Origin of the sequence: Apibacter sp. B3546, assembly GCF_009827885.1 — a bacterium.
Lineage (GTDB): Bacteria > Bacteroidota > Bacteroidia > Flavobacteriales > Weeksellaceae > Apibacter.
Genome location: NZ_WINW01000037.1, coordinates 115,344 through 173,014, shown reverse-complemented (window position 1 = coordinate 173,014; position 57,671 = coordinate 115,344). Strand labels below are relative to the sequence as shown.

Here is a 57,671-nt window from a genome sequence, read left to right as displayed (position 1 = left end):
CTCCAAACCAATAATGAATCTTGGAATTGACGTGTATCAAAAATTCTTTGGATGGTTGGTTGTGATAATAAGTAAACCCCTGTTGCCGGATTTAAATCTCCCCATGATTCTAACCAGTGAGGAACAGGTGCAATGGCTTTACATATAGAAGCTGTTTCATTTTCATATTCTGAAAGAGATACAGAACAATTCACTTTTTTAAATAAATCTTTCAGTTTTTCACCCTCTGAATATGAATAAATCGGATTGGTATTAAAGTTAAGTAATACTCCAATTTGTCCGGTTGACAACCAAGATAGTAGTTCCGAAAAACGAGCATCATTGGATTCTTTAGTCAATAATACTTTATCTTTTCTAACTGCTAATGAATTTAATTTTTGATTTATCAGATTGGCTATCACATAGGCTGATTTATCGCCTTCCGCAAATACAACCGCTTTTGAACCTTTTTTTGTGAGTTCTTTAGCTATTTTTTGAGCAGTAGGATTGGAAGAAGTTCCATCCAATGCTTTGTACACTTCGCCCAATAATTTTTGAACTTCCGAAGGTTTTAACGGCATTCTTTCATCGGAACTAGCCCCTGATAAACTTAAATTGGATTCAATTTGAATATGCTTAAGCATAGTTTTCCCCGGGGTTTTGGCTTTCGCATAATCTGCCTCAAAATGCCCTCCATTCCAATCATTCAAAAAATCAGCACCAAAAGAAAACAATAATTCGACTTTAGTTAGATCATATAATGGTAAAGCTCTTACTCCATAAACTTCTTCAGCAGCATCTAAAGCCGGTGAATACGAAATCGCATCATAAACGACATGTTCTGTGCTTGGGAATAGGGTTGTAAAATCCTCAATGATTTTTTTAGTGGAAGGAGAAGGAAAAGATGGTGTTAAAATTACAATCTTTTTACCCGAAACCTTAGCTGCCTGTAATTCTTTATTTACATAATTATCTAATGATTTCCAATCGGTTTCAGATCCATTCAGTTTAGGCGCTTTAGCTCTGTTATTGTCATATAATGAAAGAACAGAAGCTTGACTTCTGGCTGTGCTTTCACCAAAAAAGGCAGCATTTTTATTACTTTCAATTTTAATGGGTCTTCCTTCCCTTGTTTTAACTAAAACACTGGCAATGTCAAATCCATTGTAAAGAGTTGAGGCGTAATAACTGGGTACTCCCGGAATGATACCTTCGGGTTTAACCACATATGGTACCGATTTAATAATTGGAGCTTCGCAGGCTGCTAAAGTTACAGCTGCTGTTCCAAAACCTAAGAATTTTAAGAAATCTCTTCGAGAGGTTTTTGTAGAATACATTGCTTGATCATCTCCTAAAAATTCATCGATAGGAAGCTCTTCTACAAATTCATTTGCTGCTAATTTCTCTGGTAGTGAAGGATCTTGTAATTCTTCTAAACTCCTAAATTTTATTTTATCTTTTGAAGCCATAATGATCTTCTGATGATTTTAATTAATTAATAATGACATTTACCACATTCTAAACCTCCTATGGCATCTACCGTTATTTTAGATTTATCTTCTCCATATTCTTTCTTCAATTTTTCATGAAGCTTGTTGAAGTAAGCTGCATTATATCCATTGGTCATATCGACTTCTGTGGTACGGTGGCAATCTACACACCATCCCATTGTGAAATCATTCGCCATTCTTACTACATTCATGGTATCTATGGAACCATGACAGGCTTTACATACCACGTCAATTTGATGATTCGGGTTCTTTTTATTGAAATCGGCTATTATTGTTTTTTCTCCTGCCACTACGTGTTGTGAGTGATTAAAATATACGAAATCCGGCATATTATGAATTCTTTCCCATTTCACCGGTTTTTGTATACCTGTGTATTTTTGGTTTTCTTCATCCCAACCAATATGTTCATAAATTTTCTTTATTTCAGCAGTATAGAATTCTTTAGATTTCCCCGGTTCGATATATTTTCCGGTATATTCGCTGATATTTCTATGACAATTCATACATACACTTAGAGAAGGAATTTCGGAAACTTTTCCATATTTTGCTCCGGAATGACACAATTGACAATTGATTTTATTTTCTCCTGCATGAATTTTATGTGAAAAATAAATAGGTTGATCCGGTTCATAACCTTTATCTACTCCTATTCCCATCAACCAAGCCCATAATCCATAAAAGGATAAGGCTAATAGTAAAGTTACCAATCCATACAAAACCCCTTTGTATTGCACATAAAATTGTGAAAAAGTTCTAATTCTTGTAGATTCAAGTTCTGATAATTCAGCGCTGGAGGTTTTTAGTTTTACTAGTTTATTGATTTTAAGTAAGGTAAAAATCAGTATTACTCCAATTGAGGCAAAGGAAAGTAAAATATAGTTAAGATCATTAGATGGTTTCTGTTCTACTACGGCAGGAGCAGCTTCTTCCGGCGGAGCCGGTGGATTTTCAAGATAGGCTAAAATATCATCGATATTTTGTACTGATAATCTGCCTTCGAAAACATCCATAGCAATTTGATTGTTCTCTTCGAAGATTTTATTCGCACGCTTATCTCCACTTTTCCTTAAGGCTTCATTATTCATGATCCATTTTTGGATCCATTCTACATCAGCGCCTTCTTCAGTTAATTTTGTTACAATTCCTTTTAGTGCAGGTCCTGTAAGTTTTCGGTCTAACGCGTGACAAGCGGTACAATTGTCTTTGAATAATTTCTCTCCATTCTTTACATCTCCATTTACTTTCTGCGCTAAAACAGAAACACTTGTAAAGAGAGTCAGCATACAGACTGCTATAATTTTATTCATAATAATTGATTTCAATTGAATGAAACTTATTTATAATATAATTGTCCCATTAAAAGCGACTTATGCAAAAATAAAAATATGCTCTATATTGCCAAATGTTTTTTTTAACATATCTTTTAGTTTTTGTTAATTTGTAATTATTCTAAATAACGATCGCTTTTATCTAGCTGTTAAACAGCTTATTAAATTGAAATACACGCAAATAACCTTTCTAAAAACCAGATGAAAAAACAACTTTTTTTATCTTATATGGCAAAAATTACTCATTTTTCCTAGCCAAAAATCGTGTTAATTTTATACCCATATCTAAAAAAATGATTTTAGCACTTCCATTTCTTTCAATATGAAAAAATGCATTATTAATTTCTTCTAAAATATCTTCTATATTTTTCCCATGAACAAAATGACTAAAATTATCCCATTTAAAGTTTTCATATGTTAATGGATTATTTACTAAGCTTGAGGATTCGTAATTTTGAAGTAAGGCTTGTCTAAAAGTTTCGGCACAAAATTGTAAGAAATTCTTTTGTTTTTCTCTACCCCAAGCAGATATTTCTAAAGACCAATCTACTATTTCTCTTAAAAATTGTGGTTTTTTAGGAGCCATGACCGCTGCACGGTTCCATCGAATAAAATATTTCTCGAATTCTTCTTGTAAGGTATTGTTTTTTATTAGCTTACAAGCTACATCCCAATCGCCATCAGCTCTTTTTGCTAAAGTATCGGCCGTTTCTTTGTCTAAGGAAAACCTATTTTGTAAATGATCAGATATTTCATTGTTTTCCAAAGAATTAACAGTTATTTTTTGGCAACGAGACAATATGGTTGGAAGAATTTTTTTATCATCTTCAGCAATGAGTATAAACAAAGTTTTAGCAGGCGGTTCTTCCAATATTTTAAGTAATTTATTGGCAGCCTCTACTCTCATAGTTTCTACCATCCAAATTATTTGAACTTTATATCCTCCTTCAAAACTTTTTAAGTTTAGGTTATCAATTATATTTTCTATTTCTTTAACAGAGATGATCCCTTGTTTTTTATCTTCATTAATATATGCATACCATTGATTTATATCCCTATAAGGATCTTCGATAATAAACTCTCTAAACTGTTTAATGTAGTCGGAACTTATGGCTTCTTTTTTTTCTGTTGAATTATTAATGGTAGGAAAAGATAAATGCAAATCGGGATGTTGCAATTGATTAATCTGTAATAAACATTTTTCAGATTGTTTGCAAATAACTTCTGAAGCATAGGCAAGTGCAAGCGGTAAAACTCCGTAACCCGGTTTTCCTATATACAGTTGCGCATGGCTAATTCTATCTTCCTTTATTGAATTTTGCAATTGCTTTTTTAAATATTGCTGGCCTATTATTTCATCCCATTTCATGTAAACAAAGATAGATCAACTTTTCTAATTCCCTTACTTTTATATAATAATTGAATTATTTGACAAGTTTACTTTTTTTTATCTCAGGCTTAATTAATTTAGTTTTATATAGACAGGAAATCGATAGCGGGAAATCGTTTACATTATTTACTAAAACGAATAGAAGGCAGTATATCTCAAAATTGTTCATAAGTTGTTTAGATGAATTTACATATATGAATAATTATTGCAATAGTTTATTGAACGTTACATCTGACTTCTAAAAAAATTGTTTAGAAAAAAGATAGGTCTACCTTATAATTTTGCATATTTTTGAAACTGATATGGAACAACTAGAATCTAAATACAATAAAATTCCTAAATCCAACAAAATCATTAACTTAGAAAAAGGAAAGCTTCCCCCTCAAGCTATTGATTTAGAAGAAGCTGTACTAGGTGCCATGATGATCGATAAAAAAGGGTTAGATGAAATTATAGATATTTTATCTCCCGAAGTATTTTATAAAAGAGAGCACCAACTAATTTATGAAGCCATAGAAGATCTTTTTAAGCAAACAGACCCTATTGATATTCTTACTATATCCAATAAATTACGATCTCAAGGTAATTTAGACGCTGCAGGAGGAGATTTTTATTTGATTCAACTTTCCAACAAAATATCTTCTTCGGCTCACATTGAATACCACTCAAGAATTATTCTTGAAAAATATATACTTAGGAAACTCATTGAAATATCATCTAATATGATTGAAAAATCGTATGATGAAACTTCAGATGTTTTCGATTTGTTGGATTATTCTGAAAGTCAGTTATATGAAATTACCAACGGTACTTTGAAACGAACATTCAATGAAGCGAAAAATTTAGTTTCCAATGCTTTAAAAAAGATTAAATCTTTAGAATCTAAACAAGGGATGAGCGGTATTCCTTCCGGATTTAAGCATGTGGATAAAATTACTGCCGGTTGGCAACCTTCGGATCTTATAATTATTGCAGCAAGACCCGGTATGGGTAAAACGGCTTTTATTCTTTCCATGGCCAGAAATATTGCCATAGGGGCTGAAACTCCTATCGGTGTATTTTCATTAGAAATGTCCGCGGAACAATTGATGATGCGTATGATATCCAGTGAAACAGGAATTGAATCTGAAAAGTTGAGAAAAGCGAATTTATCCGAATTAGAGTGGCAACAACTCTATTCCCGTGTTAATAAATTGGAAAATGCGCCGATATTTATAGATGATTCTCCCGGGATTTCTGTTTTCGATTTAAGAGCTAAAGCTCGTAGACTTGTTTCTCAGCATGGAGTAAAAATGATTATGATCGATTACCTCCAATTAATGTCAGCAGGAGGAAAAGGTATAGGAAATAGGGAGCAAGAGATCGCTACGATTTCTCGTTCATTAAAAGCTATTGCTAAAGAGCTTGAAATACCTGTTATAGCACTTTCGCAGTTATCCCGTTCTGTGGAAACTCGAGGAGGAAGTAAAAAACCTTTACTTTCGGACTTGAGGGAATCGGGGGCTATTGAACAGGATGCCGATATTGTAACCTTTATATATCGACCGGAATATTACAAATTAGATACTTGGGAAGACGGAACACCTTGTACAGGTCAAGCAGAATTTATTATTGCAAAGCATAGAAACGGTGCTCTAGAAGATGTTCGATTGCGTTTTACGAGTTCTCAGGCTAAATTTTCGGATATAGATGAAGATTATTTTTCCGTACAGGAAAGTATAAGTTCTACCACTTTTGAAAGTAAAATCAATGATGAAACTTCATTTGACAGTTCCATAAATATTCCATCTATTAATCCTAGCGATTCGTTTGGAATTGATGATACTATTGATGATCAGGATTCTGATATGCCTTTTTAAAACTTTGGCAGCATCTTGTGAGTCTTCTACGTATTTTTAGCATTTAAATCAAGCATACTAAAAATAAAAAACACTCACTATATAGTGAGTGTTTTTATTATGATAACGAAAATATTATTAAATTTATTTTTTTACAGTATCCACAACCGCTTTGAAAGCTTCTGGATGGTTCATAGCTAAATCTGCAAGAACCTTTCTATTTAAATCTATATTTTTTTCTTTTAGTAAACCTATAAATTTAGAATAAGAAAGACCGTATTGTCTGACACCTGCGTTAATTCTCTGTATCCATAAAGCTCTGAAATTTCTTTTCTTTTGCTTTCTACCTACATAGGCATATTGCAAACCTTTTTCAACAGCATTTTTCGCTACTGTCCAAACATTTTTTCTTCTCCCATAATAGCCTTTAGCTAATTTTAGGACTCTTTTTCTGCGCGCTCTTGACGCTACTGAATTGACTGATCTTGGCATACTTTTTTGTTTTTTTGAAGTGGGTGGAAGTATTTTTTATCTTCTCTTCTTTTACCCAATCCAGGGTTAAACTTTTAAATGATTTTTAAAAAACCGGAATATCTTTAAAAAGATATTCTCTCTTACTTAATTAATAATTGTCTTTTAACGCTTTTTTCGTCTGCAATATCTACTAAAGTAGAATACGTCAGATTACGTTTACGTTTTGTGCTTTTTTTAGTTAAAATGTGGCTTTTAAATGCATGTTTTCTTTTAATTTTTCCTGATCCGGTAATTGAAAAACGCTTTTTAGCACCTGATTTTGTTTTTAATTTTGGCATTTTCTTATTTATTTACCTCGTTATCAATGCTACAAAATTAGATATTTTTCAAAAAATAAACAAATCATTTAGACTTTAGCAAAATTTTTTGTTTAGACTTTCCTTTTCTATTCTGATATTTTATTTTTAAAATTCCCAAATGATAAATTTATATCATTAAAAAAATACAATATAATATATTAATAAAACCAATGAATTTCTTTATCAATGGTTTAATTACATTTATTTATGAGTAAAATAACCATATCTAAAAAAATTATGAAAATAAATTACGTATTCTTTGAACATGGAAAAAATAACATCCAAGTTAACTAACTAATAATTGTAAAAAATTATATAAGTCTATAGGTATCAATTTTAAATTTAAAATTGATGTTTTATCTTACTCAATTGATAAGTAATACAAATTTAGTTACTATCAAGATAAGATCAGAATAAAAAATAAAGAGCTCTTTTTATGTATACTTACTATAAAAGAATAAATAGCTATTTTTGTAGCTATTTATTTTTATCTTATTTTTTGGGAGACATCATCATAATCATTCTTTTCCCTTCGAGCTTTGGCATTTGCTCTACTTTACCCCATTCTTCTAATTCTTGCGCTAATCTTAATAATAAAATTTGTCCTTGGTCTTTAAAAACAATGGAACGCCCTTTAAAGAAAACGTAAGCTTTTAGTTTAGAACCTTCTTCCAAAAATTTTTGAGCATGTTTCTTTTTAAATTCGAAATCATGTTCGTCGGTTTGTGGTCCAAAACGAATTTCTTTAACCACTACTTTGGTTTGCTTAGATTTAAGTTCTTTTTGCTTCTTTTTCTGTTCGTACAGGAATTTTTTATAATCAACAACTCTACAAACAGGTGGATTTGCACTTTCTGTGATCATTACCAAATCCAACTCTAAATCTTCGGCAATAGCTAATGCTTCTTTTATAGGATAGATTCCTTGAGTAACATTATCTCCTACTAAACGAACTTCCGGAACATCAATTTTTCCGTTAATTTTGTGTTCTGGCTCTTGCTTCTTTGGGATATACTTCCCTCTTGAATTATTTCTGTTAAGTGCTATGGTATTTAAATTTTATTGATTATTTGTTGCTTTTTTCATCATCGTTACTACTTCTTCTAAAGAAAAAGTACCTAAATCTCCTTCTCCACGTTTACGAATCGACACAGTATCGGAGGAAGCTTCCTTCTCTCCTACTACAAACATGTAAGGAATTTTATTGATCTCTGCATCTCGTATCTTTTTACCTGTCTTTTCGTTACGATCGTCTATTCGTCCGCAAATATCCGAATTTTCCATTAAATCCAAAACTTTTTTTGCATAATCTACATACTTTTCACTAATAGGAAGTATAATAAATGGTTCAGGACTTAACCATAAAGGTAAATCTCCGGCAGTGTGCTCTAACAGAATGGCTACAAAGCGTTCCAAAGAACCGAAAGGCGCTCTATGTATCATTACAGGACGATGTTTCTCATTATCTGCTCCTATGTAATAAAGATCAAACCTTTCAGGCAAATTATAGTCTACTTGAATAGTACCTAATTGCCAATTTCTACCTAAGGCATCTTTAACCATAAAATCGAGCTTTGGTCCGTAAAAAGCTGCTTCGCCATATTCAACAACTGTCGGCAATCCTTTCTTTTCAGCTGCTTGTTTAATCGCATTTTCAGCTTTCTCCCAATTTTCATCACTTCCAATGTATTTTTCTTTATTTTCTTTATCTCGCAATGAAACTTGGGCTGTAAATTCGTTAAATCCTAAGGATTTAAATGTATATAATACGAGATCTATTACATTTTCAAATTCCCCGATCAATTGATCCGGAGTACAAAAGATATGGGCGTCATCCTGAGTGAATCCTCTTACTCGGGTAAGTCCATGCAACTCTCCACTTTGCTCATACCTATAAACGGTTCCAAATTCTGCGAATCGTTTCGGTAAATCTTTATACGACCAAGGGGAAGATCGATAAATTTCACAGTGATGTGGGCAATTCATCGGTTTTAATAAAAATTCTTCACCCGCATTAGGTGTTTTTATAGGTTGGAAGCTATCTGCTCCGTATTTTTCATAATGTCCGCTGGTAACATATAAATCTTTATGCCCGATATGAGGGGTTGCTACAATTTCATATCCTGCTTTTCGCTGTGCCGCTCCTAAAAAGTCAATAAGTTTTTGTCTTAGTTTTGCACCTTTTGGTAACCATAAAGGTAATCCTGCTCCTACTTTTTCGGAAAAAGTAAATAATTGAAGCTCTTTTCCTAATTTTCTATGATCACGCTTTTTTGCTTCTTCTATTCTTTCTAAGTATTCAGTTAATTCTTTTTGTTTTGGAAAAGAAATTCCATAGACACGAACCAACTGTTTATTTTTTTCGTCGCCTCTCCAATAAGCTCCTGCTGCATTTAATACTTTTACGGCTTTAATTATTCCGGTAGAAGGGATATGTCCACCTCTACACAAATCGGTAAAATTATCGTGTGTTACAAATGTGATCAATCCATCTTCTAAATTTTCAATTAATTCAGTTTTAAACGGATTATCTTTATAGGCTTCTAATGCATCATTTTTAGAAACTGAACGGATAGAGAACGTTGAGTCTTTTTTGGCATTTTCCAACATTTTTTTTTCAATTTTTTCAAAATCTTTTTCTGAAAAAACTTCATCTCCAAAATCAACATCGTAATAAAATCCGTTTTCAATGGCCGGACCAATAGTTAATTTGGCATTTGGATAATACTCCATTATCGCCTGTGCCAATAAGTGGGCAGAAGAATGCCAAAACGCTTTCTTTCCTAAATCATCATTCCATGTTAATAATTGTACCGTTGCATCCTCCGTAATAGGATCGGTAATTTCAACTTGTTTACCATTTACTATTGCAGAAATTGTATTTCTAGCCAAACCTTCAGATATGGATTTGGCAATGTCCAACGGTGTTACGGAATTTTCAAATTCTTTCACACTTCCATCAGGAAGAGTAATTTTTATCATTCTTCTAAAATTTTTAGGATACAAATTTACGAAAGTTTTATAAATGAAATTATTGCGTTTTTTAAATATATCGAAAATAATTTTTTATTTATTCTTAGATTGCAATTATCTCTTTGCGAAATTGTTATCTTAATATTAAAACCTTATTTGTTTTTATGAACACAGAAAATATTTATTGATTTTATTCAACTGTTTTTAAAAATTTTTGCTTGAAGGAGCTTAATTAAATCTTGTGGATTTAATTGAATTTGTAATCCTCTTTGTCCTGCACTAATGTAAATGAAATCGAAATTCAAGCAGGATTCTTCTATATAGGTTGGAAATAATTTTTTCATGCCTATGGGTGAGCATGCTCCTCTGATATAGCCCGTTAATCCTATTAGATTTTTCATCGGAATTAAGTCGCATTTTTTATTACCAGATAATAATGCCATAAGCTTTAAATTAATTTCTTCATTTCCGGGAATTACACAAACAAAATAACCGTTTTTATCCCCTTCTAACACCAAGGTTTTAAAAACCTGATTTATATTTTCCCCTAAAGTCTCTGCTACATGTATGGCGCTTAAATCATTTTCATCTACTTCATAGGGAATAAGATCATATGTAATTTTGTGTAAATCCAGTAATCTCGCCGCATTCGTTTTATGTATTTTCTGCTTACTCATGCAAATATTTCCCAGACTTTAATTCTTGACTTAATTTTTTATACAATTTATCTTTCAAATTCTAATGCCATTCCTCTTACTTCTTTTACTTCTCCTTCACTGTAAGCCAATTTTCCGTTCAAAAAAGTTTTTTCAACGGATGAACTAAAAGTTATATTTTCTAACGGTGACCATCGACATTTGTAAAGAATGTTCTCTTGTGATACTGTATATGGCTTTTCAGGATTAATCAAAACTAAATCTGCATAATATCCTTTACGTATATAGCCTCTTTTTTTAATCTGATACAGTTGAGCCGGGGCATGACACATTTTAGTAATAACTTTTTCTTTGGTAATTTTCCCTTGTTTAACCAATTCTAACATCATCACTAAAGAATGTTGTACTAAAGGACCTCCTGAGGCAGCTTGCAAGCATCCGCCTTCTTTTTCACTCAATAAGTGCGGAGCGTGATCAGTTGCAACAACGTCTAACCGATCTTCTACAACTGCTTTAAGTATAGAATCTCGGTCTTTTTTTGTTTTTACTGCTGGATTCCATTTTATTTTGGATCCTAATTTTTCATAATCTTCATCAGTAAACCACAAATGGTGTACACAAGCTTCTCCGGTAACTTTCTTTTCTTCTAATGGTTTATTTTCAAATAAACTCAATTCTTTTTCTGTGGATATATGTAAAACATGAAGACGTGTTCCATATTTATGGGCTAATTCAATTGCCTCAAATGAGGATTGATAGCAAGCTTCTACGCTTCTAATTAAAGGATGACAAGGAATCGGTATATATTCGCCATAAATAGCTTTATATTTTTCGATATTTTTCCTTATAATTTCTTCTTTTTCGCAATGAACCGCAATCAGCATATCAACCTCAGAAAAAATAGTCTCCAGGGCTTTTTTATTGTCAACCAGCATATTCCCTGTGGATGAACCCATAAATATTTTTATTCCGCAAACCTTCTTGGGATTAACTTTCATTAGTTCTTCTCTATTATCATTGGTCGCTCCCAGGTAAAAAGAATAGTTCGCATATGATTTTTGTGAAGCAAGGACAAACTTATTTTCCAAGGCTTCAATTGTTGTGGTCTGTGGATTGGTATTAGGCATTTCCATATAAGAAGTTATCCCACCGGCAAGAGCAGCACGGCTTTCACTATGAATATCTCCTTTATGGGTTAATCCCGGTTCTCTGAAATGTACTTGGTCATCAATAATTCCGGGAATCAGCCATAAACCTTCTGCATTTATTTTGGTTGATTGAGCGCTAATTTCCGCAGGAACCTCGCCTCTGTATATTTCGGAAATGATATCTTTTTCCAGTAAAACCGATCCTATAAACGATTGTCCTTCATTTATAATTGTAGCGTTTTCAATAAGTATCATTTGTTTATTTATTTGAAGTTAATGTCCTGCTGTTTTGGAAAATAGGTTTATAATAAGTACGCCTATGATGATAAATACGATTCCAATAATAGCCGGAATATCTAATTTTTGTTTGTATAAAAAATAGCCTGAAAGACTTATTAATACAATTCCTATTCCTGACCAAATAGCATAGGCTATCCCGATTGGTATGACTCTAATGGCTTTAGTCAGGCTATATAAAGCTGCAAAAAAAAGAGCAAAAAAAAGGACTGTTGGTTTCCATTTGGTAAATTCTTTAGTCATCGGAAGTAAAGAAGTCCCCGCCGTCTCTAAGCATATAGCTATAAATAAATAGATATAGGATTTCATATTAAAATAGTTCTGATTGATTGCCCAGCATTTTTATTTTGCCTAAATGTTTATAGGCTTTTTCAGTTGCCTCTCTACCTCTGGGTGTACGCATAAGATAGCCTTCTTGAATTAAAAAAGGTTCATATACTTCTTCTAAAGTTCCCGGATTTTCTCCTACTGCTGTTGCTATAGTTGTTAATCCTACCGGTCCTCCTTTAAATTTATCAATAATGGTACTTAAAATCTTGTTATCCATTTCATCTAGACCGTGTTTGTCTACTTTTAACGCTTCTAAACCAATTTCAGAAATGGTAAGATCTATCTTTCCATTACCTTTAATTTGCGCAAAATCTCTGATTCTTCGTAGCAATGCATTGGCAATACGCGGAGTTCCTCTGCTCCGGGAAGCTATTTCTATAGCAGCCTGCGTATCTATCGGCATATTCATTATGCGCGAACTTCTTTCCACAATACTGCTTAATAATTCTGTGTGATAGTATTCAAATCTAAAGTTAATTCCAAAACGTGCCCTAAGCGGAGCTGTTAACAATCCCGAGCGGGTCGTTGCTCCAATTAAGGTAAAAGGATTTAAATTGATTTGAACTGATCGAGCATTGGGCCCGCTTTCAATCATTATGTCTATTTTATAATCTTCCATGGCTGAATACAAGTATTCTTCAACTATGGGAGAAAGCCTATGGATTTCATCAATAAACAGTACATCATTTTCTTCCAATCCGGTCAATAAACCTGCCAGATCACCGGGCTTATCTAATACAGGCCCTGAAGTGATTTTTATTCCAACATTTAATTCATTTGCAATGATATTAGCTAAAGTAGTTTTACCTAGCCCCGGAGGACCGTGTAGTAATACATGATCCAAAGATTCGCGTCTTAATTTGGCAGCCTTTACAAAAATCTCCAGATTATCCATAATATGAGATTGACCTACAAATTCGTAAAAACTTTTAGGACGCACCTGCTCTTCTTGAGCAATATCTTCTTTTGAATATTTATTCTTATCCGGATCTAACAAATCTGACATTTTGTAAATTTAAAACTTCTGGAGAAATATAAAAAGTAAACAACTTTAAAATTATTATTTACAATTTTTGAATTGTTTTCTTACTTTTCTTAAAGATGGTAGTTTCTTAATCTCTAATTTTAAATTAGAAATTGGAAATAAAAAAAACATTTTAAGCTTTAATCAGCTAAATAATTTTGTAAATTATAAAAGGAAAATTAATTTGAATAACAATTGATAGGCATAATAAATGATTTATTTTTTGGAATAAACTTTTTCCAAATTTTTCACATTTATCACTCATTTACCTAGTAAAATTGTCAATCGAAATGAGCTAATACCATTAGTACTGCCTAATTTCAAAATATTTAATTTTTTAAACTAACCCGAAAATTACAACTATTAGCAAAATTGTTACTTATTGATCAAGTAACTTATTTAACTAAAAGAGATACTATGTGTTGAGCCGTTTCTGAAGATAATGATAATAGGGGTTGAGGATAAATTCCACAAACTATAATTAAAGCCGCTATTACGATCAATCCTAATTTAGTTTGTAAATTAACATCTTTCTGACCTTCTAAAAATTCTTGATTTCCTTTACCAAACATTGACATTCCGTACATTTTGGTAATATAGACGGCACATAAGATTAAGGTTAATCCGGCTATAATTGCTCCCCAAATGCTTAATGTAAAAATACTTTTCAGTAAAAGGAATTCACCTATAAATGCATTGGTCAATGGAACAGCCATAGTTCCAACAGAGATTATCATAAATAAAACAGCTAAAAATGGAGCTTTAGATGCTAATCCCCCCATTTTACTTAAATCTCTTGTACCGAATTTTTTAATTAATACATCCGCTACATAAAATAAACCAACTACATTAACTCCGTGTGCCAACATTTGAATTGAGGCTCCTTCAATACCGGTACTATCAATACCGCAATGCATGGATACGATTGCACTTGCAAATATACCGGCAGCAATAAGTCCCACGTGTGCCATTGAAGAAAAAGCAATAAGTCGCTTAATATCTTTTTGAACGATAGCGATTAAAGATGCATATACAATTCCAATAATTGATAAAATTAAGGCTATGGAACCGGAAGTTCCTCCTACCGCTTCAGGTGAAAGAGGTAATAAATATCTGATGATTCCAAATACTCCCATTTTAAGCATGATACCGGATAATAACATGGAGCCTTGGGTAGGAGCCATTGTGTAGGTATCTGCTTGCCAAGTGTGGAAAGGAAATATGGGTAATTTGATTGCAAATGCTAAGAAAAACATCCAAAAAATGAATGTTTGAGCTTGTGCAGGAATTTTAACTGCATATAAGGCATTTAAGTCAAATGATCCCGCTTGCAAGTAAACATATATTAGTGCAACAAGCATAAATAAAGATCCAAAAAAAGTATAAATAAAAAATTTATAGTTTATTTTCAATCTGTTTTCACCTGTTCCAAAAATTCCGCATATAAACCAAATAGGAATTAAAGTTACTTCCCAAAATATATAAAACATTAAACCATCTAAGGAGGAGAAAATACCCACTAATCCAAATTGCATTAATAAAATTAATGCATAAAAGCCGGAAGGGCGTTCATCGTTCCATGATGAATAGAGTATAATTGGCGTTAATACATTGGTTAATAGAAGCATTAGAACAGTTAATCCGTCAACTCCGAAATGTAACGTAGATTCAATCGGTGAAAAATACAACTCTTTTCCAAATTCAAACTGAATTCCTGAATCTGCTTTGAAATTACACCATATAATAGCGGTTAATACCAATTCGGATATTGCAATTATAAATGCTATATATTTTGAAATATTCCCTTTTAAGGCAAATAATAAGCCTGATCCAATGATTGGTAAAAGTAGTACTGCTAAAGTTAACATTATATCTTTTTACTTTTTGTATTTTAATTAATGACTTAAAAATTCTGCAACTAATAATAATATGAATATTCCCAAGGACATTGCAAATACATAAAATTCTACATTTCCGTTTTGTATTAGTCTAAGGACACTTCCGCATCCCTTAACTGTTTTTGCTGTTCCTTCTACTATTCCGTTTACTATATATTTATCAACTATATTTTTCAGAAATTTTCCTAAGTTTAAAACCGGATTTACAATGACTTCATTATAAAATTCATTGATATAAGCAGCATGTGCTGAAAATTTTTCCCATCCGGTCATGTTTTCTACAATAGTTGCCTGTACTTTTCGTGTAACATATTTGTTGTAGGTAACAAGGGCTACCATAGCTATCACAGCTAAAGTTATTCCTAGTAACATCATTTCAGTACCTAAAGAAGGTTCTTGATGTATAGGTAAACCTACATAAATAGGATGCAACCAATGCGACAATTTTTGAGAAATTCCTTCTCCTAAATAATGAGGTAAGTTTATTCCTCCGCCAACAACGGTTAATAAAGCTAAAACCAATAAAGGAATGGTCATTATAGCCGGACTTTCATGCAAATGTTTCTTTTGCTCCTCAGTACCTTTGAAATCTCCAAAGAATGTAAGGAATAGTAAGCGAAACATATATATACAGGTTAAAGCAGCTGAGAACAAGGTAAGTCCCCAAATAATTTTGTTTTTAGTCCAAAGTGCTACTAAAATTTCGTCTTTAGAGAACATCCCTGCTAAAGGTGGTATTCCGCAAATAGCTAACGTTCCAATTAGGAAAGTCCAATAGGTTACCGGGATTTTTTTTCTTAATCCCCCCATGTATCTCATATCTTGTTCTCCACTCATCGCATGAATAACACTACCCGCTCCTAAAAATAATAATGCTTTAAAGAATGCGTGAGTGATTACATGGAATAAAGCAGTAGTGTAAGCTTCTGCTCCTAAAGCGGTAAACATTAGTCCAAGTTGTGAAACTGTTGAATAAGCCAACACTTTCTTTATATCGTTCTGTCTTAATCCGATGAATGCTGCGAGTATTGAAGTTGCTAAACCAATATACATTATAAAGTCAAGAGTAATCGGCACTAAACTATAAATGGCATTGGATCTGATAATCATATAAATACCTGCTGTTACCATGGTAGCGGCGTGAATTAATGCAGAAACCGGTGTAGGCCCTGCCATCGCATCAGGTAACCATGTATAAAGTGGTATTTGAGCAGATTTACCCATAGCTCCTATAAATAGAAATACAGTAGCTGTAATTAATATAGGGTCATTTAATTTAAATAAATGGGCTTTGGCTGCTATGTCGGAGTATTCTACACTTCCAAAGTAATAAAATAACATGAATATTCCTATTAAGAGCCCTAAGTCTCCTATTCTATTCATTACAAATGCTTTTCTGGCAGCATATCCATATTCTTTATTGGTATACCAAAAGCCAATAAGTAAATAGGAACAAAATCCTACTCCTTCCCATCCTATAAATAGTATTAAGAAATTACTTCCCATTACTAACAACAGCATGGAAAATATAAAGAGATTTAAATAAGAAAAGAATTTATAAAAGCCTTTATCTTCATGCATATATCCAATGGAATACAGATGAATTAAAGATCCGATTCCTGTAACAATCATCATCATCACTAAGGATAACTGATCTATTTGAAAGGAAAAGTTAACTTTTAAAGTGTCAACTTCAAACCAATTAAACAGGGATGCTTTAACGGGTTCTGTAAACGTGCAAAATAAATATACAGATAGAAAAAAAGGTATCCAAACAGCAAGATTTGCAATTGTTCCTACTGCCGTTTTAGACATTTTACTTCCAAAAATTCCACAAATAATAAATCCAATAAGTGGTAAAATTGGTATTAAATATATTATATTCTCCATTTCTTATCCTTTTAATCTATTAAATAAGCTAACATCTACAGATCGTGTATTTCTATACATCATGGTTATGATGGCTAATCCTACTGCAACTTCGGCTGCTGCCACAACCATAATAAAAAATACTAATATTTGACCGTCTGCATCTCCTTTGTAGGCAGAAAATGCTGCCAACAATAGATTCACTGAATTCAACATCAGCTCCACACATCCTAAAATTATGATTGCATTTCTTCTTACTAATACTCCTGTTACTCCTATACAAAATAGTAATGCGGATAAGTATATAAAATAATCTACCGGTATACTTTGTAATAAACTGTTAACCATTTCTTTTTTGTTTCAAGAAAATAAATATTTTTTTATAAATCTCTTTTTCCTATCATAACTGCACCCACTAATGCACCTAAAAATAGAATCCCAGCTAATTCGAAGGGTAATACGTATTGACTAAATAATAAGTGTCCTAAATTTTTAGTTAATCCAATTTGACTGTCGGGATTAGTAGGAAAATCTATTTGTTGATATCCTCTTAATGCTCCAATAAATCCAATGAATACTAATCCTCCGCATATGGTTGCTAAAATTCGAAAAGCACTTCCTTTTAATGGCTCATCTTTTTCTTTCAAATTCAACATCATGAGCACATAGAGGAATAATACCATAATGGCTCCGGAGTAAACTATAATTTGAACTACACTTAAAAATTGAGCATTTAACATTATATATAAACCTGATATGGAAAAAAAGGTTATGATCAATGAAATGATGCTGTACATAGGGTTTTTACTGAATACAACAAATAATGCGCTCACAATTGCACTAGCAGATATTAAATAAAACAAAATTGCTTCCATATTCTTTATTTTTCTACCGTATATTTTTTTATTTGCCTTTGTGAAACGTCTATCCTATTGTCCATGCTTTCTACAAGCTTATCTTTCTTGTATATAAATTCTTTGCGTAAATGTTCGGGCATTACTAAACGGTCGGTAAGAAATATGGCTTCTTTAGGACATGCTTCTTCACACATTCCGCAAAATATGCATCGTAACATGTTTATTTCATAGTTTTCTGCATATTTTTCCTCTCTATATAAGTGCTCTTCTCCTCGCTTTCTTTCAGCGGCAACCATTGTAATGGCTTCAGCCGGACAGGCTAATGCACATAATCCACAAGCTGTACAACGCTCTCTTCCTTCATCGTCTCTTTTGAGTACATGTCTGCCTCTGTATACAGGACTAAACTCTCTTTTCTTTTCTGGATATGAAGTGGTAACCGGTTTTTTGAAAAAATGACTAAAAGTGATTTTCATACCTCCTAATACTGCAGGAAGATATATCTTTTCTTTTAAGGTCATTTCTTTATTTGAAATTATCTTAGATTTATTGGTAAGCCTCTGCATAAATTTAATTTCTTTCTTTACTTTTTTCTTTATTTTAGCCAAATACTACAATAGTAGCAGTTATTAATAAATTGAGAATGGACAAAGGTATCATGACTCTCCAACCTAAACGCATTAATTGGTCGTATCTGAATCTAGGTAATGTCCACCTTACCCACATAAAACAGAATATACAAAAGACTATTTTTATTAAAAATGCTACTATACTAATAATTCCTATTGCATTTTCTCCGAGTGTTCCATTTTTGGCCAATTCATTCATAAACGGAAAGCTGTAACCTCCAAAAAATAGAGTGCTTATTAAAGCTGAACTAATAAACATGTTTATATATTCAGCAAAAAGGAATGTACCGAATTTCATGGATCCGTATTCTGTATGATAACCTCCGATTAGCTCGGATTCACATTCTGCCAAATCAAAAGGGGCTCTGTTTAGTTCTGCAAACGAACAGGTAACGAACAATACGAATGCTAAGGGTTGATAAAATACATTCCAAGCCATACCATTTAAAAATGATAATCCATATAAATTGGAAGCTTGTTGCTCTACCATGGCTCTTAAATCCAATGTTCCTGTCATCATAATGATGGAAAGAAGGGATAATCCCATAGCCAACTCGTAAGAGATCATTTGTGAAGAAGCTCTTATAGCCCCTAATAATGAATACTTATTATTAGATGCCCAACCTCCCAGCATAATTCCGTATACTCCGATGGATACGATACCCATTATATACAGAACTCCTACATCAATGTTTGCTACTTGAACTAAATGAGATTCTCCTGCTATAAATAAAGATTTTCCCCAAGGAATCACTGCTCCTGTACTTAATGCTATTAGCATTAAAATTCCCGGTGATATGATAAACAACCATTTTTCTGCATTTTTTGGAACAAAATCTTCTTTGAAAAAAAGTTTTCCTCCGTCGCATAAAGGTTGCATTAAACCAAATATTCCTGCTCTATTGGGTCCTATTCTATCTTGTAAAAAGGCTGCTACTTTTCGCTCCATTAGGGTTTCATAAGCTGCAGCTCCTAAACACAACGCAAATAAAATAACTACCAATACTACTGTAAACCACATATTATATATATTATTCTAATGTTTTAGCTTTAAATTTTTCGATTTTATAATGCGGATCATTTTTAGGTAATGGTAATTCGTAATGATTTACCGAAATTACAGAATGATCGCTGATATGGGCAGGACCTTCTATATTCCAATAATTCAGGTCTTTTCTTTCAAATCGACAATCATTGCATATAAATTCTTCTACTTCATTGTATGCATCTTTTCGCGCTGTTACGCGTATAATGGTATCTCCTTTCATCCATAAAACTGCTTTGCCGCTGCATTTTTCACAAGTACAAGTTGCATTTACAGGTTCTGTAAACCAAACTCTACTTTTAAATCGAGCAGTTCTATCTGTTAAAGCTCCTACCGGACAAACATCGATCATGTTTCCTGAAAAATCATTTTCAATAGCTTTGCTTATGTATGTACTTATTTCCGCATGATCCCCTCTGAATAGTATCCCTTGATTTCTTTGATCTGTAAGTTGATTGGCAACTAATACACATCTTGCACAAAGAATACATCGGTTCATATTTAATTTTATGTACGGTCCTAAATCATCGGATTGAAAAGTTCTTCTTGGGAATTCAGAACGGGTTTTGTCCAACCCATGCTCATAAGCCAAATCCTGAAGTTTACATTCTCCTGCCTGGTCGCATATAGGACAATCTAAAGGATGGTTAATTAATAAAAATTCCGTAACTCCTTGTACGGCTTGTATTACTCTTTCAGAAGTAATAACTTTTACTTCCATACCATCCATTACATTGGTACGACAAGCCGGTACTAACTTAGGCATAGGACGTGGATCTTTTTCTGATCCTTTAGTCACTTCCACCAAACAAGTGCGGCAACGTCCCCCACTTCCTTCCAATTTACTATAATAGCACATAGTAGGCGGAACAGAGGCTCCTCCTATTTGTCGTGCTGCTTCTACAATTGGAATCCCTGGATTTACTTCTACAGTAATTCCATCTATTGTTACTTTTATTTTATTTGGTTCTTCGTTCATTAGATTTTAATATATCTTGGTGCATTAAAAATGCCAACTGAATCCGAATGTGTAATTCCATTGGAGATACAAAATATTTTGAGAAGCTTTATCTGAACTGCTGGATGTTGTTCTAATATCCGGCATGGATATAACTCCTTCTTTTAATTCCGTTCTAAGGAAAAAAAGATCCCAGAACAGCAATTCTGCTCCCACTTTTGCATCTAACCCCCATCCTGCTAAATGAAATTTATCATGTCTTTCATTATTCATTATAGTTGCATTGGTTTTTGGGATTAGCAATCCTAAACCTCCTCCTGCTATACTATTAAATTTAAAAAAGCCGGAACTTATGAAATTATGATAATATTCTATTTCTGCATTCAAGTAATTTAGACCGTCAGTATGTTCTAAATGTAAAAAATCATCAGTTAAATAAATGTATTCTCCGTCAACGATTGCATCCTCATATCCGGGAGTGTTAATTGTTCCTGTTGATTTAACCCATTGCCCCGGTCTAACTACATATTTCATATGATCCATACCTAAAGAAACCGCCCAGTTATCCTTGAAGAAATAACCGATTCTATAATTTACTTGAGGTATTGTTACTCTAGTTGGGTCTAAAAAATCGTGAAAATTCCAGCCAATCGGCTTATCATCGCCTTTTACTCCATGTAGGGTAAAATTATAATCATTACCTGTGAAATGGACGGATGACCTTCCATAATAGGCTCGGTTCCAACCCCAGTAGGCGTATACTTCACCTTTTCTGTGGGCTTTTCTTTTGTTCTTTTCTTGTTCTTGGGCATCTACTGCACCAATTGTAAATATTGCTAATAAAAACAATAAATTACTTTTGTTAAATAGTTGCATATTCAGCTATACCATAATTTTTTGTTAAACATTCTGGATTATTTATATGCCATTGGAACTCATCTCTAAAATGTCTAATAGCTGCTGCAACCGGCCAGGACGCTGCATCTCCTAAAGGACATATCGTATTACCGTCTATCTTACTTTGTATATTCCATAGCAAATCGATATCGTCGTATGTTCCCCGTCCTTCTTCTATTTTTTTTAGTATTCTGTACATCCACCCGGTCCCTTCGCGACAAGGTGTACATTGTCCACAACTTTCATGATTATAAAAACGCGCCAGAGTCATCGTATGTCTTACTATACACTGGTCTTCATCTAAAACTATAAATCCACCTGAACCTAAGGCTGTTCCAGTAATAAACCCTCCATCTGCCATACTTTCGTAATTCATCAAGCGAGTTTCGCCGTTAGCTGTTTTTAGTAATAATTTAGCGGGTAAAATAGGAACTGATGATCCACCCGGTATACAAGCTTTCAATTTTTTACCTTTAGGTATTCCTCCGCAATATTCTTCACTGAAAATAAATTCTTCTATGCTTAAATTGAAATCAACTTCGTATACTCCCGGTTTATTCAGGTTTCCACAAGCGGAAATTAATTTAGTTCCCGTAGATCTTCCTACTCCCATTTTAGCATATTCTGCTCCGGTTATGGAAATAATAGCCGGTACAGTTGCAATGGTTTCTACGTTATTAACTACGGTAGGGCACTGATATAACCCCTTAACGGCCGGAAAAGGCGGTTTCAATCTAGGGTTACCTCGTTTTCCTTCTAAAGATTCCAACAATGCGGTTTCTTCTCCGCATACATAAGCTCCTGCACCGCGTTGAACATAAATTTCCAGATCATATCCTGTATTCTTTATATTCTTACCTAAAAAGCCATTGGCTTTTGCTTCTTGTATTGCGTGTTCTAAGATCTCTGGAATCCAAGAATATTCTCCTCGTATATATATATAAGAAACGTTGGCTCCTAAACAAAAAGATGAAATAAGTATACCTTCTATTAATTGATGAGGTATATATTCCATTAAATATCGGTCTTTAAAAGTTCCCGGCTCTGATTCATCAGCATTTACCACTAAATAGCGCGGCACTCCTTCCGGCTTAGCCAAAAAGCTCCATTTCAACCCCGTAGGAAATCCGGCACCTCCACGCCCTCTAAGTCCACTGGTCTTAACTTCTTCCAAAATTTCATCAGGAGTCATTTTAAGGGCTTTTTCCGCTGCAGTGTAGCCTCCATGCTTTCTAAAAACTTCAAAAGTTTTTATTCCTTCTACATCAATATTTTTAAGCAATAATTTTTTACTCATTATATTATAATATATGCTTCTAACTTATTGTTTAATCAATTGCAATATTTCCCGCCCTGCAAAGGTCAATGATTTCATCTACTTTTTCTTTTGTCAGATGTTCATGATAAAATTTACCAATTTGCATCATAGGAGCATACCCGCAAGCGCCTAAGCATTCTGCCGGTTTTAGAGTAAACATACCATCTTCGGTTGTTTCTCCTTCTTTTATCTGCAATTTTTCTTTAATATGTTCTATGATTTGATCGCTTCCATTTAACATGCATGGACCGGTTCTACATACTTCCAACACATATTTTCCGACAGGCTGCATATTAAACATTGTATAAAAAGTAGCTACTTCATATACTTCTATTGGTGAAATATTTAATAAAGAAGCCACATAATCCATAACAGGGACATCTAGCCATCCTCCAAATTCTTTTTGAGCCAAATGCAATACAGGAATTAAAGCAGATTTTTGCTTACCTTCCGGATATCTTGCAATTATTTCATGTACTTTATTTAAGGATTCGCTGCTAAAAACTATCTCTTTATCAGGGCTTACACCGTTTTTAGTCATTTTTATTTTAATGTTAGGTTGCAAATATACAATAATGAATTTTACTTGAAAAGTTTAAGTAACTGTTTTTAATCTATATTCAACAATCTGGAATCATTATAAATAACACAAAATAACTGTTTTATAGAGATTAAACTGTTTATAAGAACCTTTGCTCATCTTATTTCGGGTTAAATTTACTTTTTATACACTCCTTTTTTCCTATAAGATTTGTTTTACAACGCATTATCTTAATCTCTTGAAATTTATTCACATACATTATTAGTTATGTTTAAATGAATAGTCCTTAATAAAATAGTTTGATTTTTAAATTATATTGGATCAATGTATTAATCAAAATCTCAAAAAATAATTAAAATATTATTTTCCGTTTTATAAAATAAATGTATATTTGCAGTCCAAAACCAGTAAGCGGATGTGGTGGAACTGGTAGACACGCTAGACTTAGGATCTAGTGCCGTGAGGCGTGGGGGTTCGATTCCCTTCATCCGTACAAAAATAAAAAGCAATTAACTGAATAAAGGTTAGTTGCTTTTTTAATTTATAGAATTTGCAAGATTATTGCACGATTATATAACACTAAGAATGATTTCTAATACCATCTTTGTAAACATATTCAATATATTTTAACGTCTCTTTATAAGAATATTCGCTTATGGATGTAAAAAGACCATATTTGAAAAATTACCTGTTTAGAGGCTGTTTATTTATTTCCTAAATAATTGTAAATTGTTCGTTCATGTTCAATTAAACATGATTTTTAAATAGCTTCAACCTATTTAGTATGATTTGATTCTTATCATTTGAAAATATACCTAAACTAACTCCGACAGATATTTCAAAAGGAGTACAACTTGTAATCATTCTTGACAGGTATTTTAATAAAGTATAAATACTGTTTTGAGAAAATTTATTTATAAACTGTTGCTCAACAATGATCTTATAAAGCTCTAGGGATGCTAAAAAGATAGCTTCCATAATTTTTTTTATTCAACAATTTACTGGATTTTCATTTATTTTTTTTAAAAAATTTAAAAGAGATATTCTTATTATAAATTTATGAAATAAAATTTAATGGTTCATTTGTTTTTTTACTTAAATTATAATCAATTAAAAATACTGTTAATACTGAGAAAAACATTAATAATCCAATAGGTCCAAATAAATCATTATAATCAATCTGTATAAAAGCTAACGTTTGTTCAATAGCATTAATCCCTCCGTGTAAAGCGCCAATGACAAATAGGCTTTGTGTTCTTTTTAAGGCAAAAGAAAAGTAGAATGACATAGCAATACATAATAAAACCATCATAAGAATCCCCCAATAAGGGTGGTTAGGATAATTATGTCCAGATATTATTATGGGTGTGTGCCATGCTCCCCAAATGATCCCGATTATTATATTTTTTTTAAAAAAAGAAAAATTTAAATTTTTCTCTAAAAAGCCTCTCCAACCAATTTCCTCCCCCAAAGCAATGAAACCATTTATAGATATTGAGGACATTAAACTTGCGATGAACATTAGTGGAACCAATAGGAATAATAAATAGTCGATTTTTAATATAGATGGTATTTTTTGTAAAATTTCTGGACTTAATTGTCGATAACTTGTAATTAGTTTTCCAAAGGGTTCAATTTCTAATACATTCCCAAATAAATACCCATAAAACATCACTAAAACCGGAAGTAACAAATTGGTTATCAGCAGATATTTAAAAGTTTGTTTCCAGTTAATATTTTTAAAATTTAATTGAAATTTTTCTGATGTTACCAAAAATTTCCTTTTTTCTACTTTAAATGCTACTAAAGCAGGAGTAATCATTAATAATAATGTGAATAGTAACTGAATGGGATTGACAGTACTTTGTGACTTCGGAATATTCCAGATAATTACCCCTATTATACCTGATATAAGATAACATATACTTATAAATGCAAGAACTTTCTTCATTTATAACAGGTTTTAATTTTCATATAAATATACTAATTTTCCTAATTTATAATACTTCTCTGATATATCATATTGGCTAATTTCATTTTAATTCTCCGGTTTTCTCTTAAAGAAAATATCTATTTTTTACTTTATCCAATCTTTACTTATTTCAATACCATCATTATTATCTAGATTGAATATTTCAATAATATGGTTTTCTAATTTACCTAAATTCTCTTTCTCTTTTTTTGCTTCTGCAAGTTTATCATAAGGCAAATCATGTTGTTTACCATCACTTTTAAACCAAAATTTCCTATGTGAAATATAACCTGTATTAATAAAATAGGTCAATTTCATTTTCGTTCTTATGAATTAAATGAAGTGTAATTACTCCTGTTTCTTTTTTAGATTTGCTTCGATAGAGAAATTAACTATTAGCCAAGGTTTTATGATTTAAAATTGCGCTTATACAAAAGCAAGAATATACACAATATTTGCGCGATTATATTGTATTTAGTTAGATTATTTTACACCTATTTAGATTTATACATTTTATTAATAATAATCAAATATATAATTAATTATAGGGTTCAACTCCCTTCATATGCATCAAAATAAATAGCAATTAACTAATTGAAAGTTAATTGCTTTTTTTGTTTTATAAAATTTAGTAGATTAAATCGTTTTTAATTATGTATAAAAATTTTAAATAAATTCTTTTGTAAATTATAATAAACAATTAATCAATTGCTTTTAGTGATTAGATACAAATTTAAGGCCTACTATGGAGCTAACCAGAGTAATTATAAAAAATATTCTCCAAAAGGTTGCCGGTTCTTTAAAAACAAATATTCCTAACAATACTGTGCCCACTGCTCCTACACCGGTCCATACTGCATAAGCTGTACCTAACGGAAGGGTTTGAGAAGCCTTAATCAACAATAACATGCTCGAAATCATACAAATTAAAAAACTGATATACCAATAGTATACGGCATTTCCTTGAGAATTTTTTGCTTGCCCTAAACTAAAGGTAAATCCGACTTCAAACAAACCGCCGATAATTAACAAGATCCAATTCATATTTTTCTCTAATAAGCTTTTATTTTCCACACAAAAATAAATAAAAACTTATTTTTTATTTAATATGGTTTATATCTTTATATATAATGTATTTATATATAATTAACAATCTTGAGCTGTAATACTTCTGTTAAATCATAATTAATTTTTTATCAAACATTACATAAAAATAACTGATCTTAAATTATGCATATATTTAATTCAAAGTTTTAACAACTTATCTGAATATACTTTTATTCTATAAAAAATATTTAAATGCATTTTCAAGTAATATTTTTTAATCCTATAAAATTTCACTAAAATTGTAACCAATTGATAGTAATCGTATGAAAATAGTAAAATTTGGAGGATCATCTGTCGGTTCCGGTCAAAGTATACAAAATGTACTTAATATTCTGCAGAACAAATATGCTTCAGGCGAAAAATTTATAGTAGTATCATCTGCCATGAGCGGAGTTACCAATATTTTAACGGAACTAGCACAAATTGCCTCTGAAGGAAAAGATTTTAAAAAAGGTCTTATTGAAATTGAACAAAGACATTTTACGGTTATTAAAGAAATGATTACGGTTAAAAATCAAAATCCTGCATTTACTCAGATTAAGATTTTTATAAACGAGATCGAAGATCTTTTGCAAGGAGTCTATAGCTTGAGGGAACTCAGCCTTCAAAGCAAAGATCTTATTTTAAGTTATGGAGAAAAATGCTCCACTTTTTTATTGAGTCAAATAGCCAAACAATATTTTTCAGAAAGTATTTATGTAGATACTTCAAACCTTATAAAAACAGACAGCAATTTTGGAAATGCCCGAGTACATACTCCCGTTACAGAACAGTTATTGCAAGAATTTTACAAAGAGCATTCACATCAAATCCTGTTTTTTACAGGTTTTATAGCCTCCAATGAAAACAATCGAATTACTACATTAGGAAGAGGAGGCAGTGATTATACGGCGGCCATAATAGCTGCCGCCTTAGATGCAAAAGAAATTGAGCTTTGGTCTGATGTAGACGGTATGCTAACCGCAGATCCTCGTGTCGTAAAGAAGGCTTTTTCATTATCTGAACTTTCCTATACGGAAGCAATGGAATTATCTTATTTTGGAGCGAAAGTTATCTATCCTCCAGCCATGATTCCTGCTTTTCGAAAAAAAATACCTATTGTATTGAAAAATACCTTTAATCCTTCTTTTAAAGGAACAAGGATTGAAGAACATACTCATAAAAATGCATACCCGATTCGGGGTATTTCTTCCATAGATGAAATCAGCCTGATCAATATTACGGGAAGCGGAATGATTGGCAAGATTGGTTTCAGCGGCAAACTTTTTTCTTTATTAGCACGCGAACATATTAATGTAATCCTTATTACCCAATCGTCTTCCGAACACAGCATTACATTTGCCATTGAGCCTAAGGATGTTCATAAAGCAAAACAGCTTTTCAACAGTGAATTTGAATTGGAACTGGAAACCAATAAATTAAATCCGCCAATCATTGAAGAAAATTTATGTGTATTAGCCATAGTTGGTGAAAATATGAAACAAACCCCGGGGATATCGGGCAAGCTTTTCCAGGCTTTAGGACGTAATGGAATCAACATACATGCCATTGCACAAGGATCATCCGAATACAATATTTCGGTAATAATAAAACGTAAGAATATATCGAAAGCTCTGAATGCTGTTCATGATGCGTTTTTCACTCAACTAACCAAAACACTTCATGTATTCAGTGTAGGAACAGGAAATATCGGGGCAACCTTGCTGCGACAAATCGATGGTCAAAGTGATTTTTTACGAGAAAACAATGGTATTGAAGTAAAGATAAACGGAATAGCAAATTCCAGAAAAATGATTATTGACGAAGACGGCATTGATCTTACACAATGGCAAGAAAGAATAAATAAGGGAGAAACCTCTAATTTGGATGAATTCATCCAAAAAATTAAGTTGTTAAATCTTTCCAACTGTATTTTTGTGGATAATACTGCAAGTCCAATAACCGGAACGTATTATAAAGAACTTTTCGAATCTAATGTTTCGGTAGTTACCTGTAATAAAATAGCTAATTCCTCTTCATATAAAGATTATAAAGATTTAAAAGATACTGCCAGAAGAAGAGGCGTCGATTTCTTTTATGAAACGAATGTAGGAGCCGGATTGCCTATCATACGAACTTTAAAAGATCTAATGACCAGCGGGGACAGAATCATCAAAATTGAAGCTATTTTAAGCGGTACTATTTCTTATATATTCAACAATTTTAGAGGCAATACGTCCTTTTATGAGGTTGTTAAAAAAGCCCATGAATTAGGCTATACGGAGCCGGATCCTCGAGAGGATTTGAGCGGAAAAGATTTTATGCGTAAAATGATGATTCTCGCGCGTGATGCCGGATATCAAATTGAAGAAAAAGATGTTGAGTTAGGAGCTATCCTTCCTGAAAGCTGTTTCAAAGCTCCCTCAATTGATGACTTTTATGAAGAATTAAAAAAATCTGATTCTTATTTTAACGAGCTGAAAGAAAAGGCTGAAAATGAAAATAAAGTATTACGATATATAGGAAAGTTGGAAGATGGAAAGGCTTCCGTAAATTTGGAATTCGTGGATGCTTCTCATCCTTTTTACAACTTAACGGGAAGTGATAATATTATCTCATTTACAACAGAGCGATATAAATTTAATCCATTGGTAATAAAAGGTCCGGGAGCAGGTGCTGAAGTTACCGCAGCGGGGGTTTTTGCTGATCTTATTAATGTTGGAGCTAATTAATGTTTTATAAAATCTAGATATCTATTAGATTTTAGGTTGAAAACTATTTTTTTAATTTAGGTATAGGATTATTGTAAAATAAGACATATAAAATTTTTTAAAAAAAAAGTACAATTTAATCGCATCGTAATATTTAAGAAAAGTATTAAATCTTATAGAATTATAAACCTGATACACCTATTGTTTAAAAAAGTTAGTCTTTTGAAATCAAATATAATTAGCTTACATTTGTCTCACTAAAAATTGAACGTTTTCAAATTTCGATGAAAGAAAAAGATAGTGTGCATGTATTTGCTCCGGCGACTTCAGCTAATTTTATTTGTGGATATGATATTTTAGGATTAGCGTTGAATGAGCCGGGAGATGAAGTTTTTTTAAAACGCGTGGATGAACCCGGAATAAAAATTACTAAGATAACCGGAGATCAAGGACTTTTACCCACCCATCCGGATAAGAATACGGTGAGTGCATGTGTAAAAATGATTCTCGATTTTTTAGGTAAAAAAAATTACGGAATTGAAATAGAACTTCATAAAAAAATGCCTATCGGTAGCGGTCTGGGCTCTAGTGCTGCAAGTACAATAGCGGGTCTGTTTGCTATTAACCAACTTTTAGGAGAACCATTATCTAAAAAAGAACTGTTGCCTTTTGCCTTAAAGGGTGAAGAACTGGCTTGCGGGCATGGCCATGCCGATAATGTTGCCCCTTCTTTAATGGGTGGGATAACTTTAATTAGAAGCTATCAACCGTTAGAAGTAATTAACCTTCCCGTGCCTACGGAACTTTGTTGTTCCATTATTTTTCCTCATGTAGAGGTTCAGACTCGCGCAGCCAGACAAATTTTAAAGAATAAAGTTGAACTAAAAGACGCCGTTTCCCAATGGGGAAATATTGCCGGATTGATAACAGGCTTATTTACAGGGGATTACGGCTTGTTGTCCAGAAGTTTACAAGACCAATTAATTGAACCTACCCGTTCCATTCTTATACCCGAATTTGAAGCCATGAGAAGAATTGCTATGGAATGCGGGGCCTTAGGTTTCGGTATTTCAGGTTCCGGACCTTCAGTAGTTGCTTTTACCAAAGGAATTGAAACAGCAAAAACAATTACTTCAAAACTTAAAGAACATCTTAAAAATCACGAAATAGAAAGCAATGGTTATTCCTCTCCTATAAATTGTAAAGGAGCAACTGTACTTTCATAATTCAGCCATATAATCTACTCTATCATGAAACTATATAGCACAAATAATAAAAATCTTTCCGTTTCTTTTAAAGAAGCCGTATTTACCAGCTTTCCTTCTGATAAAGGATTGTATATGCCTTGGCATATCCCAAAATTATCGGAAACTTTTATTCAGAATATTACGGATTATTCTTTTCCTGAAATGGCTTTAGAAATTGCCCATTCTTTTATTGGAGAAGATATCCTTAAAAAAGACTTGGAAAAAATTATAAAGGAAACGATTAGTTTTGATGCCCCATTGGTATCACTAGAAGAAAATTTGGCTGTATTGGAATTATTTCACGGACCTTCGTTAGCATTTAAAGATTTCGGAGCTCGTTTTATGAGTCGACTTATGGCTTATTTATCCGACAAAAACGATAAAACGTTGGATATTCTGGTGGCTACTTCAGGAGATACAGGAGGTGCTGTCGCTTTAGGTTTTTTAGGGGTTGAAGGTACTCGGGTAACTATTTTATACCCGAAAGGTAAAATCAGTGAAATACAAAGAAAACAATTGACTACAAACGGTCAAAACATTAGAGCTTTGGAGGTAAATGGAACTTTTGATGACTGTCAGGCTTTAGTTAAAATGGCTTTTAATGATGCTGAACTTAATTCAAAATTACGATTAACTTCTGCTAATTCCATCAATATTTCAAGGTTATTGCCGCAAACTTTCTATTACCTTTATGCTTATGCTCAAGCAGTCAAAAAGAATAAGAAAGATATAGTTTTTGTAGTTCCCAGTGGAAATTTTGGTAATATTGGTGCCGGGTTACTAGCCTATAAATCAGGTCTCCCTGTAAAACATTTTGTTGCAGCTACTAATGTAAATGATACTGTTCCCGTATATTTACAAAAGGGTTCTTATGAACCTAAACCATCCATACAAACTTTATCTAACGCCATGGATGTAGGAAATCCTAGTAATTGGGTACGAATAACCGATTTATTTAATGAAAGCTTAGATTCTTTGCGTAATCTTATATCTGCTTATTCATTTACAGATTCAGAAACGATGAACGGTATTAATGAATTATATGAAAAATACAACTATATCGCTTGTCCTCATACTGCAGTTGCTTATTTAGCTGCAAAGAAGTATAATCATCCACAAGATTTCACCATATTTTTATCTACTGCTCATCCTTGTAAATTTATGGATGTATATCCTGAAAACTTAAAAAATAAAATTATTATACCTGAACAAGTAAAAGAGTTGGATCATAAAATAAGTTCGGCTACGCCTCTTGAAAATAATTTTTCCGATTTGAAAACATTTTTAATGAATTCATAAATCGTAAAATATGTTTAATTCTTAAATGGAAGTGAGAACAGCACATTAAGGGAAAAATAAAAAGCAGTTACATTTTTTAAAAAATTCCTTATTATATTTGCATACAGAAATTTAACATAAATGATTTTATTACTATTTATAGTACTTTCTGTAACTATTTACTTTCTTTTAACTCTTCTATTTAAGTATATAGCATTACTATCCTTTTCGAATTCATTGTCAAAAAATAATAAATATACGCTAGTTAATCATGAAATATAAAAGAATACTTTTAAAGTTAAGTGGAGAAGCTTTAATGGGAAATCAACAATATGGAATAAGCTCTGAAATTCTTCAAAGTTACTCTAAACAGATAAAAGAAATTTCTGAAATGGGAGTAGAAATAGCAATTGTTATAGGAGGCGGAAACATATTCAGAGGAGTTGCGGGAGTTGCTACCGGTATTGACAGGGTTCAAGGCGACTATATGGGAATGCTTGCCACGGTTATTAACGGAATGGCTTTACAAAGTTCTTTGGAGGCAATGGGAGTACATACCCGATTGCAAACTTCCATAAAAATGGATCAAATTGCAGAACCTTTTATTAAGCGAAGAGCTGACAGACATTTGGAAAAAGGAAGAGTTGTAATTTTTGGTGCAGGAACCGGAAACCCTTACTTTACTACTGATACAGCCGCTACATTAAAAGCTATCGAAATTAACGCTGAAGTTATCTTAAAAGGGACTCGAGTAGACGGTATTTATGATACAGACCCGGAAAAAAATAAAAATGCAGTAAAATTCAACAGTATTTCATTTGATGAAGTTTATAAAAAAGGACTTAAAATTATGGATATGACTGCTTTTACGTTAAGTCAAGAAAATGCGCTTCCTATCATTGTATTTGATATGAACAAAGAAGGGAATTTAAGAAAAATTATTGAAGGTAAAGAAGTAGGAACTTTAGTTTCTATTTAATTAATTAATAGTTTATATTTGCAAGGCAACTTATCTGAAAATTATGGAAGAAATAAATTTAATTATAGATACGACTAAGGAAAGCATGGAATCCTCTCTAAAACATTTAGAGTCAGCTTTTAATAAAATACGAGCAGGGCGGGCTAACCCACTCATGCTACAAAACATTTTAGTGGAATATTATGGGACTCCTACTCCTTTATCTCAAGTTGCCAATATTTCCGTTCCCGATGGAATGACTCTTAGTATACAGCCTTGGGAAAAATCTACTTTGGGCGCTATTGAAAAAGCTATTTTTCAATCCAATTTAGGCTTTACTCCAAATAATAACGGGGAAAATATTATTATTAACATTCCTCCTTTAACAGAAGAAAGAAGAAAAGACTTAGTAAAACAAGCAAAAGCAGAATGCGAAAATTCTAAGGTTGGTATTCGAAAAGCCAGACAAGAAGCAAATGCCGATATAAAAAAGATAGAGAGTGCTTCAGAAGATGAAAAGAAAAATGGAGAAGAGCAAATACAATCGTTGACTGATAAATATGTTAAATTGGCAGAAGAACATCTTTCCGTTAAGGAAAAAGAGATCATGACAGTATAAGCCGTTCTTAACATACTTTTAAAATACCCAATCGGTTTCTTTTTTTAAGAACCGATTTTTTTTATCTTTGAATCTTTATATGTCAAAAACTATAAGTGTCATCGGATTAGGTTTAATTGGAGGTTCTATAGCTCTGGATCTTAAAAAAAGCGGATTTGCTTCAAAAGTTATAGGAACCGATAAGTCTAAACTTCATGAAAAAGAAGCGTTGGAATTATCCATTGTCGATGAAATTATGCCGATGGACAAGGCAATACGTTCTTCCGAATTAACCATTCTATCCACTCCGGTCGATGTAAGCATTAAACTTCTACCTCATCTATTGGATATTCTCCCTGACGGTTCGGTACTTATGGATGTTGGAAGTACTAAATCCTCTTTGATTGAAAAGGTTAAAAATCATCCAAACAGAAAATCATTCGTCCCTTCTCATCCCATGGCAGGAACGGAATATAGCGGTCCATCTGCTGCCTTTCATGGATTATTTAAAGATCGGGCTGCTATCCTATGTAATTCCAATGAATCACATCAAAAAGCAGTTCATCTGGTTTCTCAAGTTTATTATCATTTGGGATCGCGACTTATTCTTATGGATGCGGAATCTCATGATGAACATGTGGGGTATGTTTCACATCTTTCTCATGCTATTTCCTATGCTTTGGCCGTTTCCGTTCTTGAAAAAGAAAAAGATGATGCTGCCATATTCAATTTAGCATCCGGTGGGTTTGCTTCTACTGTTCGACTGGCTAAAAGTTCCGTTGATATGTGGCTTCCTATTTTTGAACAAAATTCCAAATATATTCTACCTATACTTACTACTTATTTGGAAAAGTTGACTGAATTTAAATCTTATTTGGAAAATGGAGAATCTGAACATTTATATGAATTCATTAAAGAAGCTAACCGAATAAAAAATAAGTTAGAGAAAAAATAATCGTTGAATTATTAGCTTCAGTTTTCTAAATTTTACTTTTTCAAAAACTTTTATTAAGTTAATAATTTCACAGTCAAATACTAGTGAATGAAACAGTTAAATAACTAAAAATTATTAACAATTTTTTATTCCTGTCAGTAATTTTTTGAAATTTTAAATTATAATTTTTTCTTTTTGAAAATAGGAACAGTACTACAAGCCTCTCCAAACATTAAGGAAGAAGCTATAGGCTTAAGTTTTTGTATAAGTTGTAAATAAGCATTTTGTGGAACGGGTTTGCGTGAGCAGCCTTTAATAATAATTTTTTTATCTTTATAACTATCCACGTCCATTTTATCTATAATTTCTGTAAATATGTCTCTTTCCAAATCCTCTATAGTGCCGAATGATATTAACTTTGCCACACCTGTTAAATAATTAGCAATTAATAGATATGACCAGGAAGGCACAATTGCATCAGATGTGCAAGTTACTGCTACATAAGCATTTTCATACATTTTCCAATCCAATTTTGAAAGATTTTCACGAAACTCTTTTTCTCTTAAAACTAAACCCTCATATAAATAGTCTTTTAAATCAAATAGCATCCTGGGTTCTTTAGGATAAAAATCTTCTAAATCCAGAGTAATGAGTCCGCTTTTTTCGACTTTATTAATTATTTCATCCATAATTTTTAATTAATAGTGGTATTAATTTTCATTTAGTAAATCGGGTCTTCTCTCTTGTGTATGTTTGTAAGACATTTCCTGTCTCCATTCATCTATCTTTGCAAAATTACCACTCAAAAGTATATCCGGAACTTTCAAATTTTTATATTCTTCCGGACGGGTATAAACCGGAGGTGCAAGTAAATTATCTTGAAATGAATCGTATAAGGCAGATGTTTCATCATTTAAAACCCCTGGTATCAACCTAACTATGGCATCAACCAGTACACAAGCTCCTAATTCTCCTCCGCTTAGCACATAATCACCAATAGATATTTCACGGGTAATATATAAATCACGTACTCTTTGATCTACACCTTTATAATGCCCACAAAGTATAATTATATTTTCTTTTAGTGAAAGTGTATTGCATGTTTTCTGATTTAAAGTATCGCCATCAGGAGTCATATAGATAATTTCGTCGTATGATCTTTGGGAAAGTAGTTGGGAAATACATTTATCAATCGGTTCAATCATTAAAACCATTCCTGCACCTCCTCCATATTGAGTATCATCAATCTGCCTATAATTTCCCTGTCCATAATCCCGTAAATCATGGAAATATAGTTGTACCAATCCTTTGTCTTGCGCCCTTTTCATAATTGATTCTTCTAAAGGACTTTTTAGTAGTTTTGGCACCGCACTTATAATATCTATTCTCATACATTTTTAATTTGGCAATGATTGAAATACAAAAGTAACGTTTAATGATTAATTATATCAACCGACAATGTTAACTAAGTCTTTATTATTTTAATTTAGCTATTAAAAAAATTCTCAGTATTTTATGGCCTTTTTATTAATTCGAATATCTACATATTTTAAATTCAGCCGATTCTGACCTTTGGATCATTTAAGATTTTCGTATATATACAGAAAAAAATTATATCTTACAATTATAACTAACTTAAAGGATTACTGAGTATTAGAACTATATAGCTATAAATCAATTGAATTTGTTATATGGGCTAAATGATAATATCCATGCCATGTAAATAACCGATTACTTGCTCATTAGCTGTCTTATAGTCCATCCACCCGATCTGTAAGGCGTATCTAACTGCGTGTCTTATAGTGGAAGTACTGCTTGTTTTAATCTTTCCGGAAAAGATTTTAATTGAGTAATCCATAAAGTTATATCTTCTTTAGATATGTTTTCAGGAATTTTAAAAGTGCCTATAGGATATTTTAATTTTTCAATATTTTGTATGATCGTATCATTTAGTTAAAAAATTTCCATCGAGGTATTATGGGAACTAAAGCAAAACCTATAAATAAATATAAGCCGTTAATTGCATCAAGCTCTTCAAATCCTAACGATAAATGAAATAAAATATCTACAAATAAGGTCAAACCGAAAAGAAAAACTCCCCATTTTTTAAAATAATAGGTACTGATCGATCCGATAATCATTACTATTCCTAAAATGATATTTAGAATAAAAAACCAAGCGGGAGCACCGGGAAAATAAATTTTCATAAAGCCAAGAATACCCAGAAAGATAGGTATAAAGCCCATAAAGCCCATGTAAATACATGAAAGAATAAAAGGTATTGATTTTTTTTCTTTTACTTCAAAATATTCTTTTGGGCGCTTTCCGAAAATTTCTTCATCACTACTCATATATTATTATTTAGTAACTTAAGTAAATATACAACATTTATAATGGTATATAAAAAATACAGGAGGAATAATATTCCTCCTGTTCATCTAATTTATGAAGTATTTTTTGATAATTTTAAAATAAAAAATCGTATCCTTTTAAGCTAAGTTTCTGATATTTTTCTTCATCAAATTTATACAATTTTGCTGATTTTCTTGACGAGGAATTATCTGTTAAACCTGTTTCTAAAATCAATTGAGAATTAACAATTTTTTTTCTAAAATTCCTTTTATCCATTTCTCGATTTAATGCGGTTTCATACAACTTTTGTAATTGCGAAATGGTAAAATGTTCCGGTAATAGATAAAAACCTATGGGTCTTCTTTTAACTCTCCGTTTCAACCGTTCTTTTGCATAATCAATGATTTCATTATGATCAAATGCTAAGTCCGGGATTTTTGAGTATTCAACCCATTCTTCACCTCTTTCTTTAGTGTATTGCAATAGTTCTTCATCTAATTTTACCGTTGCGTAGTAAGCAATGTTTACTACCCTTCCTAGTGGATTTCTAAAAACTTTTGCAAAAGCTTTTAGTTGTTCAACAAATATGTGGTCTTTTTGTGTATGTAAGAATAATAATTTTTCTACATTTGAATCAATGCCCTCATGGGCTTTCACATAAACTGAGGGAAGTCTTGGAGCTCCTTTAAAAGGTCCATTTTTTGTATCATTACTTAATAAAATACGCAGCATTTCCCCATCAAACCCAAATAAAACCAAAGATACAGAAATTGCTACTTTAAAATAAATTTCTTTTTCTTCAGGAAGCATTATTTTTATTTAAACAAAGCATCCATTAATCGGTTTTGATCATTGATGCTTTCTTCTAAAGAAATCATACTTTCTGTTCTTAATACGTCATCAATATCATCTATTTTATAAATAACATTTTTTGCATCTTCAGCATCTTTTGCGCTGATTTTACAATAAATATTGTATTTACCTGAAATTACATTAGCGGTTGTTACGTTTGGTATTGCTGCTAATTTTTCTAATACACTTTGAGTTTTGCTTGATTTGGTTAATAAAATCCCAACATAAGCTATAAAACTATAACCTAAAATATTATAATCAATATTTAAACATGTTCCTTTAATAACTCCTACATCTTCCATCTTTTTAACTCTTACGTGTATTGTTCCTGCGGATACATCCATTTTTTTTGCAATCTCGGTAAAAGGCATTCTGGTATTAATAGATAAAAATTGTAAAATTTTCTTATCAGTTTCATCTATATAAAATTTCTCTTTCATGGTAAAAAACTTTATTGTTTGTTAATTTAATTTATCTTTATTTTACAAATATATAAAATTAATCTTCAACCTATACATGTTTTTATATAAATTCTTTAAAATATAAACAAATTCGCTACTAAATGAACAATTCAGGGTATTCATTTTAAGTATAATTAATTTTATTTTTATCTTTGTTATCATATTAATTAATAATAAGATAATTTTTTTACTATTAATAATTTAGTTGTGAAAAAAATTGTAAAAGAAATAAAATTATTTTTTATAGGTAAGACACCGGAATGTAAAAAAGGTACTGCCATTTGGAAGGCTGAACTTCACGACATTATTTTTGAGTCTGATACGGTGAAAGGTAAAATATTTGACATCATTCTTCTCTTTTTCATCACTTTAAGCACTCTAATTATTATGTTGGAAAGTGTTCCTGGTATTAGTTCAAAAATCGGATTTTGGCTTTATATACTGGATTGGTGGGTTACTATTTCTTTTACCGTAGAGTATATTTTAAGAATATCCAGTGCCAAAAAAGCAAAAAAATATTCGACCAGCTTTTATGGAATTATTGATTTATTATCGATCATTCCAACCTATTTAAGTATTTTTTTCGTACAATCGCATTATTTAGCCATCATACGTATACTAAGGCTTTTGCGAATCTTCAGGATTTTTAAAATGGGTACTTATATCGATGAAAGTAATTCTCTTTTAATTTCCTTACGACGAAGTAAACGTAAAATTTTTGTATTCTTATATTTCATCATAATTACTACGTTAATCTTAGGATCTTTAATGTATGTAATTGAAGGAGGAAGAAATCGAGAAAGTTTTTCCAGTATTCCTCAATCGATGTATTGGGCCGTAGTTACTTTGACAACTGTTGGTTATGGAGACGTAGCTCCTGTAACGGTCTTAGGGAAAATTATTGCATCGGGAATTATGATTTTAGGATATTCTATTATTTCCGTTCCGGCAGGTTTGTTATCTGCTGAATATACCAGACATAAAAAAAATCAATTAAACAGTAAAAAGTGTAATTTTTGTAATACCATAAATAATGAAGCGGATGCTATATACTGTAAACATTGCGGTCATATTTTAAATACTCCTACTAAAAATAATGATTTAAACAGTTGATTTAAAATTTTATAACTAATCATGTTTACCGATGAATACTATATGAAAATAGCCTTACAACAAGCTAAAGAAGCTATGTATAAGGATGAAGTCCCGGTGGGTGCCATTATAGTCAGTAATAACAAAATTTTAGCTAAAGCATATAATTTAACTGAATTATTAGTTGATGTTACGGCTCATGCCGAAATGCAAGCTATTACCGCTGCCAGTAATTTACTGGGTGCAAAATATCTTACTAATTGTACTTTGTATGTTACCTTAGAGCCTTGTACAATGTGCGCCGGAGCTTTATATTGGTCTCAAATAAGCAGAGTTGTTGTAGGGGCATCAGATGAAAAAAGAGGCTTTCAGTCTAAAGGCTTATCTCTTCATCCTCAAACGGAATACGTATCGGGAGTTTTAAAAGATGAATGTTCTTTATTGTTAAAAAATTTTTTTTCGTCTAAAAGATAGGCTTATTAGTATTACATAAAGAGTTTAACTATAGAATAAACGATCATTGCTAATACTGCACTTACCGGAATAGTTAGAACCCATGCCCACAATAATTTAATGGTAATTCCCCAGCGTACGGCAGATACCCTTTTAACCAATCCTACTCCAATTATTGAACCTGTTATAGTATGGGTTGTACTTACCGGAATCCCCCAATGTTCACTAAGGAATAAGGTAATTGCACCGGATATTTCTGCTGTTACCCCTTCTAAAGGAGTTACTTTCGTAATACGAGTTCCCATTGTTTTAATAATTTTCCATCCTCCTGACATAGTTCCTAAAGCAATTGCTATAAAACTGCTTATGGGCACCCACCAATAATCGGTTGTAAAATGCTGAAATCTTTCGGCTGTCGTTAGATTAACATATTCTGCAGAATGGGCAATATTCACTTCATAGAAGATAAAGGCTGCACCAATAATTCCCATTACTTTTTGAGCATCATTACCTCCATGACCTATACTAAAAGCTGCAGAAGACACTAATTGTAATTTTTTAAACCATTTATCTGCTTTGTAAGGATTGGCATTTCTACAAATATTCATTATTATGAGTGTAATGATGGATGAGACGATCATTCCAATTATCGGTGCTATGAAAATAAATAAAATAATTGGGATAACTACGGGATAATTGACTACTGTTTCTCCTGCTTTACTGAAACCGCCAACATGAGCAACAGCCGCTCCTATAAATCCTCCTATTAATGTATGGGATGAAGAAGAAGGAATACCCGCCCACCAGGTAAATAAATTCCATATGATTGCAGCTACCAGTCCTGAAAAGATAACTTCGAGAGTAATAAAATTCTCATGAACAGATTTTGCTATCGTATTTCCTATTTTAAATTCTCCTACGATATATAAAGAAACAAAATAGGCAACAAAATTAAAAAATGCTGCCCACAATACTGCCTGGAATGGCGTTAATACTTTTGTCGATACAATCGTGGCTATTGAATTTGCCGAATCGTGAAAACCATTAATATAATCAAATATTAATGCTAATATGACGATGGTTATAAGTAGAGTCATGAAAAAAGGTTATGAATATTTAACTAAAATAGATTCTATAATATTTGCTGAATCTTCACATTTGTCTGTGACATCTTCTAAATATTCTAATACATTTTTCAGTTTTATAATATCTAATACATCTCTTTTGCTTTCAAATAAATCTCCAATTTCTTTGCTAAAAAAGTCATCGGCAACATTTTCAATTCTATTGATTTCTACACATGAAGCCAATACCTCTTTGGGTTTCTTAAAGTTTCTTAGATTATAGATTGCTTTTTGCAGCTCTAATACACAGTCATGTATCAGATTTGCAAATGTAAAATATGCCGGAATATACGGAGATTTGTACAGTAATATGTATTTACAGGATGCGAACAAGATATCAGCAATATCATCAAGTGCAGAAGTTAACTGATGTATATCTTCTCGATCAAAAGGGGTAATGAAATTTTTACCTAATTCTATAAAAATATGGTGAGACAACTTATCATTAGCATGTTCATAATCTTCCATTTTTTTATAAAATGCTTCTGTTATAGTTTCTTGTGATTTCATTCCTTCTACCATATCCTTGGACATGGCAGCCAGATTATCAACAACTTGTTCGAATAAAGTATAGAAAACCTTATCTTTTGGTTGAAATAATCTAAAAAATGCACTAATACCCATAGTTTGCTTTTTAGTTTACTTTATGTAAGCAAATATATCGAATTTTAAATTAACCTAAATATCTTTTTTTAAATTACCCGATTTTCCAGCTTATGTATTTGTTTTAGAAGCTTATCTAAAGTTATAATCTGATTAAAAATTTCTAATCTTCTTTCTTCTGATATATTCCCCGAACTTAATTCTTTAGCTAAATTTTTATTCATTTCCGCTATTCTTATCGCTTTGTATTTAAGTATTACATCTTTTGTGTTTTTTGCAAGATTTTGCTCTAGTGTTGGAACATATATTTCTTTGAGTTCCCAATTATTGCTTATTGAGTATTTTTTTAATAATTTTCCTACGGCAAATTCGGTGATGTCGACTTCTTTAGATTTAACAAAATATTCTCCGGTTCTCAATTGATTGTTTTCAATACCTTCCATGATTTCCAAATAAATTCTATTGTAAAAATCTACGGTAAATTGTAAATCATCTTCTTTTAAGCGGTGAACAATTTCTTCTATTACAGTAGTTTTATAGGGTTCTTCTTCTTCCACATAGTTTATTAAAATTTCATGGTCTCCATAGGATAGCATTAATTCTAAAATATCTTCTTCAATTTTATAGGTAAAATCAATTTCTTCTTGTTGAGATGTAGTTACAGGTTGTAAAGCAACTTGTTTTCTTGTATTCCGATCTCTAGAATGTATATTTTGTTGTGTTAGTTGAGCCAATTCACTAAACAGAACTTGCTCCGAGATATCCAATATTCTCGAACATTCTTTTACATAAATCTCTTTTTGAATAAGATTTTTTATTAAGGCTATACTCCCAACTATATCTCTAATTAATCCGGCCTTTTTTATGGGATCGCCGTTCGTTTCTTTTAATAAAACATCTGTTTTGAATTGAATAAAATCTTTACTGTTTTCTTTAAAAAATGCTTCTATTTCATCGGCAGTATGTTTTCTTGCAAAACTATCCGGATCTTCTCCATCCGGAAACAGCAATACTTTAACATTCATTTCTTGCTCAAGGATCATATCTATGCTTCTGAATGAAGCTTTAATTCCTGCTTGATCCCCATCATATAAAACAGTAATGTTGTTGGTTAACCTTTTTATTAATCTAATTTGCTCAACAGTTAATGAAGTTCCTGAAGAGGCTACTACATTTTTAATACCATTTTGATAAAGGGATATTACATCCATATATCCTTCCACCAAATAACAATTATCTTCTTTAATGATAAAAGATTTTGCATGAAATAAACCATATAAAACTTGACTTTTATGATAGATTTCACTTTCAGGGGAATTAACATATTTAGCCGTTTTTGCATTATTTTGTAATATCCGACCTCCAAATCCCAATACTCTTCCCGAAAAACTATGAATGGGAAATAGTACTCGCTCTCTAAATCGATCGAATCCTTTATCTGATCCTTCTTTAAAAATGCTTAAACCGGATTGCTCTAATATTTCTTTTTTATACCCTTTCTCATATGCAAAATGTGTAAATGAATCCCACTCTTTCGGTGAATACCCTAATTGGAATTGTTTAATAATGTCATCCCGTATACTTCTTTCTCTAAAATAAGATATTCCTATGGTATTACCTTCTTCAGTTTTCCAAAGTTGGTTTTGAAAATATTCATTGGCAACCTCTGATAATTGATATAGGCTTTCTTTATTTAATTGTAATTCTTTTTGACTGTCAGACAGTTCTTTACTGTCTTCTTCAATTTCAATATTATACTTTTTTGCCAGATAGCGTAAGGCCTCCGGATAGGTATAATGTTCTTGTTCCATTATAAAGGTAACCACATTACCGCCTTTACCGGATGAAAAATCTTTCCAAATCTGTTTGGATGGGGAAACCATAAATGACGGCGTTTTTTCATCTACAAAAGGACTTAAGCCTTTGTAATTACTCCCTGATTTTTTCAGATTTATAAAATCCGATATTACTTCTTCCACTCTTGCCGTTGAGAAAATCTTATCTATGGTCTCTTTTGAAATCATAAGTACAAAAATACGTTAATTTAAATTTCCATTTTTGAAAAAATCTTCACATAGATCTTTTTAAATACAATTATATATGTATCAGTACTCAAGAGTAAAATAGAATTTTTAATGGCATAATAAAAACATTACCCTGCGCAATATCTTTAGAAATCTTATGTTTTGATGATTCTATACTATCATATAAAGATCGATTTAGATTTTATAAAATAAAAAAACACCTGATTTACATCAGGTGCTTGTTTAAACTATTTTTTCAAAACTACTTTTTTCTTGATGATTTATCTTCGTCTGAAGAATTCCATATTTTAATTTGATCTTTCAGTGAAATACCTTTAACTTCAACAAATATTCCGTCTGATAATCCTAGTTTTACATAAACTTTTTTGAATTTTCCATCAGGCTGTTGTACTTCAACGAAAGGTCTCTCTCCATCATATTGCATTAAAGCTTCTCTCATTGCTAAAATATTTTTTCTCTCACTTAATATTACTTCTGCATTGGCACTATATCCGGCGCGAATCGAAACCCCTTCCGGAATAATTATATCTGCTTTAATTTTATATTTAACAGCCCCGTTTTCTTCTTTACCTTGAGGAGAAATAAAGGTTAAAATACCATTTATATCTTTGTCTTGAAGTGCTCCGATTATTATTTTTAATTTCATTCCCTCATGCATTTTCCCTGCATCTGACTCGTCCACTTTTCCCTCAAATATCATTTTGCTGACATCGGCAATGCTTGCAATAGTTGTTCCTGCATTAAATGTATTGGCTTCAATCACCTGATCCCCTACTTCTACGGGTACTTCCAGTGCCTGTCCATTTGCAGTAGAACGAACTTGAATACTCGCTAAATCTTCTAATCCTGAAGTAATACCTGTTTTAGCAATATCATAATCTTTCTGTGCTTGAATTAAATTTTGTTTTGCTATTTTATATTCCGTTTCAGCACTTTCATAATCCTGCTTAGAAATTACTCCTTGCTCATATAATAATTTTTGACGATCAAAAATTCTTTTTTGATTATTTAACTTAATTTCTGCTGAATTTATATTCTGCATAGCAGTATTTACTGTAGAAACGACCGGAACCACTTTAATTGTAGCCAATAATTGTCCTACTTTTACTTCATCTCCTTCTTTAATATAAATCTCCTTGATAATCCCGGAAATATTAGGTTTGATTTCTATCTTTTCTTTTGGATTAATTTTACCGGTTGCCACAGCTTTTTGCTGAATAGTCATAGTAACCGGAGACTCTGTCTCAAACTTATCATTAGATCGTGTATTGGTTATAATTACGTACCATATACAATACAATAAAAGTGCAATAAAAGCAACAGATAAAACTATTTTAAGAACCTTATTATTCATGACAACTTATTTCACTATAATTTGTATTATCTTAACAAATTTTGTTACGTTAAAATCACTTTTTTTAAGTATTTTTTTTATTACTTGTTTATCTTGCCTGTAAATATATAATTCTTTTTTAATTTATCTTGCATAAAATCAACACCAAACAATTGTGTCAATTCAAATTAGGATAAATTTTTCTTTTATATATTTGTTACTTGCCAATAAAAATTCTAGTCTAAATGGACTTTTCATTACCAAATAAAATTCTTGAATCTTACTGGGGATATAAAGAATTCAGACCTCTTCAAAAAGAGATCATACTTTCTATATTGGAAAGTAAAGATACTATTGCTCTTTTACCTACAGGAGCAGGAAAATCTATTTGCTATCAAGTCCCCGCTCTTTTGGTTCAAGGCACTTGTATTATTATTTCTCCATTATTGGCTCTTATAAAGGATCAAGTGTATTCATTAAAAAGGAAATTAATTCCGGCCGAGTATATTTCTTCGGATCAAACAGCGGATCAACAACTTTCCGTATTTAATAAATTGAGAAATAATGAATTGAAATTATTATATGTATCTCCGGAACGATTGTTAAATAAAACTTTTCTAGAGATCATTAAAGATATTGAAATTTCATTTATCGCAGTTGATGAAGCTCATTGTATTTCTGAATGGGGTAATGATTTTCGTCCATCGTATCAACAAATTATAAAGTTTAGAGAATATATCGGGATTCAAATTCCCTGCATGGCACTTACTGCAACTGCAACTGAAAAGGTCTTAATTGAAATAATAAAAAAACTCGATTTACATAATGTTCAGGTATTTAAAAGATCATTTAATAGAGAAAATCTTTCTTTACAAGTTTTAAATGCCGGAGACAAATTTGGGGAAATTGAAAGAATTTTACATAGGTATAAGGGTTCGGGAATTATTTATTGTAGAACTCGAAATGAAACTAAAACTTTGTCTGAAACTTTAAAAAGAAAGGGATTTGAGGTTGAATTTTTTCATGCAGGGTTATCTCCTAGTGAAAAAATGCAAAGACAGAAAAATTGGACGGAAAGTACCAACCAAATTCTAATTTCAACTAATGCTTTTGGAATGGGTATAGATAAGAAAGACGTTCGTGTGATCATTCATCTTTCTCCTCCTTATTCATTAGAAAATTATTATCAGGAAGTTGGTCGTGCAGGAAGGGACGGACTTTTATCACATACATTTTTATTGTGGAATGAAGCGGAACTTTCTGATATATACTCATCACTCATACAAACTATATCTTCAAAATCGGAATATGAAAAAGTTATCCGTTATTTATATTCAATGTTTTGTATTGTTCCTAATGAGCTACCTGATACAATTTTTGATTTCGACTTGAAATTATTTCAACAACGTACAAAAATTAATAAAAGTAAGATTATACCTATTTTAGAATTTCTTCATAATAGCTCAATTCTTCAATGGAAATATGAGCCTTCAGATAGTCTGCTTAAAATTAACTTTCCTATAGAAAGACTTGACACTAATTTTTACGGCAATGATTCTTTTTTATTTGAAAAAATTGCCAGAAAAATAACAGGTGTTTTTTCTTATCAGATAAAATTTGATGAAAAAAAATTAGCCGATAGCCTTTTAATTTCTTTTTCCGTATTACATTCCAAATTCATTAAATATAACCAATCAGGTGATATTTCTTACGTTGATGGTAATAAGCAAAAAATTTACTTTTTAGAACCACGAAACGATCAAAAACTTTTAGGAAGCTTTTGGAATGAATTTCAACTTATACAACAAAATAAATTAGTTAAATATAAAGAGTTGGAATTTTTTATCAGAAATTCAAAATATTGCCGAATGAAATTAATCCTTGGATATTTTGGTGAGAAAACTAATCAAATATGCGATAAATGTGATGTATGTTGTAAATCCAAATTAGATGAACAATCTTATCTGAAAGATATATTATCTTACATAAAAGAACAGCCTAGAAGCAGAGAAGATATTTATGCCGAATTTAGGAATGTTTCTTTTGAAAAAATTCATGAATGCTTACAAGATCTCATTTCAGAAAATAAAATTAAAGCATTAAATTTCAACACATATTCTGCTTAATATTTGTCTTATTTCCAACTATTTTTATATTTATTTTTACCTTTACTGAATGAATATAAATATTGAAGAATCATGGAAAAATTTATTAAAGCCTGAATTTGAAAAGCCTTATTTTTCATCTTTAATAAATTTTGTTAAGCAAGAATATAAAGAACATACTTGCTATCCAAAAGGTAAAAATATTTTTAAGGCCTTTGAATTGACTCCCTTTGATCAAGTAAAAGTCGTTTTACTGGGACAAGATCCATATCATGGAGAAGGACAAGCTATGGGATTATGTTTTTCTGTTCCCAATGGAATAGTATATCCGCCTTCTTTAAGGAATATTATTATTGAATTAAAAAATGATACCGGTATTGAATTAAAGTCGGGGGATTTAACTCCGTGGGCAAAACAGGGTGTTTTTTTGCTCAATGCTACTTTAACGGTACGAGCGCATCAAGCGGGTTCTCACCAAAAAAAAGGATGGGAAACGTTTACGGATTCTGTAATTCATAAAATATCTGAAGAAAAAGAACATGTTGTATTTATTTTATGGGGAAGCTATGCACAACAGAAAATTAATTTAATAGATACTCGAAAACATTTCATAATTAAATCGGTACACCCCTCTCCTTTATCCGCACATAGAGGCTTTTTCGGTTCAAGACCTTTTAGTCTTACTAATGAATATTTAACCTCAAAAAAAATTGAACCTATTCAGTGGTAGACCGAATAGGTTCATTTTTTATATTAAATTTTATATCTATTAATTTTTAAGTTCTTTTTCTAATTGCTTCATTAATTTTTTTTCATTCTTTTTATATAATTTCTTTTCCTTTCTAGACATGTCTTCATAATTTTTTTCAAACATATTAGACACATCTCCTACTTCTCCATCTATCACTTGAATTTCTTCAATTCCATCATCTCCTATAGTAGAAATTATAGTTTTATCTTCTTCCGGGGCATCTTCTTCTAAAATAATTTTTTCTTCTGATGGTACTGAAACTTCTGAATTAGCTTCTTGACTAGGAATAGATTCGATTTCTACTGTTTCTGCTTCTTCAATTTGCGGAGTTGGGGTTGAAATTTCTTCTATATTTTTTGATTCATTTTCATCTATAACTATGCTAGAAGAACTAGGTACTGTTTCCACCTCTTCTGTAGCAGACGGAGTAGGAATAGCGATAGACTCTGCTTGTTCAGTCTCAGATACATCATCTGAATCTTGTTCATTTATAAATTGAGCTTCCGGTATTAGTGTTTCCTCTTCAGGTTTTTCTTCAGCTATGTCTGCCTCTTCAATTTCTATTTCTATTTCTTTTTCCGGTAAAGCATTTACTGTTTCCGGTGTTTCAATTATTTTTTCTTCAACAACTTCTATAGGAACTTCTTTAATTACTGTTTCAACCGGAACTTCATTTACTACTGCATTATTTTCTTCTTTTCTGATTACAGAAACTTCTTTAGCAGCCGCAGATTTTGATACTTCTCCCGCTAATTCTGTTTTTACAATAGTTCCATCAATCAATTTCCAATATCGATTTCCTGCAGCATCATGAACTATTACCACATCATTGGGTGATTTAAATGTAGGAGCAGATGCTTTTCCTTTTACTTCTAATGTTCCATCTTTTCCATAAGTGAAAGTATAGCTACTATTAGCTTTACCTTCCTTTGATCCCCTATAAACTAAAATCATTTCCCCATTCTGTTCAAAATAAACTCCTTTTTCAGAAGTTTCTTTTACTTTTCCTTCTTGAGCATAAACAGAAAGCGTAAGTATTAAAAGAAAAACAGTATACTTTTTTTTCATTGTTCGCTATTTTTATTAAAAATATAAATTTTGAAGCTACTAATATACATCTTTATTTAATAATTTCATATTTTATTTGTAAATAACGTTTATATTATTTTTATTCAAAATAAAATTTATTTGCTATCTGTTTTTAAATCATTTGCATAGGGCAAAGTACCTGTGTTTTTTTTCAGTTTAAAATTCTTAAAGTCTTCTGAAGATTCAATTCCATGAACAGAAATATTCGTAGTTACCCCGTCTGCCCTGTAGATTTTAACGGTATCGTTTGAAAAAATTTTTCTTTCTTTCTTATTCCAAAAAATTTGATTGGTTTTTAATGTGTCTTTATCCGAATTAATAATAACTACATTTTTCCTTGCTTCATACCATCCTGCAGTTTCAATTATCTTGGCATAATCTGCTTTTAAATGCCCGGGATCTTTACCTTTTTGGTAGAAATCCATATCTAAGCCTTTAGGAAAAACTGTATACGGTGTCTCTACAAATTCATATTCTTCCATAAGTGGAGTCCTTAATCTAATAATTGCATACACTGAATCTGTTAAAGTTATATTAGCATTATAGATTCTCCTGGAAGCAAAGTTGGTTTTTTTTTCTCCTAAATTATCCCCTTTTTCATCGGAACATGATATGGAAATAATCACAAAAAAAATATGATATAAATAGATTTTTATTTTTTTTAAAGTCACCATCTTTCCATGGATAAAAAATGATAGTTATAGATTTTAATCGTATTGTCTCTTTCTAAACCAAAGATCATCAAAATTAAATCCAACTTTAAAGTTTACAAAATTCTCTTTGATTAAACCGTTTGATTTTGAGCCTCTTTGTCCTAACTCAATACCTAAATTAAGCATGGAAGGATCATGTTTACCGGATTTACCCAAAGGTAGGCCTAGCCCGGCGGTTACCCCGTATTGGTCAATGGTTTTATTGTTTACATTAAGCCCTGTATTTTCATAATACAGTCCATACCGATAAATAATTTTTTCAAAATAAGATCTAAAACCGTTTATATTAGGCAAATACCAACCTCCTACGGCTACGCGGTACTTATTTTTGTAATCAAAATTATCTTCCGGTATTTTTAGTTTAAATTGATCTGTAAATTTAAAATCTGCTCCTAAGGACCATTTATGCTCTTTTCCATAGGCTACACCTATTGAGTATGATGAAGGTAATTTTGCATCATGAGTTCCCTTAACATAGTTTAAGGTATCCATTGAAACTTTTTCATTATTATTATTATAATAATAGGTTGAATACAAATAATTTACATCAGCATCTATGGTATGCCCTATATTATAAGTTGCTCCGATTTTAAGTAAATGATTATTAGTTAATTTTTTTCGATAGGCTACTCCTAAAGTATAATCGAAAAAACCATATTCTTGCTTATTAAATATACCGGAAATCAAATTAGCATTCTGTAAAGATGTTTCTTGATCTTTTTTCAAATCGCCCCAAACATACCCGATTTTTGCTCCTAAGGAAAACTCATTGGATATATTATATGAATACATACCGCTGAAAGCATTAAGTCCTCCCCTTCCCTTAAATAAAGATTTTTGATTTACAACATCTGAATTATCTGTATTTATATCATATCCTATATTGGTGTAGGGTTGTAAATTTACTCCTACTCTGGACTTAGTTCCGATTGGAAAGGCTAATGATAAATTAGCTAAATAAGTAGTAGATCGATCACTGCTTACATTTGAAGCTTTAGCATTGGTATAATCGGTATTGATCACTATATTATAACTGGTATATCGCAAGTTTCTATTAGCTGCCGGATTTACAAAATTGGCTTCATTCGTAAAATCTGAAATATATGAGGTTCCCAATCCTCCCATAGAAGAAATTACTATATCGGAATTGGTTTTACTTTCTCCTAAGCCAAATGAAGAATAAGGAGAGGTAGAAGTTTGCTGGGCATAAGCTGCATTCAGAAATATGATAAATGATGATAATATGGAGAAAAATCTAATTTTCATTCAGTGTGTTTTATATACAAAGTACAAATATGTTAATAATGTACCGATTATAAAAATAATTATAAGTAAAAATTCTTAGTGAAATTTTATAGCCGAAAAAAAAATTGAATTTTTTTTTAAAAATATTTTGTGATTTAAAAATATGCCCTATATTTGCAATCCCAAACGAGGGTACCTTAGCTCAGTTGGTAGAGCAAAGGACTGAAAATCCTTGTGTCCTTGGTTCGATTCCAAGAGGTACCACTTCAAAAATCCATAATCAATTCAAAAAGATTGTGGATTTTTTGTTTTTTTAAGTGATATATTCCTTTAGAATTTCTATAAAAAAGCATTTGATTTTATAAAATGAAATATTTTTTACTGTTGAAGTTTCTAATACATTAGCATTTTTTCCTTATATAATATTATATAATCCCATGTAAAAAATCAGAAAATTTTCTTTTTTCCTGCCGCAAAACATATACTTTCAGAAACTATCGTTGAATAAAGTCAATGCAGTGGTTCGTGAATAATCCTTTCTTTTTTTATTGTTTTTTAGGCATTTTTTATCCAATAAACAACAGGCAAATTTATTTAATGTGGTATGGGGGCTGTTTTATTCCAAACAAAACTCTGTATATACCAAGTTAGCATTTTTTAAAAATCAATAAATTTTTGTTGTTAAAAATCTTAATATAAAAAGCCTCTTTTGTCTCTTATTTATCTAGTAATAAGCTTACATTAAATTGCACAATCACATATTACCTCTATTTCTTAAACATTGAATATTTAATATTTTTTGTTTGATTGTTTAAATCTTGGAATAAAATTAGATTATTAAAAATGTAACACTATTAATTTCTTTTACCTAAGTATATCATTTAGAAATTAAAGAAAACATCTTATATATAATAAGCATTTTTTAAATTTAATTTTAATAAATTATGAATAACGTCAGTATTTTCGTGTTTTTAGCAGGAATAGTTATTTTAAATCTAATAGCTTTCTTGCTTGGCAATTTATATTGTTTTGTACCTTCCTGGCTAAACTATACTATGGTCGGTGTTGAATTATTCTGTCTCCTGCTTAGTATCTATGCCCGTATTAAAGATTTTAAAAATATTGATGCTTCTGTAGGAGTTATACTCAATGTTTTTCTGACTATTTTGCTGGTTTGTCATATGATATTATATAAATCATCAAACTAATGCCCAAATTGACTTTTTATAAAATAATTTAGAAAGCGTATTTTTGCTTTTCTATATATACCCTATGAATTATCTTTCAGTTGAAAACATTAGTAAGTCTTTTGGCATAAGAACTTTATTTTCCAATGTTTCTTTTCATATAAATGAAGGAGATCAAATTGCTTTAGTCGCTAAAAACGGTAGTGGAAAAAGTACTTTATTAAAAATCCTGTCCGGATTAGAATCTGCTGATTCCGGATCGGTTACGCTCAATAAAGACATAAAAGTAGTTATGTTTGAACAATCTGAACTATTTAATGATGATTTGACTGCTGAAGATTATATATTTACCCATTCTAACCCTGTATTGGATATTGTTCATCAATACGATACCATGGTCCAAAATGATCCTTCCAATCCTGAATTATTAGGATTAATAGAAAAAATGGATCAATGGGACGGATGGAAAGTCGAACCTGAAATTCAAGAAATTATCAATAAATTAAAAATTGATTTCCTTGATCAAAAGATAAAAAATTTATCGGGTGGACAACAAAAAAGAATTTCTCTTGCCAAATTCTTGATCGATATAAGCTTTGAAAAAGGCACTGTATTATTAATTCTGGATGAACCAACTAATCATTTAGATATTGAAATGGTAGAATGGTTGGAATTTTTTCTTAACAAAGAAAACAAAACCCTTATTTTAGTTACTCATGATCGATATTTTTTAGATGCTATTTGCACTCGGATCTTAGAAATGGAAGACGGAACCTTATATTCGCATAATGGCGATTATGAGACCTATGTAACCAACAAATCTCTAAGAATTGAAAATCAAATAGCTCAAACCGATAAAGCTAAAAATTTATATCGAAAAGAGCTGGAATGGATGCGCAGGCAACCTCAGGCTAGAACATCCAAGTCAAAAAGCAGAATTGAAAGTTTTTATAAAACGGAAGAACTTGCTAAAAAAAGTATTTCTGATGCTCAAGTTCAATTGGACATGCAAATGACTCGTTTGGGAAAAAAAATCATTGAATTTGAACATGTTTCCAAACATTTTGGAAATAAAATAATCTTGGACGACTTTTCACATACTTTTGCCAGAGGATCAAAAATCGGGATAATCGGTAAAAATGGAGTAGGTAAAACAACTTTTTTAAAGATACTTGAAAGAAAGGAAGAATTTGATTCCGGAACTATTGAATGGGGCGAAACTTTACAAATAGGGCATTTTAAACAGGAAGGCCTCGCATACAAAGAAGATCAACGAGTTATTGATTTTGTAAAAGAAATAGCAGATTATTTTCCTCTATCCAATGGAAAACAAATTTCTGCCGGTCAATTCTTAGAAATGTTTCTTTTTACACCGGAATCCCAATATACTTATATATCTAAATTAAGCGGCGGAGAGAAAAAGAGATTACAATTGCTATCTATTTTATTTAGCAATCCCAATTTTTTAATACTTGATGAGCCTACAAATGACTTAGATTTACCAACTTTAACTGTTCTTGAAAATTTTTTAAATGAATATCAAGGCTGTGTTTTGATCGTAAGCCATGACCGATACTTTATGGACAAAGTGGTTGATGAATTGATGATTTTTGAAGGCAACGGCAAAATTTCCTGGTTTATAGGTAATTATACAGATTTTTATTTAAAATCAAAGGAAAAAGAAAATGAAATCATCAAAGACGTTTCTAAAAAGGAAATAAAAAATAGTAATCCAACTAACGGGAACAAATCTCCTAAACTTTCTTTCAAGGAAAAAAGAGAATTAGAAATGCTAGAAAAAGAAATTCCTCAATTAGAAGAAGAAAAAAATAAATTAACTGAACAATTATCCTCTTCGAGTTTAAGTTTTGATGAAATACAAGAAATTAGCAATAAGCTGGAAAATCTTATTCAAAGTTTAGATTACAAAGAATCTAGATGGCTGGAACTCAGCGAGCTCAACGCTTAAATTTAAAATTAATAAATTTTATGACATAACATGCCCTAGTCGGGATAATTTTTGATGATTAAGAATTTTTATTCTTCTTCCCTCCACTTCTATAAGCTCATCATTTTTAAATTCAGAAATTAATCGTATCGCACTTTCTGTTGCTGTACCGATTAAATTTGCCATTTCTTCACGAGTAAGAGTAATTTTAATGAAGCCTTCATGATCCACATCAAGTTTTTTCTCTAAAAGAAGTAAAACGGCAGCCAATCTTTCTCTCACCGTATTTTGAGCTAACCAAGTGATGGTTTTTCCTGCTTCTCCTAAGTCTTGGGATATTTTTTTTAATACATCAAAAGAAACTCTGGAACTTATTTCTAACAGTCGATGAAAAATAATTTCAGGGATATATACTGCAGTAATATCTTCTAGAACGGTACAAGAAGCACTAAAACTTTCTCCCCCTAATAAAGAACGGTATCCTACAATTTCTCCTTTTTTTACTAAACGCAGTATTTGATCTTTACCATTATATCCTTTTCTGTTAATTTTACCCGTACCGCTTATAACTCCAAATATTCCGGTAGGTTTATAACCTTCATGTATAATTTCTTGACCTCTTTCAAAACGAATCTCCTTCATTTCTTTATCCAATATGCTATGTTCTTCTTTTGTAAATTGGCTTAAAACATCCTTATTTTTTAATTCTGATATTATTAAATCTACTGAATTTTTAGGCATGATATTACTCATATTTTTAATAATTTACGGACAAAAATAATACTTTAATTTTAAATAAAAGGATATAACTTTGCAGGTTTAGTGATAGTACAAATATATGAGTGAGCATTGTTATCATTGCGGACAGATCATTGAGGACACTCCGATTGATTTTGATAATAAATTATTTTGCTGTAACGGATGTAAATCTGTATACGAAATTTTAAATCAAAATAAATTGGAAAATTACTATAATTTAAACTCCAAAGCCGGAATAAAACCTGAAAAGGGGCAAAATTATTTTGAATTTTTAGACACCCCTCAAATCTTTGATAAAATTATTGATTATTCGGAAGGGGGATTAACTCTTATAACTTTTAAAATACCCGTTATTCATTGCAGTGCTTGTATTTGGTTATTGGAAAGTTTAAAAAATATTAATACAAATATTACATATTCTACTGTTAATTTTTCTTCTAAAACGGTACAAATTGCCTACAAAAATGAATTCTATAAATTAAGTGAATTAGCTAATTTTCTAACAGATTTAGGCTATAAGCCGGTCATTAATTTTGAAACTACTGAAAAAAAACCTGAAAAAGTAGATCACACCCTACTTGTAAAAATAGGGATAGCCGGATTTGCTTTCGGAAACATTATGCTTTTTGCCTTTCCGGAATTTCTCGAAACTGAAAAAGACCCTTGGCTTCAACAATACAGTTATTTTTTCAGAATTCTTATGTTTCTTTTCTCATTACCTGTAGTTTTTTATTGCGCTTCAGATTATTATAAATCTGCATGGGGAGCTCTAAAACACGGAGTATTAAATATTGATTTGCCCATTGTTATCGGCATATTTGCCTTATTTTCCCGTAGTTGCTTTGAAGCATATACGGGAATGAGTAACGGTTATTTCGATTCTCTAAGCGGACTTTTATTTTTTATGCTTTTAGGTAAGTATTTTCAGCAAAGAACTTATAAAACTTTAGCTTTTGATAGAGATTACAAATCCTTTTATCCCATAGCCGTAACTAAAATTACTTCCAATAAAACTCATGAAAATGTTCTGATCTCAAATTTAAAAATTGGTGACAGAATATTAATACGCAATCAAGAAATTATTCCTGCCGATTCTATTCTCATTCATGGAGAAGCGTTTATTGATAACAGCTTTATTACCGGAGAATCCAAACTAATAGAAAAGAAAACAGGAGAAAAAATATTTGCCGGTGGAAAACAATCCGGCACTACAATAGAACTAGAGATCATTAAAGAAGTTAATCAAAGCTATCTTACCCGGCTATGGAATAATGAAGCATTTAAAAAAGATACTTCAACTATTGATTCAATAACCAATAACATAAGTAAATATTTTGTGATGGTCATACTGATCATCACAATTGTAAGCGGATTATACTGGTATTTCATTGAAAAAAACACTTCGCAAATGTATCAAGTAATCACGGCTATATTGATTGTTGCCTGTCCCTGTGCTTTAGCTCTTTCCGCACCTTTTACCATTGGAAATATCATGAGAATTTTTGGTAAAGAAAAATTTTACGTAAAAGATGCTCTCACAGTTGAAAAACTGGCAAAAATAGACCATATAGTTTTTGATAAAACCGGTACTTTGACGATTAATAAAGTTAACAAAATCAGTTATGAAGGAGAAAAACTTACTATTGAAGAGTTAAAAAACTTAAAATCTATACTTCAAAATTCCAATCACCCTTTAAGCAGATCACTTTATGAATCTATTTCCATGCCTATTGATCATATACCTATTAAGGACTACGAAGAAATAATAGGTAAAGGAATAAAAGGGTTCATTAAGGGTACAGAATACAAAATAGGCTCATCCGACTTTGTTGGAAATAAAAAAAATATTAATTCCGAAACTTCTGTTTATATTTCCATCAATGGCATATACAAAGGGTTATATAAAATTAAAAACCAATACAGAAAAGATTTAAAAGAAATTATCAGATCACTTAACCATTATAAAATATCATTATTAAGTGGAGATAATAATTCCGAAAAGCATAATTTAGAAAAAATATTTTCCACAGACACGGTTATTAAATTTAATCAGTCTCCTCAAGATAAGCTCGATTATATTAAAAATTTACAAGATCAAGGGCATACAGTTTTAATGCTTGGCGACGGACTCAATGATGCAGGAGCCTTAAAACAATCTAATGTGGGTATTGCCATTTCAGATGATATAAACAGTTTCACTCCTTCGTCTGATGCCATATTAGACGGAAACAATTTTGCTTATCTACCTAAATATTTAAAATTATCAAAAAAAGCCTTAGTTATAGTTTCCATTTGTTTCATTATTAGTTTTTGCTATAATATAATCGGATTAAGTTTTGCAGTTTCTAACAGGCTTTCCCCCTTAGTAGCAGCCATACTTATGCCTGTAAGTTCCATTTCAGTAGTACTATTCACTACCGTGGTAAGTAAAGTTATTGGATATGAAACATTTAAAAAAAGATAAGGTAATTTCTTTATTAGAAAACACATCAAATAACCTAAAATACACCTCAATTTAGAAATATTCTAAATTAAAGATGCAATGTAAAAATATGTTACAAATCATTATCATTCATATCAAATAAAATGTATTTTTGTTCAGTCAGTATGGAAATATTATATTTAATGATATTATGCAGTGTTTCATTAGCTGTTATATTTTTGATCCTTTTTATTTATGGAATCAAGAAAGGACAATTTGATGATGATGAATCACCTGCAGTAAGAATTTTATTTGATTCCAATGAAGGTAATTCAAAAGAATCCAAAAACGATAAGAAAGAAAAATAATAAAGTAACTACATAACACCAATGGAAACACAAAAATTTTCATATGATAATAAAATTACAAAAGCGTTTGCCTATGCCACTATACTTTGGGGTATTGTTGGTTTTATAGTCGGACTTACTGTAGCCTCATTATTATTCATACCGACATTACCTGAATTTTTCTTTGGTACTGAAGGAGCCGATTTAGCCAGATCTCAAGGCTTTTTGGGATATGGAAGATTGAGAATGCTTCACACCAGTGCCGTTATTTATGCGTTTGTAGGTAATGGATTTTTTACAGGGTTTTATTATGCTACCCAGCGATTATTAAAATCTCGAACCAATGATCTATTAAGTTGGATTCATTTTTGGGGATGGCAATTAATTATCGTTTCTGTAGTAATTACCTTCTTAATGGGAATCAATACATCCAAAGAATATGCAGAGCATGAATGGCCGATTGATATTATGGTAGCCATTATCTGGATATTATTCGGATTGAACATGTTTATTACCATTGCTAAAAGAAGAATCAGTCATATGTATGTTGCCATTTGGTTTTTTATAGCTACTTGGGGTGGAATTACCCTGTTGTGGGTATTTAATAACTTGGCAATCCCGTTAGATTCAAATATTTTACGAGCAAAAAGTTACTCTATATATTCAGGAGTTCAAGATGCCATGGTG

55 protein-coding genes and 2 tRNA genes (2 of these 57 cut by a window edge) are annotated in these 57,671 nt (G+C 31.5%); 18 read left to right on the top strand and 39 right to left on the bottom strand.

All coding sequences use genetic code 11. From position 1 onward, the window contains the following. The 3 genes from GFU93_RS09380 to GFU93_RS09370 all read right to left on the bottom strand — a co-directional run. A protein-coding gene (locus GFU93_RS09380) for a TAT-variant-translocated molybdopterin oxidoreductase (protein WP_160568951.1) crosses the window boundary here: on the bottom strand, positions 1-1,448 show its beginning. The gene continues 1,744 nt to the left of window position 1, outside the view; the window shows 1,448 of its 3,192 coding nt (coding positions 1-1,448); the start codon lies at positions 1,446-1,448; the stop codon falls past the left edge of the window. Positions 1,449-1,474: 26 nt separating this feature from the next. Then, the gene (locus tag GFU93_RS09375; protein ID WP_160568949.1) at positions 1,475-2,797 is read right to left on the bottom strand and encodes a c-type cytochrome; all 1,323 of its coding nucleotides are present in this window, start codon (positions 2,795-2,797) and stop codon (positions 1,475-1,477) included. 259 nt (positions 2,798-3,056) lie between these two features. After that, entirely contained in the window at positions 3,057-4,187 is a 1,131-nt protein-coding gene (locus GFU93_RS09370) for a DNA polymerase III subunit delta' (RefSeq protein WP_160568947.1), read from the bottom strand. Positions 4,188-4,510: 323 nt separating this feature from the next. Between GFU93_RS09370 and dnaB the strand changes: the two genes are divergently transcribed. Continuing rightward, entirely contained in the window at positions 4,511-6,067 is a 1,557-nt protein-coding gene (gene dnaB, locus GFU93_RS09365) for a replicative DNA helicase (RefSeq protein WP_105296738.1), read from the top strand. Between the two features lie 123 nt (positions 6,068-6,190). Here dnaB and rplT read toward each other — a convergent pair whose 3' ends face one another. The 18 genes from rplT to nuoE form a co-directional block, all read right to left on the bottom strand. Then, positions 6,191-6,538, bottom strand: a complete 348-nt coding sequence (gene rplT / locus GFU93_RS09360; protein WP_105296739.1) for a 50S ribosomal protein L20 — start codon at positions 6,536-6,538, stop codon at positions 6,191-6,193. A gap of 122 nt (positions 6,539-6,660) precedes the next feature. Next, positions 6,661-6,858 carry a 50S ribosomal protein L35 gene (gene rpmI / locus GFU93_RS09355; RefSeq protein ID WP_105296740.1) on the bottom strand — a complete coding sequence of 66 codons (198 nt, stop codon included), beginning with the start codon at positions 6,856-6,858 and terminating at the stop codon, positions 6,661-6,663. Positions 6,859-7,371: 513 nt separating this feature from the next. Then, positions 7,372-7,890 (bottom strand): translation initiation factor IF-3, encoded by a 519-nt coding sequence (gene infC / locus GFU93_RS09350; protein WP_255410571.1) that lies wholly within the window; start codon positions 7,888-7,890, stop codon positions 7,372-7,374. Positions 7,891-7,938: 48 nt separating this feature from the next. Next, positions 7,939-9,861 (bottom strand): threonine--tRNA ligase, encoded by a 1,923-nt coding sequence (gene thrS / locus GFU93_RS09345; protein ID WP_160541737.1) that lies wholly within the window; start codon positions 9,859-9,861, stop codon positions 7,939-7,941. Between the two features lie 185 nt (positions 9,862-10,046). Next, positions 10,047-10,529: a Cys-tRNA(Pro) deacylase gene (gene ybaK / locus GFU93_RS09340; RefSeq protein ID WP_160568945.1), complete on the bottom strand. Its 483-nt coding sequence runs from the start codon at positions 10,527-10,529 to the stop codon at positions 10,047-10,049. Positions 10,530-10,576: 47 nt separating this feature from the next. Beyond that, the gene (locus GFU93_RS09335) at positions 10,577-11,911 is read right to left on the bottom strand and encodes a dihydroorotase (RefSeq protein ID WP_160568943.1); all 1,335 of its coding nucleotides are present in this window, start codon (positions 11,909-11,911) and stop codon (positions 10,577-10,579) included. 18 nt (positions 11,912-11,929) lie between these two features. Next, the gene (locus GFU93_RS09330) at positions 11,930-12,262 is read right to left on the bottom strand and encodes a multidrug efflux SMR transporter (protein WP_105296745.1); all 333 of its coding nucleotides are present in this window, start codon (positions 12,260-12,262) and stop codon (positions 11,930-11,932) included. A gap of 1 nt (position 12,263) precedes the next feature. Continuing rightward, positions 12,264-13,289: a Holliday junction branch migration DNA helicase RuvB gene (gene ruvB / locus GFU93_RS09325; RefSeq protein ID WP_160541733.1), complete on the bottom strand. Its 1,026-nt coding sequence runs from the start codon at positions 13,287-13,289 to the stop codon at positions 12,264-12,266. 413 nt (positions 13,290-13,702) lie between these two features. Then, positions 13,703-15,175, bottom strand: a complete 1,473-nt coding sequence (locus GFU93_RS09320; RefSeq protein ID WP_160568941.1) for a NuoM family protein — start codon at positions 15,173-15,175, stop codon at positions 13,703-13,705. A gap of 27 nt (positions 15,176-15,202) precedes the next feature. After that, on the bottom strand, positions 15,203-17,095 hold the full coding sequence (gene nuoL / locus GFU93_RS09315) for an NADH-quinone oxidoreductase subunit L (protein WP_160568939.1): 1,893 nt from the start codon (positions 17,093-17,095) through the stop codon (positions 15,203-15,205). A 3-nt stretch (positions 17,096-17,098) separates the two neighbouring features. Then, on the bottom strand, positions 17,099-17,422 hold the full coding sequence (nuoK, locus tag GFU93_RS09310) for an NADH-quinone oxidoreductase subunit NuoK (protein ID WP_105296749.1): 324 nt from the start codon (positions 17,420-17,422) through the stop codon (positions 17,099-17,101). A gap of 32 nt (positions 17,423-17,454) precedes the next feature. Further along, positions 17,455-17,949 carry an NADH-quinone oxidoreductase subunit J gene (locus GFU93_RS09305; protein WP_105296750.1) on the bottom strand — a complete coding sequence of 165 codons (495 nt, stop codon included), beginning with the start codon at positions 17,947-17,949 and terminating at the stop codon, positions 17,455-17,457. Positions 17,950-17,954: 5 nt separating this feature from the next. Further along, entirely contained in the window at positions 17,955-18,452 is a 498-nt protein-coding gene (locus GFU93_RS09300) for an NADH-quinone oxidoreductase subunit I (RefSeq protein ID WP_105296887.1), read from the bottom strand. A 79-nt stretch (positions 18,453-18,531) separates the two neighbouring features. Beyond that, positions 18,532-19,581: an NADH-quinone oxidoreductase subunit NuoH gene (gene nuoH, locus GFU93_RS09295; RefSeq protein WP_160541730.1), complete on the bottom strand. Its 1,050-nt coding sequence runs from the start codon at positions 19,579-19,581 to the stop codon at positions 18,532-18,534. A 10-nt stretch (positions 19,582-19,591) separates the two neighbouring features. After that, a complete protein-coding gene (locus tag GFU93_RS09290) occupies positions 19,592-20,584 on the bottom strand; it encodes a 2Fe-2S iron-sulfur cluster-binding protein (RefSeq protein WP_160564608.1) in 993 nt (330 codons plus the stop codon). A 24-nt stretch (positions 20,585-20,608) separates the two neighbouring features. Beyond that, entirely contained in the window at positions 20,609-21,439 is an 831-nt protein-coding gene (locus GFU93_RS09285) for a hypothetical protein (RefSeq protein WP_160541728.1), read from the bottom strand. Then, positions 21,426-22,757, bottom strand: a complete 1,332-nt coding sequence (gene nuoF, locus GFU93_RS09280) for an NADH-quinone oxidoreductase subunit NuoF (RefSeq protein WP_160556953.1) — start codon at positions 22,755-22,757, stop codon at positions 21,426-21,428. The genes GFU93_RS09285 and nuoF overlap by 14 nt, the downstream gene beginning before the upstream one ends. 31 nt (positions 22,758-22,788) lie before the next feature. Next, entirely contained in the window at positions 22,789-23,319 is a 531-nt protein-coding gene (nuoE, locus tag GFU93_RS09275) for an NADH-quinone oxidoreductase subunit NuoE (protein WP_160568937.1), read from the bottom strand. Positions 23,320-23,730: 411 nt separating this feature from the next. Here nuoE and GFU93_RS09270 point away from each other — a divergent pair. Further along, positions 23,731-23,812, top strand: a tRNA-Leu gene (locus tag GFU93_RS09270). A gap of 254 nt (positions 23,813-24,066) precedes the next feature. On the opposite strand, the gene GFU93_RS09265 is transcribed toward GFU93_RS09270, so the two are convergent. The 4 genes from GFU93_RS09265 to GFU93_RS09250 all read right to left on the bottom strand — a co-directional run bounded on the left by GFU93_RS09265 (position 24,067) and on the right by GFU93_RS09250 (position 26,335). Beyond that, positions 24,067-24,297, bottom strand: a complete 231-nt coding sequence (locus GFU93_RS09265) for a hypothetical protein (RefSeq protein WP_160568935.1) — start codon at positions 24,295-24,297, stop codon at positions 24,067-24,069. A 79-nt stretch (positions 24,298-24,376) separates the two neighbouring features. After that, positions 24,377-25,270 (bottom strand): type II CAAX prenyl endopeptidase Rce1 family protein, encoded by an 894-nt coding sequence (locus tag GFU93_RS09260; RefSeq protein WP_160568933.1) that lies wholly within the window; start codon positions 25,268-25,270, stop codon positions 24,377-24,379. Between the two features lie 126 nt (positions 25,271-25,396). Further along, a complete protein-coding gene (locus GFU93_RS09255; RefSeq protein WP_160568931.1) occupies positions 25,397-25,609 on the bottom strand; it encodes a hypothetical protein in 213 nt (70 codons plus the stop codon). Positions 25,610-26,005: 396 nt separating this feature from the next. Next, a complete protein-coding gene (locus tag GFU93_RS09250) occupies positions 26,006-26,335 on the bottom strand; it encodes a multidrug efflux SMR transporter (protein ID WP_160541723.1) in 330 nt (109 codons plus the stop codon). Positions 26,336-26,661: 326 nt separating this feature from the next. On the opposite strand from GFU93_RS09250, the gene thrA reads away from it, so the two are divergent. The 6 genes from thrA (at position 26,662) to GFU93_RS09220 (ending at position 34,124) form a co-directional block, all read left to right on the top strand. Beyond that, on the top strand, positions 26,662-29,109 hold the full coding sequence (thrA, locus tag GFU93_RS09245) for a bifunctional aspartate kinase/homoserine dehydrogenase I (RefSeq protein ID WP_160568929.1): 2,448 nt from the start codon (positions 26,662-26,664) through the stop codon (positions 29,107-29,109). Between the two features lie 263 nt (positions 29,110-29,372). Then, positions 29,373-30,314, top strand: a complete 942-nt coding sequence (locus tag GFU93_RS09240; RefSeq protein WP_160568927.1) for a homoserine kinase — start codon at positions 29,373-29,375, stop codon at positions 30,312-30,314. 24 nt (positions 30,315-30,338) lie between these two features. After that, positions 30,339-31,634, top strand: coding sequence for a threonine synthase (gene thrC / locus GFU93_RS09235; RefSeq protein ID WP_160568925.1), 1,296 nt, complete (start codon positions 30,339-30,341; stop codon positions 31,632-31,634). A 250-nt stretch (positions 31,635-31,884) separates the two neighbouring features. Further along, complete coding sequence (pyrH, locus tag GFU93_RS09230; protein WP_105296761.1) at positions 31,885-32,592, top strand: UMP kinase; 708 nt, start codon at positions 31,885-31,887, stop codon at positions 32,590-32,592. A 43-nt stretch (positions 32,593-32,635) separates the two neighbouring features. Then, the gene (gene frr / locus GFU93_RS09225; protein ID WP_160541719.1) at positions 32,636-33,190 is read left to right on the top strand and encodes a ribosome recycling factor; all 555 of its coding nucleotides are present in this window, start codon (positions 32,636-32,638) and stop codon (positions 33,188-33,190) included. Between the two features lie 79 nt (positions 33,191-33,269). Then, positions 33,270-34,124 (top strand): prephenate dehydrogenase, encoded by an 855-nt coding sequence (locus tag GFU93_RS09220; RefSeq protein ID WP_160568924.1) that lies wholly within the window; start codon positions 33,270-33,272, stop codon positions 34,122-34,124. 158 nt (positions 34,125-34,282) lie between these two features. On the opposite strand, the gene GFU93_RS09215 is transcribed toward GFU93_RS09220, so the two are convergent. The 6 genes from GFU93_RS09215 to GFU93_RS09190 all read right to left on the bottom strand — a co-directional run bounded on the left by GFU93_RS09215 (position 34,283) and on the right by GFU93_RS09190 (position 37,747). Beyond that, the gene (locus GFU93_RS09215; protein ID WP_185150476.1) at positions 34,283-34,792 is read right to left on the bottom strand and encodes a DUF2480 family protein; all 510 of its coding nucleotides are present in this window, start codon (positions 34,790-34,792) and stop codon (positions 34,283-34,285) included. 21 nt (positions 34,793-34,813) lie between these two features. After that, entirely contained in the window at positions 34,814-35,494 is a 681-nt protein-coding gene (gene trmD / locus GFU93_RS09210) for a tRNA (guanosine(37)-N1)-methyltransferase TrmD (protein ID WP_160568922.1), read from the bottom strand. Positions 35,495-35,799: 305 nt separating this feature from the next. Beyond that, positions 35,800-35,961 carry a hypothetical protein gene (locus GFU93_RS09205; protein WP_160568920.1) on the bottom strand — a complete coding sequence of 54 codons (162 nt, stop codon included), beginning with the start codon at positions 35,959-35,961 and terminating at the stop codon, positions 35,800-35,802. Positions 35,962-36,052: 91 nt separating this feature from the next. Continuing rightward, positions 36,053-36,454 carry a hypothetical protein gene (locus GFU93_RS09200; protein ID WP_160568918.1) on the bottom strand — a complete coding sequence of 134 codons (402 nt, stop codon included), beginning with the start codon at positions 36,452-36,454 and terminating at the stop codon, positions 36,053-36,055. Positions 36,455-36,569: 115 nt separating this feature from the next. Then, entirely contained in the window at positions 36,570-37,265 is a 696-nt protein-coding gene (locus tag GFU93_RS09195) for an NUDIX hydrolase (protein WP_160568916.1), read from the bottom strand. Between the two features lie 5 nt (positions 37,266-37,270). Beyond that, positions 37,271-37,747 carry an Lrp/AsnC family transcriptional regulator gene (locus tag GFU93_RS09190; RefSeq protein ID WP_105296768.1) on the bottom strand — a complete coding sequence of 159 codons (477 nt, stop codon included), beginning with the start codon at positions 37,745-37,747 and terminating at the stop codon, positions 37,271-37,273. A 228-nt stretch (positions 37,748-37,975) separates the two neighbouring features. Here GFU93_RS09190 and GFU93_RS09185 point away from each other — a divergent pair, with 228 nt between their 5' ends. Together GFU93_RS09185 and GFU93_RS09180 are read left to right on the top strand one after the other, a co-directional pair. After that, complete coding sequence (locus GFU93_RS09185; RefSeq protein ID WP_255466945.1) at positions 37,976-38,881, top strand: ion transporter; 906 nt, start codon at positions 37,976-37,978, stop codon at positions 38,879-38,881. Positions 38,882-38,902: 21 nt separating this feature from the next. Continuing rightward, a complete protein-coding gene (locus GFU93_RS09180) occupies positions 38,903-39,334 on the top strand; it encodes a nucleoside deaminase (RefSeq protein WP_160568914.1) in 432 nt (143 codons plus the stop codon). A gap of 11 nt (positions 39,335-39,345) precedes the next feature. Here GFU93_RS09180 and GFU93_RS09175 read toward each other — a convergent pair whose 3' ends face one another. The 4 genes from GFU93_RS09175 to GFU93_RS09160 all read right to left on the bottom strand — a co-directional run bounded on the left by GFU93_RS09175 (position 39,346) and on the right by GFU93_RS09160 (position 44,439). Then, positions 39,346-40,410, bottom strand: a complete 1,065-nt coding sequence (locus GFU93_RS09175; RefSeq protein ID WP_160556941.1) for an inorganic phosphate transporter — start codon at positions 40,408-40,410, stop codon at positions 39,346-39,348. Between the two features lie 9 nt (positions 40,411-40,419). Continuing rightward, positions 40,420-41,061 carry a DUF47 domain-containing protein gene (locus GFU93_RS09170; protein ID WP_105296771.1) on the bottom strand — a complete coding sequence of 214 codons (642 nt, stop codon included), beginning with the start codon at positions 41,059-41,061 and terminating at the stop codon, positions 40,420-40,422. A gap of 68 nt (positions 41,062-41,129) precedes the next feature. Continuing rightward, the gene (dnaG, locus tag GFU93_RS09165; protein WP_160568912.1) at positions 41,130-43,064 is read right to left on the bottom strand and encodes a DNA primase; all 1,935 of its coding nucleotides are present in this window, start codon (positions 43,062-43,064) and stop codon (positions 41,130-41,132) included. Positions 43,065-43,326: 262 nt separating this feature from the next. Continuing rightward, positions 43,327-44,439 (bottom strand): efflux RND transporter periplasmic adaptor subunit, encoded by a 1,113-nt coding sequence (locus GFU93_RS09160; RefSeq protein ID WP_160568910.1) that lies wholly within the window; start codon positions 44,437-44,439, stop codon positions 43,327-43,329. Between the two features lie 224 nt (positions 44,440-44,663). On the opposite strand from GFU93_RS09160, the gene GFU93_RS09155 reads away from it, so the two are divergent. Continuing rightward, entirely contained in the window at positions 44,664-46,544 is a 1,881-nt protein-coding gene (locus tag GFU93_RS09155) for an ATP-dependent DNA helicase RecQ (protein WP_160568908.1), read from the top strand. Between the two features lie 49 nt (positions 46,545-46,593). Continuing rightward, positions 46,594-47,253: a uracil-DNA glycosylase gene (locus GFU93_RS09150; RefSeq protein ID WP_160556937.1), complete on the top strand. Its 660-nt coding sequence runs from the start codon at positions 46,594-46,596 to the stop codon at positions 47,251-47,253. Between the two features lie 39 nt (positions 47,254-47,292). Here GFU93_RS09150 and GFU93_RS09145 read toward each other — a convergent pair whose 3' ends face one another. From GFU93_RS09145 to GFU93_RS09135, 3 genes are all read right to left on the bottom strand, one after another. Then, complete coding sequence (locus tag GFU93_RS09145; protein WP_160568906.1) at positions 47,293-48,342, bottom strand: hypothetical protein; 1,050 nt, start codon at positions 48,340-48,342, stop codon at positions 47,293-47,295. Between the two features lie 116 nt (positions 48,343-48,458). Further along, positions 48,459-48,989: an LPS export ABC transporter periplasmic protein LptC gene (gene lptC, locus GFU93_RS10225; RefSeq protein ID WP_160568904.1), complete on the bottom strand. Its 531-nt coding sequence runs from the start codon at positions 48,987-48,989 to the stop codon at positions 48,459-48,461. An 81-nt stretch (positions 48,990-49,070) separates the two neighbouring features. Further along, positions 49,071-50,342, bottom strand: a complete 1,272-nt coding sequence (locus GFU93_RS09135) for an OmpP1/FadL family transporter (RefSeq protein WP_160568902.1) — start codon at positions 50,340-50,342, stop codon at positions 49,071-49,073. A gap of 170 nt (positions 50,343-50,512) precedes the next feature. On the opposite strand from GFU93_RS09135, the gene GFU93_RS09130 reads away from it, so the two are divergent. The 3 genes from GFU93_RS09130 (at position 50,513) to GFU93_RS09120 (ending at position 53,477) form a co-directional block, all read left to right on the top strand. Next, positions 50,513-50,585: transfer RNA gene (locus tag GFU93_RS09130), tRNA-Phe, on the top strand. A 680-nt stretch (positions 50,586-51,265) separates the two neighbouring features. Further along, a complete protein-coding gene (locus GFU93_RS09125) occupies positions 51,266-51,529 on the top strand; it encodes a hypothetical protein (RefSeq protein WP_146105549.1) in 264 nt (87 codons plus the stop codon). Between the two features lie 64 nt (positions 51,530-51,593). Then, positions 51,594-53,477 carry an ABC-F family ATP-binding cassette domain-containing protein gene (locus GFU93_RS09120; protein ID WP_160568899.1) on the top strand — a complete coding sequence of 628 codons (1,884 nt, stop codon included), beginning with the start codon at positions 51,594-51,596 and terminating at the stop codon, positions 53,475-53,477. A gap of 18 nt (positions 53,478-53,495) precedes the next feature. On the opposite strand, the gene GFU93_RS09115 is transcribed toward GFU93_RS09120, so the two are convergent. Beyond that, positions 53,496-54,209 carry a Crp/Fnr family transcriptional regulator gene (locus tag GFU93_RS09115; protein WP_255448154.1) on the bottom strand — a complete coding sequence of 238 codons (714 nt, stop codon included), beginning with the start codon at positions 54,207-54,209 and terminating at the stop codon, positions 53,496-53,498. An 85-nt stretch (positions 54,210-54,294) separates the two neighbouring features. On the opposite strand from GFU93_RS09115, the gene GFU93_RS09110 reads away from it, so the two are divergent. The 3 genes from GFU93_RS09110 to ccoN form a co-directional block, all read left to right on the top strand. Further along, positions 54,295-56,679, top strand: a complete 2,385-nt coding sequence (locus GFU93_RS09110; RefSeq protein ID WP_160568897.1) for a heavy metal translocating P-type ATPase metal-binding domain-containing protein — start codon at positions 54,295-54,297, stop codon at positions 56,677-56,679. A 122-nt stretch (positions 56,680-56,801) separates the two neighbouring features. Then, the gene (gene ccoS, locus GFU93_RS09105) at positions 56,802-57,005 is read left to right on the top strand and encodes a cbb3-type cytochrome oxidase assembly protein CcoS (protein WP_370456887.1); all 204 of its coding nucleotides are present in this window, start codon (positions 56,802-56,804) and stop codon (positions 57,003-57,005) included. A 21-nt stretch (positions 57,006-57,026) separates the two neighbouring features. Next, on the top strand, positions 57,027-57,671 hold the 5' portion of the coding sequence (ccoN, locus tag GFU93_RS09100) for a cytochrome-c oxidase, cbb3-type subunit I (protein ID WP_160568895.1). 1,587 nt of this gene lie beyond the right edge of the window; the window shows 645 of its 2,232 coding nt (coding positions 1-645); its start codon is at positions 57,027-57,029; its stop codon lies beyond the right edge, outside the window.

What these genes read in the sequence shown, in the direction of transcription:
- GFU93_RS09115 (WP_255448154.1), bottom strand. Translation starts at nt 54,209, where the DNA reads ATGAGTAATATCATGCCTAAAAATTCAGTAGATTTAATAATATCAGAA.
- ccoS (WP_370456887.1), top strand. Translation starts at nt 56,802, where the DNA reads ATGTATTTTTGTTCAGTCAGTATGGAAATATTATATTTAATGATATTA.
- nuoE (WP_160568937.1), bottom strand. Translation starts at nt 23,319, where the DNA reads ATGACTAAAAACGGTGTAAGCCCTGATAAAGAGATAGTTTTTAGCAGC.
- rpmI (WP_105296740.1), bottom strand. Translation starts at nt 6,858, where the DNA reads ATGCCAAAATTAAAAACAAAATCAGGTGCTAAAAAGCGTTTTTCAATT.
- GFU93_RS09125 (WP_146105549.1), top strand. Translation starts at nt 51,266, where the DNA reads ATGAATAACGTCAGTATTTTCGTGTTTTTAGCAGGAATAGTTATTTTA.
- GFU93_RS09175 (WP_160556941.1), bottom strand. Translation starts at nt 40,410, where the DNA reads ATGACTCTACTTATAACCATCGTCATATTAGCATTAATATTTGATTAT.
- ruvB (WP_160541733.1), bottom strand. Translation starts at nt 13,289, where the DNA reads ATGTCAGATTTGTTAGATCCGGATAAGAATAAATATTCAAAAGAAGAT.
- GFU93_RS09215 (WP_185150476.1), bottom strand. Translation starts at nt 34,792, where the DNA reads ATGGATGAAATAATTAATAAAGTCGAAAAAAGCGGACTCATTACTCTG.
- trmD (WP_160568922.1), bottom strand. Translation starts at nt 35,494, where the DNA reads ATGAGAATAGATATTATAAGTGCGGTGCCAAAACTACTAAAAAGTCCT.
- frr (WP_160541719.1), top strand. Translation starts at nt 32,636, where the DNA reads ATGGAAGAAATAAATTTAATTATAGATACGACTAAGGAAAGCATGGAA.
- GFU93_RS09220 (WP_160568924.1), top strand. Translation starts at nt 33,270, where the DNA reads ATGTCAAAAACTATAAGTGTCATCGGATTAGGTTTAATTGGAGGTTCT.
- GFU93_RS09135 (WP_160568902.1), bottom strand. Translation starts at nt 50,342, where the DNA reads ATGAAAATTAGATTTTTCTCCATATTATCATCATTTATCATATTTCTG.
- GFU93_RS09120 (WP_160568899.1), top strand. Translation starts at nt 51,594, where the DNA reads ATGAATTATCTTTCAGTTGAAAACATTAGTAAGTCTTTTGGCATAAGA.
- GFU93_RS09180 (WP_160568914.1), top strand. Translation starts at nt 38,903, where the DNA reads ATGTTTACCGATGAATACTATATGAAAATAGCCTTACAACAAGCTAAA.
- GFU93_RS09150 (WP_160556937.1), top strand. Translation starts at nt 46,594, where the DNA reads ATGAATATAAATATTGAAGAATCATGGAAAAATTTATTAAAGCCTGAA.
- GFU93_RS09375 (WP_160568949.1), bottom strand. Translation starts at nt 2,797, where the DNA reads ATGAATAAAATTATAGCAGTCTGTATGCTGACTCTCTTTACAAGTGTT.
- dnaG (WP_160568912.1), bottom strand. Translation starts at nt 43,064, where the DNA reads ATGATTTCAAAAGAGACCATAGATAAGATTTTCTCAACGGCAAGAGTG.
- rplT (WP_105296739.1), bottom strand. Translation starts at nt 6,538, where the DNA reads ATGCCAAGATCAGTCAATTCAGTAGCGTCAAGAGCGCGCAGAAAAAGA.
- nuoL (WP_160568939.1), bottom strand. Translation starts at nt 17,095, where the DNA reads ATGGAGAATATAATATATTTAATACCAATTTTACCACTTATTGGATTT.
- GFU93_RS09305 (WP_105296750.1), bottom strand. Translation starts at nt 17,949, where the DNA reads ATGGAAGCAATTTTGTTTTATTTAATATCTGCTAGTGCAATTGTGAGC.
- GFU93_RS09265 (WP_160568935.1), bottom strand. Translation starts at nt 24,297, where the DNA reads ATGGAAGCTATCTTTTTAGCATCCCTAGAGCTTTATAAGATCATTGTT.
- GFU93_RS09320 (WP_160568941.1), bottom strand. Translation starts at nt 15,175, where the DNA reads ATGTTAACTTTAGCAGTACTACTTTTACCAATCATTGGATCAGGCTTA.
- GFU93_RS09200 (WP_160568918.1), bottom strand. Translation starts at nt 36,454, where the DNA reads ATGAGTAGTGATGAAGAAATTTTCGGAAAGCGCCCAAAAGAATATTTT.
- GFU93_RS09285 (WP_160541728.1), bottom strand. Translation starts at nt 21,439, where the DNA reads ATGCAACTATTTAACAAAAGTAATTTATTGTTTTTATTAGCAATATTT.
- GFU93_RS09335 (WP_160568943.1), bottom strand. Translation starts at nt 11,911, where the DNA reads ATGATACTTATTGAAAACGCTACAATTATAAATGAAGGACAATCGTTT.
- dnaB (WP_105296738.1), top strand. Translation starts at nt 4,511, where the DNA reads ATGGAACAACTAGAATCTAAATACAATAAAATTCCTAAATCCAACAAA.
- nuoF (WP_160556953.1), bottom strand. Translation starts at nt 22,757, where the DNA reads ATGAGTAAAAAATTATTGCTTAAAAATATTGATGTAGAAGGAATAAAA.
- GFU93_RS09290 (WP_160564608.1), bottom strand. Translation starts at nt 20,584, where the DNA reads ATGAACGAAGAACCAAATAAAATAAAAGTAACAATAGATGGAATTACT.
- ybaK (WP_160568945.1), bottom strand. Translation starts at nt 10,529, where the DNA reads ATGAGTAAGCAGAAAATACATAAAACGAATGCGGCGAGATTACTGGAT.
- GFU93_RS09250 (WP_160541723.1), bottom strand. Translation starts at nt 26,335, where the DNA reads ATGAATTGGATCTTGTTAATTATCGGCGGTTTGTTTGAAGTCGGATTT.
- GFU93_RS09240 (WP_160568927.1), top strand. Translation starts at nt 29,373, where the DNA reads ATGAAAGAAAAAGATAGTGTGCATGTATTTGCTCCGGCGACTTCAGCT.
- GFU93_RS09110 (WP_160568897.1), top strand. Translation starts at nt 54,295, where the DNA reads ATGAGTGAGCATTGTTATCATTGCGGACAGATCATTGAGGACACTCCG.
- thrA (WP_160568929.1), top strand. Translation starts at nt 26,662, where the DNA reads ATGAAAATAGTAAAATTTGGAGGATCATCTGTCGGTTCCGGTCAAAGT.
- GFU93_RS09195 (WP_160568916.1), bottom strand. Translation starts at nt 37,265, where the DNA reads ATGCTTCCTGAAGAAAAAGAAATTTATTTTAAAGTAGCAATTTCTGTA.
- thrC (WP_160568925.1), top strand. Translation starts at nt 30,339, where the DNA reads ATGAAACTATATAGCACAAATAATAAAAATCTTTCCGTTTCTTTTAAA.
- GFU93_RS09255 (WP_160568931.1), bottom strand. Translation starts at nt 25,609, where the DNA reads ATGAAATTGACCTATTTTATTAATACAGGTTATATTTCACATAGGAAA.
- GFU93_RS09190 (WP_105296768.1), bottom strand. Translation starts at nt 37,747, where the DNA reads ATGAAAGAGAAATTTTATATAGATGAAACTGATAAGAAAATTTTACAA.
- GFU93_RS09300 (WP_105296887.1), bottom strand. Translation starts at nt 18,452, where the DNA reads ATGACCTTAAAAGAAAAGATATATCTTCCTGCAGTATTAGGAGGTATG.
- nuoH (WP_160541730.1), bottom strand. Translation starts at nt 19,581, where the DNA reads ATGTGGTTTACAGTAGTATTGGTAGTTATTTTATTTGCGTTGTGTTTA.
- GFU93_RS09205 (WP_160568920.1), bottom strand. Translation starts at nt 35,961, where the DNA reads ATGGATTACTCAATTAAAATCTTTTCCGGAAAGATTAAAACAAGCAGT.
- GFU93_RS09170 (WP_105296771.1), bottom strand. Translation starts at nt 41,061, where the DNA reads ATGGGTATTAGTGCATTTTTTAGATTATTTCAACCAAAAGATAAGGTT.
- GFU93_RS09155 (WP_160568908.1), top strand. Translation starts at nt 44,664, where the DNA reads ATGGACTTTTCATTACCAAATAAAATTCTTGAATCTTACTGGGGATAT.
- GFU93_RS09370 (WP_160568947.1), bottom strand. Translation starts at nt 4,187, where the DNA reads ATGAAATGGGATGAAATAATAGGCCAGCAATATTTAAAAAAGCAATTG.
- GFU93_RS09260 (WP_160568933.1), bottom strand. Translation starts at nt 25,270, where the DNA reads ATGAAGAAAGTTCTTGCATTTATAAGTATATGTTATCTTATATCAGGT.
- thrS (WP_160541737.1), bottom strand. Translation starts at nt 9,861, where the DNA reads ATGATAAAAATTACTCTTCCTGATGGAAGTGTGAAAGAATTTGAAAAT.
- nuoK (WP_105296749.1), bottom strand. Translation starts at nt 17,422, where the DNA reads ATGGTTAACAGTTTATTACAAAGTATACCGGTAGATTATTTTATATAC.
- GFU93_RS09160 (WP_160568910.1), bottom strand. Translation starts at nt 44,439, where the DNA reads ATGAATAATAAGGTTCTTAAAATAGTTTTATCTGTTGCTTTTATTGCA.
- pyrH (WP_105296761.1), top strand. Translation starts at nt 31,885, where the DNA reads ATGAAATATAAAAGAATACTTTTAAAGTTAAGTGGAGAAGCTTTAATG.
- GFU93_RS09145 (WP_160568906.1), bottom strand. Translation starts at nt 48,342, where the DNA reads ATGAAAAAAAAGTATACTGTTTTTCTTTTAATACTTACGCTTTCTGTT.
- GFU93_RS09330 (WP_105296745.1), bottom strand. Translation starts at nt 12,262, where the DNA reads ATGAAATCCTATATCTATTTATTTATAGCTATATGCTTAGAGACGGCG.